The sequence below is a fragment of the Leptospira yasudae genome, assembly GCF_003545925.1.
Lineage (GTDB): Bacteria > Spirochaetota > Leptospiria > Leptospirales > Leptospiraceae > Leptospira > Leptospira yasudae.
In genome coordinates this window covers 115,344-165,000 of the sequence record NZ_QHCU01000003.1, presented here as the reverse complement: position 1 = coordinate 165,000, position 49,657 = coordinate 115,344, and the positions used below count along the sequence as shown (strand labels likewise).

The following is a 49,657-nucleotide window of genomic DNA, read 5'->3' as shown; positions in this document are numbered from 1 at the left end:
AAACCGGCATAAGCCCATTCTTTGATCAAAGGATTTTTCGGAATCAACACCGCAACGACGCCCAAAAGTTTCCAAACGCCTAGGATGGTGAGAAAGTAACCGGGATAACCCAATTTCAAAATGAATTCCACCTCGCCTTCCATCTTGAGCAATTGAACGATTCCGGTGGACAGCATCCCTAACGCGAGCCAGAGAGTAGAAATCCAATAGATGATGATGTTTCGCCTTGTCATAATGCGTAAGTTTCAATGACTCGCATTTTTTTGCAATCGTTCTATGCAATATTACGAAAGCGGGAAATAAGAAATCGGCGAATGTCGCTTAGACGAGTATAGTTGTGGTCGGTTTAACGGAAATAGACGACTGTCGTGGAAGCGTACGTTAGCCGAAAGAATTATGCTTTACGCCAGACAAACAAAGAACCATTGGTAATATTTAATATACAAAAAGAGGAAATATTAGTGATTAGAAATGTTATTATCGTTTTGCAATTGATACTTGTTACGAATTGTATCAGATATTATGTGAGACCTTTAAAGGAAAGTGCGGAAACTAATCTATCAATTAAGACTGATCCTAATAAAGTCGCATTAGTTGGATTTTATCCATTTAAAAGTCAATACATTGGCTCTACTGGTAGGACAATGCATTATGCTGCACTACTGAATTACGAGCATGATTTCAAATTCTCGCTTAAAAATATTGGAACGCCAATCGAGAAAATACCAGAAGCAGGATTAAATAGCAGCGTATCTAAAAAGAATGCGAATGAATTTTGCTCTAATTACTTACAATTAGTAAAAGCTTCCGGTATAGATGAGATATCTAAAGCAGTTAAAATCAAAGTGACCGGAGAAGGTGATCAAACCAAATACGAATGTGAATTGAAAAGAAGAGATGTCAAATATTATATCGTGGGCGTTTTCGGTCCGCCATTCACTACAGGAGGCCCATTGGCGCTAGCCAAAGGGATACCGACATTCTTTTTGGGTGCTTTTTCTTTATTCACTATCCCCTGGTGGACAGAAGGTCAAACTGAACTTACCATATTCGTATATGATGAGAAATTAAACTTACTGAAAAAATGGGAGGACACTAGCTTATATAACATGACGGTTGCTTGGTGGAACCCTGATTTAGGTGAAGGAAATTTATTTGGAGCGACGGAAGAAGAAAATAGAAAGAGCGTAGCAAATCGAATTCGACTATATGAACCTATGCTTATTGAATTCGAAAGAGAATTTCACTCTATAATAAACCCAAATAAATAAGAATTTATCTCCGGATTTGTTTCATTTAACTATCGAATCCGGACACTACATTCAGGATTACTATTGTAATTTCCACTGACCTTCGGCAATGTCTTTAGTCGTAACTATTGCGAAACGGTAGATTTTTTCTTTCTATCACACTTTTCAAAGCTTAGGGATCGGCAACGAGATTAAGCATTGTCGAACGTCGCCTAAACACACGCACGAACCGTCTCGACGCAGATTTCGCAATTCACTTCATTCTTTTCAAAAGAAGAAACTGAGTTTGAATTTCTTTTCCTTCCCAGGAAAAACCGGAACGATCTTCCATCTGCTTGAGAATGGAAAACAACTTTCCACCGTCCAAAAGCGCGCCGACTTCCAACACGATTCTACCTTGCGCATCCACTCCTCTTTCGTTCAAAGAATTCACGCCTTTGATATTACGAATCGACTGAAAGAGGTCGTTCTTTACGGAATCCTCATACGATACGTTTTCCAAAACGATTCGAATCGTATTGCCTCGCTTCCATTTTTCAGCGAGCTGTTTGATAAGCGAAGTCTTCATCTCGACAAGAAGTAGATCCAACGCTTTTTCCGAACCGTATTGAAGGTTGATGGCCGGTTTACCGCCTTGGAGATTTCCCGAAACGAGGGTTTTACCGGAAACGATTTCGATCAGCCGAAAATCGATCGTTGCAAAAATACTTTTCAATTCCGTTCCTTCCGCGAGTTTCTCCCCCTCTTTCGAAGAGAAATCCACGATCCACAACAGCTCTCCTCCGCTCTTTCGAGCCGCTTCCAAGACGGGAAAAAGATCCGAGTCTTTCGACCGCATCGGAATCACATTCAAATTTTTGAATTCTTCCCGGGAAACGTTTCTAAAATCGAAGCTCGGATATTGGGAAATCAACTTCGACTCAAGCATCGTCCGAGTGGAGTTTGTCTTTTCGTTACCGAACTTTTCCGAGGCCAAAAGAAGAATTCTCGGTTTTCCCAAAAGCCGATATTGTTCCTGAATCGACTCTTCCAGACGTTTTTCGTCCACAATCCCGCTCGCCCGGATTTGCATTCTATTTTTTGAATATTTCGTTTCCAGAATGCGATATCTTCTCACCAAACCGACCTCGGAGGTTTCCACGATATGAACAAGAGAGGAAGAATCCAAAAGATACGAACGAGATTCCACGTTCGTCCCCAGAACCTGACGGATCATTTCCATCTTCGCGTTTTTCTCCGCGTCCGACGGATTATCGCCTTCCGCTTCGACCTCGACATAACCGGGTTCGCTTTGTTTAGTCTGAACGGCGCAAAAGGATTGAAACAAAACAAGCGTAACCGTGACGAAGAACGTCTTAAAAAATGAAATCCTCATCGCCCGCCTCTTCTTTCTTTGCATTTATTTTCCCAAAGAATTTAAAAAACGTTTCAGGGCCGCCGTACTCGACTCCTGAAATCCTTCCGATTTAAAAAGAATTTCCTGTTTCGAATTCAGAATCAAAACCGTGGGCAAGCCTACGATCTTAACCTGAGAATAACTCGAAGACAATGGATCGACCAAAACTTCCGCGGCGTTTTGCAACTTTAGAAATTCGGAATATTCTTTCCCGGTCCTAAAATCGTCCCCTACGAATACGACCCAAAGAAGAACCTTTCCTTTTCCGGCCAAGGAAAGATTCGTTCGTTTCGTAAGATCCAAAAGAATCGGCACTTGCTCCTTGCAGGGACGACACGTCGAACCGGTAAAATTCAGGATCAAAACGTCCTTTTCGGAAAGATCGCTGAGAGAGGAAGAAAGTATGATTCTTTCTTCCTTGAGATTATAAAAAGCGAAATTAGAAAGGGGCTCCGCCGAAACGGTTCCCGTAAAAAGAATCAAAAACAAACAAAAGGAAAGAAATTTTCCACGAAACAGAGTTTCCGAAAAACGAACCGCGTTCGAAGTTTTGATAAGCGTTTTCATTCCGTTTCGATTTCCGAACTTCTAATCGGCTTTACGCCGAAAAGATTGTAAATCCTATTTTCCGGATCTCAAATAATTGTTTACTTTTCTTCGATCGGCGTTTTGATATTAAGAAGTTTTCCTTTTTTTTACGCAGACGAAATTTTCAAATCGATCGAACTTCGACTGAGAGCAAACGGATGTACGTTAGACTTCTTCTTATATTTTTTTCTTTCGTATGCACCTCGAGCGCCCTACTCGCGCAAACAAAGCCGTCCAAAATCTACGTCCACAAACTGAGTCCCGAAGGAAATCTCGGCGCGGGTTTGGAAAACCGATTCCGAAACGGAATCATCAATTCGGTTCTCAGAAACTTCGAAGGAAAGTATACGATCGTAGACGACGAATCTCTCGTGATTCTTTATAAACAAGTCGAAGCCCTGCAGAAGATGAACTGCTCGGACGAAATCTGCATGAAACAGATCGCCGACGCGATAGACGCGAACGAAGTGATTTCGGGAACGATCTCCTCCAAGAACGGACTCGTCTACGTTTCCCTCCGCAATCAGACAAGAGATTCAAAAACCCTAATGTATTCCATTAAGTCCACGTTTCAGATGGAATTCCCCGAGTTCCTTTTGGACTACTACGCTTCCGAATCCGGTAAAAAACTTTTAGTCAGACAATACAACTTCGATCATCAACAGGCTCCCGCTTCCGTAAACGGAAACCTGAGCGTAGCCTTTTTAAAGATCAAACCCGTTCCCGGAACGAACTTAAACTCCATGGAATTTAAAACTTCGGATAAAATCCTCGAAGGAGTTTTGGAGGAAGTAAGGGAAGAATTAAACGACGCCTCCAAACTCAGTCTCGCGAAAGATTACGCCGAGTCCAACGAAATCTACGAACGGATTTTAAAGGCGTTCAACGATCGTCTTTCCCAAGAATCCTTACAAAAACTCGAACCGTTTATCCGAGAAGTTCAAAAGAACGTCACCAACAACTACAGCTTGGAATATAAGGAAAAGATCAACGAAGCCGACCAAACCCTTTTCGGCTCCGGGCAACTCAATCCGGAAGAATTACAGAAACGTCTCAACGACTACGTTGCGTTAGGCGAAGAATACGGAACAAAAGTTCCCGAAAAACACAGACAACTTCAGATTCGGCAGAGCATCCAGGAACGAAAGGAAAAGATGGAACTTACGATCTTTTCTCTTCGGGAGAAGGAAGCGGATCAGGCTTATTCCCAGTTCGACTTCTCCCTCGCCTCCAAACTATATGCAAATCTTCTAAAGGATCTTTCTCTCAAAAACGAAACTCCCTATGTTGCGCTCCGAGAAGCGATCGAAAAAAAGTCCGATACCGCCGAAAAAACGGGACGTTCGTATTTGACGAATCGTCTCGAAACCTTGTATCTTCTGATTGAAAAGGAATTCACCGCGGAAGCCTTGGCGCCGACGGAAGACGAAAAAGAAACGCATCAAAACCGGATTCACGGCGCGTTTCGGGAAGCGATCGACTCTCTCGCCAAATCGGAGTTTGCCGCTCTTTTGCAGATCGATAAAATCAAAAAAGAAATCAAACGGGTAAACCAAAAACTGAAAAACCCGATTTCTCTTCAGGAACAATTGGATTCTCTTTTGCACGAAGGATTGGAATCGCGTAATCCCACGCAGATCATCAACAGTCATCGTCTCGGAGCCGACTGGGAATCAAAAACCGGCCTTTTCTGGGGTTCCGCTAAATCCAAACTCAAGGATCTTTTGGAAACGTCCGCGAATTTCGCGAATCCCAACAAGGAATTCAAAAAACTATTCAGCATTCATTTCCAAGGGGAAACGACTTCGACCTCCGACTCGGAAAAAAATACATTCCAATCTTCGAATATTCCAAAATCAAAGATCGAAAAGAAACGGATCAAACGGCAATTGATCTCGAAGGAAAATTCCTGGCAGATCTTCGACGGCAATTTCAACTGGTATCAAGCCAGCCAAATCTGCGATTCCAGGGATTTGCGTCTTCCCACCATCGAAGAACTCGAAGATTCGTATGAAAGCGGAGAAACGGAATCCTGGACGGACAACGGCGCGGACAGACGGTATTGGTCTTCCACGATTTCCATCGGCGCCAACGGCGCTTACAACTTGGATATCTTCAAAGGCGAGATCCGCTGGGATCATCTCAGCAATTACGCCGGGGTTCGCTGCTTGAAGTAATTCTCGCGAATAAGAAGATTGCGCGTTGTTTTCGGTGGACAACTCTCCTTCTCCCGTTGCAACGCACTCGCCTTCGCATCGCTTCAAGAATGTCCGGTCAATCCCGCACGCAAAACCTTCTTATCGAATTTTCCAACGCTCGTTTTCGGAATCGCGTCGATCAAACGGATGTCGTCGTTGTGAGGCAATTGCCAATTCGCAAAATTTTCCTTTAAGATTTCCAGCACGGATTTTTTATCCACGCTTTCCCCTTCTTTCGCGACGACGAAAACAACGGGAACTTCTCCTCGAATGTCGTCCGGTTTTGCGACCACTGCCGCTTCCAATACTCCGGGCGCCTTTAAGACCTGCGCTTCCATTTCGACGCTCGAGATCCATTCTCCTCTCGTTTTGATCAGGTCTTTTTTCCGGTCCGTGATTTGAATGTAAGAATTTGAATCGATCGTGATGACGTCCCCGGTTCGAAACCATCCATCCTCCGTAAACGATTCGCGGCTCGGATTTCCGTAATACGAAGCGGTGATCCAAGGGCCCCGTACGATCAATTCTCCCGGAGTTTTTCCGTCCTTGGGAATGTCCTTTCCTTGTTCGTCGATTCCTCTGAGTTCGACTCCCGCGACGGCCGGACCTTGTTTGGCAAGAATATGCAATTTTTCTAATTCTCCCAAATCGTTCATCGTAGTTTTGAGTCTGCAGACCGTTCCGACGGGAGATAACTCCGTCATTCCCCATGCATGGAGAATATGAATTCCGAAATCCTTTTGAAATCCTTCGATCATGGATTGAGGAGCGGCCGAACCTCCCACGATCATCGTATGCAGTCCGCTTAGATCGTAAGAATTCTTCCTAAGATGTTGATAAAGCACGTTCCAAATCGTGGGAACACCCGCGGCGATCGTTACCTTTTCCCGTTCCAAAAGAGAAGCGAGTCCGTGACCTAACAGGTGTTTGCCGGGAAACACGAGTTTGGCTCCGGTCATCACGCAGCCGAACGGAATCCCCCAGGCGTTTGCATGGAACATGGGAACCACGGGAAGAATCGTTTCCTTCTCGCAAACCCCGAGACTATCGGACATACAGATCGACATGCTGTGAAGATAAATCGAACGGTGACTGTAAACCACGCCCTTCGGATTACCCGTCGTCCCGGACGTGTAACACATTCCCGCGGCGGTATTCTCATCTAACTCCGGTAAGGTGAATGAATCGTCTCCGCTTTTCAGAAACGTTTCGTAGTCGATCGCATCCGGCAAAGGCGCCGCCGCGGTCGCTTCCAAATCGTCCATCACGATGAACTTAGGCTTCTTCTTAAATTCAGGAAGCAGATCGCCAAGGACCTTACTCAAACTCTTATCCACAAAGATCACGGAATCCTCCGCGTCGTTGACGATGAATACGAGCTGCTCGGGAAACAAACGCACGTTCAACGTATGAAGAACGGCTCCCATCGACGGAGCCGCGAAATAAATCTCCAGATGTCGATAGTGATTCATTCCGAACGTGGCGACTCGATCGCCCGGACGAACTCCCTGCTTCTTCAACGCGCTCATTAACTTCGTGGTCCGAGAATAAAATTCTCCGTACGTGTATCGATGAATCGATTCGTCGTTCATCTTGGTTACGATCGTTTTTTCCGGATGAACTTCGGAAGCCCTTCGTAAAATCGCGGGAACGGTCAGTTGATAATTCATCATCGTTGAGTTCATAAAGATCACCTCGGGCAATGGGCCGATTGGAGTGGAATGGGTTCGTTGGATTTTCAGAATCGATCGAAGTTCGTCAATAAAAGTTCGACCGATCGGAACTATGATTCTTCGGTTTTGAAACGGGATACAATTCGGAAAATAACCGTTTGACAGTCAGGTTTTCCGGTTTGAAATGGAATCGGAGCGCACGTTTGGAGTCAAAAGACACTTCTAAAAAGAAATCGGGTTGGTTGCTTTATATCGCGGCGGGAATTTTATTATTTTCGGCCCTTATCTTTTTAATCAGCAAATTCAATCGCACCGGACTGGAAGAAAAAATCGCAGCGGGCAAACCGATCTACTTTCTCTTTCACGCGACAGGCGACAACGAAGAATACGAGTTCGGTCTTTTAGCGACTCTCTTTCCGTCCAACAACCGCTGCGCTTTGTATTTCATCCACCCGATCACTTCGTTCGATGATCCGGACGATTCTTTGGATCTTCTCAAGTCGGGCGCCAAGTCTTCCGTCAAAAGCGCCGTCACCGATCTGATCGGAACCAAGCCGCATTATACGATTTCTCTTTCCGCTTCGAACTGGATTCGCATCGTCGATCTTCTCGGAGGGTTAAGCGTTTATACGGACAACAAAACCGTCCGCAACTCTACGGAATACAATCGCGATCCGGGAGTTTATACGATGTCCGGTCAAGACGTGTACGACTACACGGTTAAGATGGATAAAAAAGAGACCTTGGATTATTTGGAAAGAATTAGCCGTCAAGAAAGCGTCGTTCTTACCTTGTATGAAACTCTCTCGCAAAAGAAAGAATTCCTAACGACTCCGCTTCTCGTATTTGCGCACGGCCTCATCGAATCCGATCTTTCCAAAGAGGATTTCGTCAGTCTTGTTAAGTTTGCCAATTCAAGAAGAATCCAGTTCGGCATCGCGGAACTTCCCGGAGAACCGGCTAACGATCCTAAGACGAAAAGACTTTTCCTGAAGACGGACATCGCAAGAGCCAGAGTAGCGTTCCGAAAATTCTCCAAGGACATGAACTCCGACGTATTTGCGGACGCGGAATTTGCAAGAACGGAAGTGTTGAACGGCACCGAAGTCGCGGGACTTGCAAAAGACGTTCGAGGAATTCTTTCCGATAAAAGAATCAAGGTTCTTGCAGCGGACAACGCTTGGAAAAAAGGATTTCCGAAAACGGTGGTCATCGATCGTTCGGGCAACACCGCGATCATGGACCGCATTTCGACAGTATTAGAAAAAGCTGAAGTACACCACGTATTAAGAAAGGATCTGGGTTTGGACGCGACCGTCGTCGTAGGCTCCGATTACGAACCGAGAAAATAGAGACCGATGAGCCCTGCCCCAAAACAAAATCCGACAACCAAAGAAATTCTTCAGATCATCCACGACATCATGGTGGATAAAAAGTGCGAAGAAGTCAGCATCTTAAACCTCGAAAGCGTGAACAGCTATCTGAGTTACTTCGTAATCTGCACCGTGAACTCCGCAGTTCAAGCGAACGCGGTCGCGAGAGAAGTCAGAAAGACATTAAAAGAATATAAACTAACCCACAAGGAAGCCGACAAAACCGGAACTTCCGCGAACTCGGGTTGGACGCTTTTGGACTTCGGAGAAATCATCATTCACATCATGACTCCGGAAAAAAGAGAATATTATAATTTAGACAGACTCTGGCGCGACGCCAAGAGAATGGAACTCTAAAGGAGAAGCCGTTCCCTCCGGATCGGTCCGTCGAAAATGATCTTTAACTCAGCGGTCTTTATCTACTTCTTTCTAGTCGTATTGGCGGTTTGTTATTTTTTCGCGGCAAGAAAAACCTCCGTCAAACTCCAAAACGTATTTCTATTGATCGCCTCCTACACGTTTTACGGCTGGTGGGATTGGATCTTTCTGATTCTGATCATCTCCGTTTCCGTCTCGAACTTTTACATCGCGCTTCTCATCGAACAAAAAGAATCGCCGAAGATCAGAGGATGGCTTTTGTTTCTCGCAGTCATCATCGACATGGGAATGCTCGGGTTTTTCAAATATTATAATTTCTTTATAGAGAATTTGGGCGTCGCCGTAAAGACCTCGGCCGGACTTTTCGGCGTGGAAGATCCGACCTTATTCCAGGATGCGACCTTTCTTCAGATCATTCTTCCGGTCGGGATCAGCTTTTTTACGTTTCAGACCTTATCGTACGTGATCGACGTCTATTACCGCAAACTCAAAGCGGACACGAATCTGATCGACTTCTCCCTATTCGTCTGTTTTTTTCCGCAGTTGGTCGCGGGTCCGATCGAAAGAGCGGGAGACCTTCTTCCGCAAATCAAGGAAGAACGGAAGATCAATCTCGATCTTTTCTACAAAGGATGTTTGCTGCTTCTCGTGGGTTATTATATGAAAACCTACGTCGCGGACAATCTCGCGGAACTCGTCAATTTAGTGTTCCTCGACAATCCTTTGATTTACAAGGCCAACCCGGATTTAGCGGGAGGCCACTCCGCGATTCATACGATTCTTGCGTTCTTGGCGTTTTTCTTTCAGATCTACTGCGACTTTGCGGGTTATTCCTACATTGCGCGCGGTTCGGCGTTTTTACTCGGTTTCAATCTAAGCGAGAATTTCATCACACCGGAGTTCAGCGTCAACTTCCGGGAATTGTTCCGCAGATGGCACGTCACTCTCAACCGATGGTTCACTGATTACGTATATATCCCGTTAGGCGGAAGCAAGGTGAGTCGGCTTTATAATTTCCGAAACCTATTCATAATCTTCGGACTTTCGGGAATTTGGCACGGAGCGAGTTGGAACTTCGCATTTTGGGGACTAGCGTGCGGTCTTTATATCGTCCTTTATATGATCTTTAAGGAATCGTTCGAGCGTTTAAAACTCTCCGCAAAAAGCAGATTCCCGTTTTTAAACCACGCATTCTTTACGAAGAGTTTTTTCTTCTGGTCCTGTTTTTTCACTACGTTCATGTTCGCGATGACTTCCATCTTTTTCAGAAGCTACGACGGCCAGCACGCGAGAATTCTTCTTTCCAGCATTCTGGAGAATTTCTTTACCCTGCGCGGGCCGAACGATCAGATCAGCGTAGCCAATTATTTCACCGAAATCGTCAAGGTCATCGGCCCTCTTCTTATCTGGGATTATTTCCATTTTAAGAATAATTCAGCTTTCTTTATATTCGAAAAACCCGTAGTGATTCGGGTTTTGACCTATCTCTTTTTCTTTTACTGCATAGTTCTAAAAGGTGTGTTCGGCAAAAATGTCATTTACTTCGCTTTTTAAGAATAAGGTCGTCCTCATCGTTCTCGGAATCGTAATCGCGATCGAGCTCGTCGCTCGGTTTACGGAGATTTATTTTTACGAACATACGGAAGTCTTTTTAGTCAACAACGTCCGCAAGAGAATGGAATCCGGAGCCCTCGACTACAAAGGATTGATCTTCGGGGATTCCAGAAGCATGTCCTTGGTTCCTTCTCCGGAATCGAAAGTATATAACTTCAGCCTTCCGGCGATGGGCGCGAGATATTATACGCATTATCTTGCCAAATATTTAAAAGCGGGAAATCAAAAGCCGGAGTTCATTCTATTCGCGTCCAGTCCGGGACTGATTACGCGCGGATACGGAGAGCCGATCATCGATCCGACTCTCATCAAATACGTAAGACCGAATATGAGCCTTCCTGAATATTTGGAGAACCGTTTCGTTTCCGGCTTAACCTATAAGAATTTCGTTATGGAGAGCGGACCCGCTACCCTGCAAAAAACGGTTTCCGAAATCAACTGGAAATTCTTTTCGCATAGGATTCTTCATTTATTCTCCCTGGGAGAAATGATCGAACAATACAAAGGCCCCGAACTTCTCTACGTTCTTTCCGCTTCGATCCCGAACGCATTCTCCACATACCGTTATAGAAAGGCGCTCTTAAACGTTTTCTCATACGAGAATTACAAACCGGCCGAAGCGAAAATGAAACTCGACTGCGGTTGCGAAGAACTTTATACGCCTCAGTGTTCTCCGCCGGAAAGCAATTACAGGGACAATCGTTGGATTTCCGAAAAGCTGAACTTCCAAAACGGGGGTTTGAACATTTCGGATCGAATGAAACCGCAACACGCGATCTTATATCAGATGAGCCAGGAAAAACTCAAGGAAGAAGTGTTGGCTCCTTACAAAACGGAGCCGAGCTTCGACTTTGCGGCCTTTGAAGATTTTCTGCGTTATACGCAGGAGCAAAACATCCAAGTCGTTTATTTGGTGATGCCGTTTCCGGACTACATCCAACCGACCGGTTATTTTACGAAATTCTGGAACGCTTTCGAACCTCTCAAGACGAAATATCCGCACCTCAAAGTGATTCAGTTTGAAAAGCAGTTTATGAAACCGGAATCGTATTCGGATCAGATCCATCTCAACTGCGAAGGGGCGAAGGCCACGAACGAGATGTTTCATAAGCTGGGATATTAGAAAAAACATAGAGTCCCGACAAAGTTCGCTTCGATCAAACCTTGTCGGATGATTTTGTTGGAGTTCCTGCAGGGACGCTCGCAAAAATTCCTCTTGCAGATATGAGAATTTTCTGATATAGGAAAATTCTCCGATTTTTCCCCGCCAACCCACCTCCACCACCCAATCAGGGAGGGGCCGTCGTTTTACGGAAGATCCCGTAGGAACTCCGACAAATCCCTACCCGATCTGCTGTTTCAATTCCGCAACGTCCCGCACCGGAAGTTTACAGGAAAAATTCTCGCAGACATAAACGAGCGCGTCTCCTCCGGAGTCTCTCGCTTCAAACAACGAAGAAAGTTTTCTCGCTTCTTCCAATTCGTCTTCGTTCACCACCGCGACGACCGCGTTCGGTAAAAACGTCTTTTGAATCGCGGCCAGAAGTTCCTTTCCCGCGCCCGCATTCTTGCGAATCAGAACGATCTCCTGGGAACGATGTTTGTAAGTCCAATACGCGGACAAAAGATACGGATAACTCAGAGCATAGGAAGATAACTCTTTCGTAAAGTAATGAAAGATCGATTCCGCGATCTCGCGATAACGATCCGCATCGACTCCGAGTGCGGACAACTTCACCAAAGAGTACGCGAGAGAACTGTTCGCCGACGGTTCGACGCCGTCATAACCGTCCACACTTCTGCGGAGCAAAACCTCTCCGTCGTTTCCGGTATCAAAGAAAACTCCGGAAGAAGAACGGAACAATCGGATCGCCTCTTCCATCCAAAGCTTCGCATTTTTCAGATATCGAACTCCGCGTCCCGCTTCGAACAACGCGATCGAAGCCGCGATCATCTCCGCATAATCATTCGAATATCCTAATATACCGGATTCTCCGTCCCGATGACGACGCAGGATGCGCCCGTTTCGATCGATCAGATTTTTTTCCAGAAACGAATACGTTTCCTCGGCAAGACGTAAGAATTCTTCGTTCCCGAACGCGGCTCCGGCCTTGACGAGCGCTTTGATATAAAGTCCGTTCCAAGAAGTGAGAATCTTATCGTCGCGCAACGGACGGACTCGTTTGCTTCTCCGCTCCAAAAGTTTTTTTCGGCCGCTTTCCAAAACGGAATCGATTCGTTTCAATTCGTCTTCGGTGAGATCCGCGGTCGCGGCGCGATACCGTTCATGCAGAATATTCTTCCCTTCGAAGTTTCCCTTTTCCGTTACGTTCCAATATTTTTCCAACAAGGGAGAATCCTCTCCGCAGACTTCTCGAAACTCGGATAAATCCCAGATATAAAAAAGACCTTCTTCTCCTTCCGAATCCGCGTCCTCCGCGCTGCAGATTCCTCCTCCCGCCATTCTCATGTCGCGATGCAGATACGAAATCACGTCGAGCGCGAACGAACCCGCGGGAATCTTTTTAGAAACCTGAGAGGCTTCCACCAGCGTTTCCAAAAACAAAGAATTGTCATAGAGCATCTTCTCGAAATGCGGAACCAGCCAGTGATGATCCGTGGAATAACGACACAATCCGCCGCCCACCTGATCGTAGATTCCGCCCTGTTTCATCGCTAAAAGCGTGTTTTCGGCCATTTCCAGAGCCCTTGGATTTCCGGAAGAATGATAATACCGAAGCAGAAACGAAAGCCCCATACTCGGCGGAAATTTATTGACATGATTGGTTTTGAACCCGCCGAACTGAGCGTCGTAATAACTTTCGTAGAGAGAAAAACCCGTATCAAAACAATTTTCCGGAGGCAGATCGCCTTCCGTTTTTTCGGCTGCCCGCCCTTCTCCGGATTCCTTTAAATAATCCGAAAGTTCGGACGAAGCCTTGATCAATTCCTGACGCTTTTCGTTCCAGACCTGTTGAATGACATTCAAAACTTCTAAAAAACTCTTTCTCCCATAGCGCGGCTCGGGCGGGAAATACGTCCCTCCCGTAATCGGCTTTCCGTCCGGAGTCAAAAAGATATTGAGCGGCCAGCCTCCCTGTTGGTCCATCGCGTGCAACGCGTCCATGTAGATCCGATCGATGTCCGGTCTTTCTTCCCGATCCACTTTGATCGACACATAATGTGCATTGAGATAATCCGCGATCGTTTGATTTTCAAAGGATTCGCGTTCCATCACGTGACACCAATGACAAGTCGCATAACCTATCGATAAGAAAATAAGTTTGTCTTGGTCTCTTGCCTTGGTTAAGGCTTCCTCACCCCAAGGAAACCAATCAACCGGGTTGTTCGCATGTTGTTGGAGGTACGGACTTTTTTCTTTGGATAGCCGATTGGGCTGATTGGAATTTAATTTCATTGAATTGTTCTCTTTTGGACTCGCAAAATCCATTTTTCGATTTGTAAAAAACTTCCTACATTCAACCATGTCCATTAAGTAGGCACTTACATGGACCACAAAAAGGAAAGGACTCGCAGAAAATTCAGAAACCTTCTCATTTTCGGAACCATCCTTTTTGCAGTAACGCAGCCTAGAATCGGCGAGGATATTCTACCCGAAGAAACCTACGCAGAAGAAGAAAAAAAATCTTCCGCAGGGAACCTGAACGATTCTAGAAAGGTACTGCGCCTTACCCTCAAAGAAGCGGTCAATCACGTTCTTGAAAAGAACATTACGATCCAAAACGCCAAGATGGAATACGTTAAGGCGGACGGCGCGGAACTCAAGAACGAATCCCAATTCACCTGGAATTTAATCGGCGGAATCACGGTCTTCAAAACGACTCTTCCAAATAACCGAAACAACATCTTTTTAGGAACGAGACAAAGTCAGGATAAAATCAGCGTCGGTGTTGAGAAGAATTTCAAAACCGGAACGTATGCAAAATTAGAAGCGAGCACAACCCGTTTCGATACGAGCGCCTTCGAAGATCCGGTGACGACTCCTTCCAATTTAAGCTTTTTAGCGATTCCCCCGCAGTACACGAGCGCGTTGACCCTTACTCTGAGTCAGGAAATTCTGAAATACAGTTTTGGAAAGACGCAAAAAGAAAGAGAAGCCATCATAAGACAAAACACGGTGATCAAACGGGAAGAATTGGTCTTTATTCTTTCCCAGCTCGTCGTCCAAACTTTGGTTCAATACTGGAGTTTGAATATTTACGATTCCAACGTGAAAACCTTGGAAGATCTGCAATCCAACACAAAGAACATCCGCGATTTGACCGCGAGAAAGCGCAATCTCGGCCTTTCCGAAGGCTTCGAAGTCAATCTCTGGAGTTCCATTCTTTCTCAAACCGCAGGGAATTTGGAAAAGGCGAAGGTTTCCAGAAAAGAAGCGGAACGGAATTTAATCCGTATTTTAAACGCCGACCCTACTTCTAAAATCGAAGGCGTTACCGATCTGCAAGAGAACGTTCCAACCGACTTTAACGTGGAAAAGGATTATCTTTACGCGCTCGAACATAGAACCGATCTGAAAAACCTCCGCAAACAAAGAGAGATCGCCGAACTCAATCTGAAAATCAAAGAAGCGGAAGACATGCCTTCTTTGAAACTTTCCGGGGCATATTCTACGAGAGGACAGAACATCGTTTCTCCTCAGCAAAACGTAACCGATACCAACCGAGGAATCGCTTCCTTCAAGTATCCCGAGGCGTATGCCGCGTTCCAATTTTCGTATCCGCTTTGGGATAAAGGGATCAAAGCCGATATCCGCAATGCCAGAATGGATGTGGAAAACTTGGAGAAAAAAGAAGCGGAACTCAAACTCTCCATCAAAGAAGAATTAGAAAACCGCTATGCCGCGATTCAATCGGGTAAGGATATCTTCGAGGGCGCGAAAAAAAGAAAGGAAGAAGCCAACAAATTCTACAGAGGCCTTTCCGAACGTTTTCGCCAAGGAAGATTTACCGCAGTCGCCGTGAAAAACGCTTTGGACAACGTGATCCAATCCGAATTACAGGTTACGCAAGCTAAGATTCAGATGAACATCGACATTCTCCGTTACGAACTCGCAAAGAATCATATCTTTGAGAAGTTCGGAGTGAACGTAAACGATATCATCGATCGTATGTTGAAGATGGCGGACCCCGCTCAACTCGAAGCCGCAGCAGCAGCCTCCGGACAGAAATAACTCTATACTTATTTGATCGCAGTCCCGTATATATGAGGACGGATCGGAAGAAAAAACGTGGGTATAGAAATCGTTTCGATTGTTAAACTCGAAAATCCGGCGTGATTCAAAGTTTGATTCGTGTCTCGGTTTAAGTGACAACCTTCAAAAAGCCACTTCCAAGGCTTCAAAACGATCTTTTGAATCCATTCAAGGAAAGATCCGCGTTCCGCCGCAACATGCTCCAAGAAAACGAATTTTCCTCCCGGCTTCAATACACGTTTCACCTCTTTTAAAACTTGATCGGGTTTTTCAACGGTGCAAAGAACCCAGCTACAGACCACTGCGTCCACGGAAGAATCCGAGAAAGGTAATTTTTCCGCGGATAAATTCATCAGCTCCAGTTTGACCGAATACGTTTCCGAATTCTTTTTCAAACGAGAATGCATTCCTAGGTTCGGCTCGACGGCAAGTAAAGTGGTGCCCGGCTTAAAATATCTCAGATTCGAACCCACACCCGGACCGAGTTCGACCACGGTATCGGGCAACTCTTCAAAAAGATCTCTTTTGATCTTTCGATATTTGTAATGTATATAGTTTTGTAGAGTCTGAAAAATAAAGGCGTTCACGATGCTTAAGGTAGGCGTCTTTTGTACACACATAACAAGATCCTCTTTGTTTTGATTGTATTCGAATTTTATAATTCTTTTTTGTTTTCAGGATTCCAATTTCCCGGAACCATCCAAAGCGCCTCGGAATAGGCTACGCATTTGTGATCCGATATCCGATAGATGGCTGTCCCCGCAATTCTCTGTCTGCGATTTCTTCCGATTTCCCAGGCTTGGATCGCATAAGAATATTCCGAAACGATACTTTCCAACAATCGTCCTCGTAACTTTGCTAAAACGATCAAAGTCGGATCCACGTAAGAAACGGCAAAGCCTCCGGGACAATCCAGAGCCGCCCATACGATTTCGTTGCGAACTTTTCCATCGGGCCCGCGTAAATCCTTCCAAGGTTTCCACATAGCTCCGTGCAGATGGGTAAAACCGACTTGATCCGATATTTTTGCCGGAAAGATCCGCATCCCGTCTTCGTGCCTTCGGTTCGGACCGCATACGAAACAAGTTGGAAAAGGATGTTTTTGAAATCCTAAATATTCCTCCTTCGGATTTTGAATGTCTTCTATAGAGGAAGAATTCAATTCGGGAACGTCCATATAAAATCCGGAATCCTCTTGCGCTTCGGCGATCACTTTGTTCGCGCCTTTACTCAATAATTTAATTCCGGATTGATTCGGATCTCGCGAATAGTACAACGCTTCGTTCAACGGAGCGGGCGCCCTAATTTTGATCACCGCCGCTTCGTTTTCGATTTGATTGGCGGTAATACCCGCGACATATCCTCCGTTTCCGCTCATAGGAGGTCCGCAATATTTTTCGTTGATTTCAACACTTTCAAAGTCAGAAATGGATGAAGTTTGTTTCATAACGTTTTGTGTATATCCCGAATGAAATCGGTCAACGTATTTGGTTCTGTGAAGAATCGCCGATCTCATTATTTGCTTTTGGTACAAAGCATTTTTAGGAGGCGCATTGTATGAGCGTGCAACCTGAAAAGATCGTACACTTACTTTCGGGAATTTCGGAAAGAATCTTCTTCAGTCTCTCTTTGAGTTACGAAAAAGAGGGATATAAGGATATAAGTCCTCCTCAAGGAGCCGTACTCTGCGCTCTGCGGAATCAGATGCCGGAGTCCATGACTTCCATCTCCAAAAAAATTTTTAGAGATAGATCCACCGTTACGCAGCTTGTTAAAAAATTAATCGCAAAAGGTTACGTAGAAAAATTCAAAAGTATAAAGGACTCGCGCGTTTCCGAAATCGTACTGACCGAAAAAGGTAAAGCGGCGAGATCCGCAGTCATTCGTTCTTCGAGAAAGATGTTCGCGAAGATTTATAAGAATACGACCTACGAAGAAAGACGAATTCTGATTTCTTTGCTGGAAAAAGTGGATTCCGGAAGTTAGAGTTTACGAGAAAAATAGGAATCAAAGAATCTTCGATAGGAAAGATAGCGAACGAACGATTCCGATCCGGGTCGAAAGAACCGAATCGGAAATATTCTAAGCCTTAGGAATTTTAGGCATTTCTAATGGATGGGATTCCCCTTCCAAGGATTTCAGAAACTCGATCAGATCCTTTTTCTCTTCTTCGGTGATCGCCGAAGGTTTGAGAAGAGGATCCTCGATCGAACCCTTCGATCCGCCGTTTACGAAATGGTCCACGACGTCTTCCAGTTTCGTAAATTCTCCGTTGTGCATGAATTCGTTCTTTTTACTCACGTCCCGCAGACTCGGAGTCCGCACGGTTTGCGTAATTCCTTTCAATCCGGTAGTATGTTTTTCCGAATCGGAAAAGTTCGGGCCTTTGTGACACTGAGAACACTTCGCTTTGTTCATGAATACGTCGAGCCCGCGCTTTTGAGCAGGAGAAAGAGCGGATTCCTCGCCCATCACGTAACGATCAAACTTGGAATTTTTGGAAACGATGGTTCTTTCAAAAGCGGAAATCGCCTTTACGATCCGATCCATCGTGATCCCGGGGGAACCGAACGACTTTTCGAAAAGTTCGCGGTATTCGGGAACCTGATTGAGTCTTGCGACGATCGTCTTCTCGTCCTTGAGCATAACCGCCGTGTGAACGCGTTCCTTTACGATCTCTTCCAGATCGTTCGCCTGTGGATCGGTGAATACGTCCTTATATAAACCTACGTTCGTCAAAGAAGGAGCGGAAGAATTATGAATCTTATTGCGGGGAACGGAATTCTTCTCTTTGTTTTGAAGTTCCACGGAATGACAGATCGCGCAGTTCGTATCCCCTTTGAGTGAAAGTCGCTTATCAAAATAGAGCAGTTTTCCCAATTCGACCTTGTCCTTGTTATAAGGATTGTTGTTGGGATGAATTATGTTCTTAACCACAAAACCTTCCAGTTCGGCTTTTTGAACCGGTTCTTTGCAGCCGCTAAACGCGAATAGAAGCGAAATCAGAAGAAAAATGGACAAAATCCTAAGCATATGGACCATCCTGGGTCAATGTTTCGAACGGGAACTTCTTCTGTCAATTCGAATTTAGAACAATTCTGATTACATATTTCGAGTTAAAAAGAAAGACGCTTTTTATAGCTCACAATCCGACGCGATTTATGAAAGAAAAAATTTCATTCTTTGTCACACGATCCTTAGGATCTGCGTCTTCCTTTCAGAACAGGAGGCAAACATGTCGAAAATCAAAACCGTACTGATCGCAGGCGGAGGTTACGCAGGGATCATCGCAGCCAATCGTCTTGTCAGAAAAAAACTTCCGATTGAGATCGTATTGGTCACCGCTCAGGAAACGTTTCAGGAAAGAATACGAAACCACCAACTGCTCGCGGGAACTCTCAAAAACACGTATACCGTACGATCGCTTCTTCATAAAAACGTAAAACTCGTAATCGAGAAAATCGCAAAGATCGAACCGCAATCCAAACGCGTGGTTCTCGAAAGCGGTTCCGTTTTGAAATACGATCACCTCGTGTATTCTCTCGGAGTGCAGGGATCATCCGCTGCAAAAATCAACACGGACGTTTACTTTCGAATTTCGGAAGCGGAAGAATGTGCGAAGTTGCACGAACTTCTAAAATCGAATCCGAACGCGAAGATTACCGTTCTCGGAGCCGGTTTGAGCGGAATCGAAACCGCCGCTGAACTTGCGGAGAATTTTCCGAACCTTCAACTGACGCTCGTGGACGCAAATCCTCTGGGAAAAGGTTTTTCCGTTCCCGCACAAAAAAAGCTGAGGGAATTTTTCGAAAATAAAAACGTAAGAATTTTAGAACATTCTAAAATTATGGAATACAAAGACGATGCGCTCGTAACCGCGGATGGGAAAAGAATCGAACACGATTTCTGCGTTTTATCGAACGGACTTTCCGCTTCCAAAGTGGGAGGGCAATCGGGCCTCAGAACCAATCCGATCGGTCAGGTTTACGTAAATCAATTCCTCGAAGTCGAGGATTATCCCGAAATCATCGGTGCGGGCGATTGTGTGCAAGTGGTTTCTTCCGGTTACGATCATTTGAGAATGGCTTGTGCGACCGCGCTTCCGATGGGAATCTACGCGGCGGAAAGACTTTCGCATCGACTCGGCGCGAAATCCAAAAAAGGAATCGCACCCTTCTCCCTCGCTTATCTGGGAAGAAACGTAAGTCTTGGAAGAAAGGACGGAGTAATCCAAGAATCCGAACCGGACGATTCCCCTACTTTGAAAATCTGGACCGAACGAAGCGCCGTATGGATCAAGGAATTGATTTGTAAATTCACGATCCTTTCGTTCCGACTTGAAAAATGGTTCGATTTTTATTTCTGGAAATCCTTTCCTGAAACCAAGGAAGAATACGGAACCGCCGTTCTTGCGACCGAATCGGAGAAATGATCGTGGATAGACTCGGGCAATTTTTAGAACACAAGTCTCTCGTTTTCGGGATCGCGTATCGAATGACCGGAAGCGTCAACGACGCGGAAGATATCGTTCAAGAATCGTTTCTACGTTGGGAAAAATCAGGTTCCAACGAAATCCGTTCACCGAGAGCCTTCTTATCCACGATTGCCACGCGTCTATCCCTCGACACACTTCGCAAAGTGAAAAACAAACGAGAAACCTATATCGGGCCTTGGCTGCCGGAACCGATTCCGACTTCGCCCGAAATCGAAGAGCCGGATCCGGAAACGCTGGATCTGGCCTTTCTCCATCTATTAGAAAAATTGAATCCGATTGAACGCGCGGTATTTATCCTGCGCGAATCGTTCGAACTGGATTATAAAATCATCGCGGAAGCCGTTGGAAAAACGCAGGAAAATTGCAGACAAACCCTCAAACGCGCGAAGGAAGCTCTGAAATCGGATCGAAGGAAATTTTCACCCGATAAGGAAACGAAACGAAAGCTGCTTCATAATTTTCTTTTGGCTTCTTCCAAAGGACAACCGGAACTTCTTCTTCCGTTCTTAAAGGAAGAAATCGTTCTTTGGTCGGACGGAGGCGGTAAGGTTCACGCAGCGAGAATTCCTCTGTTCGGAAAGGAACGAGTGGCCGCCTTTCTCATCCGTACTTCCAAAAATCCTGTGTATACGAATACGGAACTTTATTACACGGAAAGCAACGGAGCCGAAAGTCTCCTCGTTTACAAGGACGGAAGACCCGTGTATCTCAGAACGTTTCTGATCGACGAAAACGGAATCAATTCCATCTACACGATGTTAAACGAAGATAAGCTTCAGGCGTATCGAAATCGGAAGGAGCTTTTAGAAAAGAAAATCATCGTTCCTCTCGAATTTTTTCTCCTGTTTCCGAAAACTTCACTCAACAACCCGAGTCCTCCCGTTTGGACCAAACCCTTGTTGAAATTGGTTCACTGGGCCATTACCCGAAAAAAGTAGATTATCATAGGATAATCGGATTCCAGGCGCTTCGAACGCCTAGCATCTTGACTTTTTTCCGTTCCCGATCCAAACTCGAGCGTATGAAAAATCGAATTCGTACCGCAGCGATCTTTATGATCGGATGGATCATCGCGTGTTCGGGAGGACAGGAAATGCAAACCGCAATCGAAGAACCAAGAACCGTTTCCAACGAAAAGCCGAGCGGGTATATCCAAACCCGCATGGGAAGCGTGGCTTACTGGATCCAAGGAAAAGGAAAATCGATCGTATTGCTTCATTCCGCCGGACCGGGACACGAACACCGCGACTTCGACGCCGTGATTCCTACATTAGAAAAATATTATAGGGTTATCAGCCTCGACTGGCCCGGTCACGGACAATCCGGTTCTCCGAAACCGTTCGATTCCGCATCCGCCGTCGGATACGCGGAGATTCTCTCTGAAATCGTCGAAAAACTCGCACCCGAAGGAGCCGTTTTTATCGGCAATTCGCTCGGCGGATTCGCTTCGATGAAAATCGCATTAGACAAACCGAATTTAGTGAAAGGTTTGATTCTCGTCGATACGGGCGGGCTCAACGACCCCGATTTTAAGACGAAAATATTCGTAAAACTGATGAGCACCCTTTGGTTTACGAACGCGACTTGGAATTCGTTTCCGAACTACTACATCAAAGTCGAAAACGAATATACGAAATCCATTTTGAATCGAATCGGAGAGAAAAAGGAAATTGACGGTTCTCCGAACATCCGGGCCGCAATTTGGAAAAGTTTCGGAGATGAAAGACACGATCTACGAGAAAGGGTTTCGCAAATCGCGGCGCCTACTTTGATCGTGTGGGGGAAAAACGACCCGGTCATCGTTCCCGAACTCGGAGAAAGGCTGCATCAAAAGATCGTCGGTTCGAAACTTGTGTTTTTAAAAACGGGTCACGTTCCGTTTGCGGAAGATCCGAAAGGATTTTTAGAAGCCGCACTTCCGTTTTTACGATCGATTCTCTGAATCCAATCGAAGACGGTCGCCTTCCCAAAAAGCGTCCGTCTTTTTGCTAATACAAAGACGATCCGAACGATCGTCGATTCGTTTTGGAAAATTCTTTCCGACCTCGTTGTGATAAGATTCGGAAAAAATTACGAGAGAAATCGCGATAAAGGTAATACTCTCCTTCAATAATCATTGCCAAAAATTTCTTTCCCGCTTCACTCAATCGAGTGGACGATTTTGAAGTCAAAGAAGACAGCGCGGAGTGGTGGACGATTTACGAAAAAGTGAATTCCATCTCTCCGATTCCGATCGAAATCTGGAGACGAGCCGGTCTTGTTTATTCGATACGGGATCTGTCATACGGAGATTTTTTAATCCGACAAGGAAAAGTTCCCACCGAGTTCGCCTTCGTATTTTCCGGCGTATTGCGGGAATACTATCTCACATCCGATGGGAACGAATATATCAAGAGTTTCAATTTCCCCGGAGAATTTACGGGCTCTTATTTCGATCTTCTTTCCGGACAACCCTCGACCTGCAATATACGCGCGATCACCGATTGCAAAATCGCCGTCGCAAATTTTTCCGAACTCGCTTCCTTGTTTGAAACTCATATCGCTTGGGAAAGATTAGGCCGCATAGTTGCGGAAAATTTGTTTCTAAAAAAGGCAAAGAGAGAATACGAACTTCTCGCTTTGAACGCGGAAGAAAGATACGAGCTTTTGAAAACGACATACCCGAATATCGAGGAGCTGATCCCTCAATATCATATCGCTTCGTATCTCGGAATTACCCCGGTTTCTTTGAGTCGGATTCGTTCGAAAAATCGCATTTAACAGAAAGCATACTTCAAAACAAAAAAAGGCGCCCATTCAGGACGCCTTTGCGAATCGCACTCTTGCCGCGATCATACGCGGCAATCTGTGTGAATTCTTATTTTGCGGATGCCGCCTCGCGGATAACGTAAGCTGCGATCTCGTTCTTTTGAATCTGAGTCGTTCCTTCGAAGATACAAAGAATCTTCGCGTCTCTCATCAGTTTCTCAACAGGATACTCTTTTGTGTAACCGTATCCACCGAAGATCTGAACCGCATCCAGAGCGCATTTCATTGCGGTTTCGGAAGCGTGCGCTTTTGCGATCGCGGAATACTTTGGAAGTCTTGGATCTTCCGCATCGGACATTCTTGCAGCAAGGTAAGTAACTTGACGAGAAGTTTCAAGACCGATCGACATATCCGCAAGCATGTGCTGAACCGCTTGGAAGCTGGAGATCTTGGATCCGAACTGCTCTCTTTGTCTTGCGTATTTGGATGCATAGTCAAGAGCCGCTTGAGCGACGCCCACTCCCATCGCAGCAACGTAAGGACGAGAAGCGTTCAGAGTTTGAAGTGCGTAAATAAATCCTAAGTTTTCTTTTCCGATCATGTTCGCTTCTTCAACGGCACAATCTTCGAAGATGATCTGACGTGTATCGGATGCACGGATTCCGAGTTTGTCTTCTTTCTTACCGACGGTCAAACCGGGAGTGTCTCTTTTAACGTAGAAACAGCTAACACCTCTGGTTCCTCTTCCTTTATCGGTATATGCAAATACTGTATAAGCTCCTGCGCTACCACCGCCGGTGATCCACTGCTTGGTTCCGTTGATGACCCACTTATCGCCTTTCTTAACGGCAGTCGTGCTCATGCCGGGAACGTCCGATCCTGCGCCGGGCTCGGAAAGACAGAAAGAAACTCCGTATTCTCCGTCAACGACCGGAGGAAGCCACTTTTTCTTTTGCTCGTGAGAAGCTCCTTTTAAGATAGGAAGGATTCCAAGACCAGTATAACCGAAACAAAGAGAGATTCCGAGACATCCTCTGGAAAGTTCTTCGGTCACGAGGCACTGTTCAACGGAGCCGAGTCCCCAGCCGCCGTATTCTTCAGGGATGGTCAAACCGTTGACTCCCAGTTCTTTTCTCATACGATTGATGAGTTCTTCGGGATGTTTATTTTCTTCGTCCCAGTGGATCGCTACTTCGTGTGTGATTTCTTTCTTCACGAAATTACGGATCTGGTCTCTGATTTCGATCTGCTGTTCGGTAAATTCCTGGTACATCGGTTTGTCCCTTCTTACGAGAGTGTTCTGATCCTACTTTTTTTTTAACGGCGATTAGATCAAACCAAAATATAGGGGAAAAAACCGAGTGTAGGGTTGTTTTTCTCCTTTTTTATTCATTCTAAATTTAGAATTTTCTAACGAAGAATTCCCCCTCGGCAAACGAAAATAAAACCGTTCTTATCTGATTGTTTTCCAAGAACGAACGTTCTGTTTCGATTTTCAAACTATTCGATCTTGGAAAAATATTTCGATGTCTTTCCTATTTCAAAGCGCGTTCAAATCACTTTTTCCTTTTTCATCGTTTCGATTTCTTCCGCCGAATAGCCCAAGGATTGATAGATCGACGCATTATGTTCCCCGTGATTCGGAGGGTCCAAACGATACGTGACCGGAGTTGCGGAGAAGGGAAAAGGCGCTCCGAATTGAAAGTAATCGCCGTATTCGGGATGTTTTTTATCCAAGATCATACCGCGCTCCTTTAGAACGGGATCTTTGCTGACTTCTTCCATCGTTTTAACGGGAGTTAAACAGGAATCCTCGTTTTCAAAAATTACATTCAAATCTTCGAATGTTTTCGACGCGAAATAAGAAGTGAGAATCTCCTTCCATTTGAAGAAGTTCTTTTCCTCCGCGGGAATTTCTTCGAGATGTTTGTCGAGTCCGGATTGACGCAGAAAGGTCTTAAAGAACATATCTTCCAAAGCCCCGAGCGCGACCCATCGTCCTTCCTTGGTCTGATAAACATTATAATTCGGTAATTTACCGGAAAGAAGTTCGTTCCCGCCTTCCGGATTTTTTCCGGTCGCAGCAAAGATTCCTCCGTATAAGGAAAGAAACGGAAGCGAAGAATCCATCATGGAAATCGCGATCTTTTGTCCCTTGCCCGTTTTTTCTCTCGCATACAAAGCCGCCAAAATCGAAGAAAGGGCGGTCATCGTTCCTCCTCCGATATCGGCGAGTTGATATCCCGGAATCTGAGGAGTTTTGCCCGTCTGCGAAAGAACTCCCGAAAGAGAAAGATAGTTCACGTCGTGTCCCGCAAAGTCCCTGTATTTCCCTTCGGTTCCGTATCCGTAGATTCCGCAATAAATCAATCGAGGAAAACGTTCCTTCAAGTCGTCGTAACCGAGTCCCATTTTTGCGAGTCCGTCCGGACGGAATCCTTCCAAAAGTATATCAGCATCTTCTAATAGTTTAAAAAGAATCTCTTTGGATTTTTCTTTTTTGAGATTGAGAGTGATCGCTTTTTTATTTCGGTTTAACATCAAAAATAAAGAAGGAGCTCCGTTCGCTTTCTTAAACATCACGCGAGTCGCATCCATCGCCCTCGGGTTTTCGATCTTGATCACATCGGCTCCCATATCTCCCAAATACATGGAACAGAGCGGACCGGGAAGAAGAAGACTCAAATCGATTACTTTCACTCCGGAAAGTGGACCTTTGTTCATTTAACGACAACCTCTCAATGAAGAATCTTAACCCATAGAGAGAAAAAGAAAAAATAGAGATACCTTTTTTTGAGACGTTTTTTCGATTCCGACGGCGATTCTCTCCGATAGATTCGCGTAAAAATGCGGACGTTTCCTTTGAATTCGCCGACTTAATACTACTTTTTTTGGAAAAAAGAAATTTCCTGGAGCGTTTTTTCCTATCGTAATTTTTTACGGAACGATTATTCTGGAAACGTTCGTTCGGATCCATGCAATGATTTACAGAATTCTTTTCTTATTCTTCTTTATAATCTCCTGTTCCACCGAACCGGTCTATAACCCGAGCATTCTGATGAGTCCGGCGTGGTTTGAAAACACGGTCCTCGATTGTATTCTCAAAGAATGTTATCTATGCAGAATGAAAGTGACGAACAATCCGGTCGTTACGGTTTTTGCCGGAACCGGCGCGGCCTCCAGCGCCGACGGACATATCTCTACGGGTTCGTTCCAAAACCCTTTCGGAATCGAATTGGATTCGTTCGGAAATATTTACGTTACGGAACAGACGATAAACAAGGTTCGCAAAATCAGCACAAGCGGAATGATCACGTCTCTAAGCACAAGCTTCACGTTAGGCGATCCGGCCGGTATCAAATACGATTCCGCCACCGGAGATAAATACGTTTCGTGCAAAAGCAGCGCGCAGATTTACAAGATCAACGCGTTGGATCAATTCAGTTTGTTTGCGGGGAGCCCCGTCGGCGCCTCAGGATTACAAAACGGGGACAATTCCGGAGCATTGTTCAACGGCCCCTTCTTTATGGATTTCGACCGAGAAAGGAATTTATACTTGGGAGAACTCGGCAATCACGACATTCGAAAATTCAATCTGAACTTTCAATCGGTCAGCACGTTGTCGGGCAGCTCCTTGGGATATCAAGACGGCGACGTTTTAACGGCCTTATTCAAATCTCCGATCGGCGTCGTTTACGATCGCAAAAAGAATTCTCTATTGGTCGCGGACATTCAAGATCATCGAATTCGCAAGATCAATCTGGATACGATGCAGGTTTCCACACTGTTAGGAACGGGGACGGGAGCGAGCGTGGATGGAAACGGAACAAGCGCTTCTTTCAACGGCCCCGCCCATATTGCGTTGGACAACAGTGATACGATGTTTATATCCGATTCGACATCGAACAAAATCAGAATCGTTGATCCGGATCTAAACGTAACCACGATTGCATATACGTTCCAAGCAATCGGCGTGATTAAGATCGACTGTGCCAATCAAAGACTTCTTGTTGCGGATTCGACTGCCAATCAATTGTTCGAGGTGAGATTTCAATAGAGAAAACGGGAGAATTCTCCCTATCAACACGATTGTCGATTCGTGATCAGCGTTACGATAATCCGTTCTTTTTCGCAATCAAATGCGATTAAGACTTCGCTTCGAACATGTTGGCTGCACAAAGCCAAACACCCGCCATAATCAAAACGATTCCCGCCCATTGCGGCCAAGTCAGCCTTTCTTTAAATGCGATGGAGGAAACGATCAACACGATGATAAAACCCGCGCTCGTAAAAACCGGATAAGCGAGAGAAAGTTTTAAACCCTTTCCTAAAACGAAACGATAGCCCAACAGAGCCAGCCCGAACGAAGCTAATCCGCTGATAAAGATCGGATTGAGAATCACTTGAAGAACACCTGCTATACCTTCGGGTTTTTCACTCGCATCGCCGAGAGAACTCGCCTTAATGAGAATGTTAGCCAAAGCGTTAAACGCAAGAGCGATGATAAAAACGATAAGAACTTGAATCTGCATAAGAAGCTCCGGTTTTGGCTTTACGAAAACCACTTCACCGAAGGAGTTGGAAAGATCAAGGTCAAATCTCTCCTTTATGCTCAGAAAAACCTTTTCCTTTCGAGGACTGAATCTTTCTTATATCGATACGAAACCGGATTCCAAAAACGATCGGGTAGTTCTTCTCTGTCACGCGAACGGATACAGCGCGCTTACGTATCGATATTATATCGAAGAACTTTCCAAGACGCACCGAGTGATCGCGCTCGATTTTGCGGGCCACGGGGAATCCGATTCGACTCTCGATTTTAAGAATTGGTATTTCTTTCGCGATCAAGTTCTTGCGTTGATCGAGGCCGAGAACTTGCGGGATATTATCGGAGTCGGTCATTCTCTGGGCGGCGCGAGCCTTATTCTTTCTTCCTATCATTCTCCCGAAAAATTCAGGAAAGTGATTGCAAACGACCCTGTCGTATTAGATTTTTTGAAAGTAACGTTTTCCCGTCTTTTTCACAATCCTCTCGCAAAAGTCGCGATTAAGCGAAGAAGGGAATTTAAGAACCTCGAAACGGTTTCCAAACTCTACAAACGCACGCCTTCTTTTTTGAAGATGGATACCGAAATCTACGACGACTACATCCAAAGCTGCTTTCGAACCGGACCGAACGGAGAAGCGATTCTGCGCTGTTTACCGGAAGTGGAAGCGAAGATCTTCGATTCCGTAAGTTATTTGAGTTTGTTTCAATACGGAAGAATCAAAACGGAAACGCATATCACGATTCCGGAGCCCCACGAGGTTTGTTCTCCGAAAGGAGCGAAACGAATTCAATCCGGAAACTCGAAATCGACTTTGGAGATATGGCCGGGAACGACTCACTTCTTCCCCTTTGAGGAAAAACAAAAAACTCTGCAAAGAATTTTAAACGTTCTCTAAAAGGAAAGTTCGCAATTCTTACACGCGGGTTTCCACAATAAGAAACGGAAAACCCCGAGTGATTAAAGTCTCGAATCGTATTTTTTTGAAATCTTCTCGTCCAAAGAAAGGAATTCATTTCCCATCAAGATGCGTTGGGAACTCGACCTCTTTTGCAATCTTGAACTCTCTATTGTTTCTTTAGCAAGGAAATGTAAACGAAATCATTGGATCGATTGTTTCAATCTCTCGATAAGCGAATCGTAATTGCTCGACATACTTTGACAAACTTGAGCGTTCGCTTCCACCAAACCCGCGCTTTCCAATAAAACGGCGACTAACTTTCTTCTTCCCGAACGATATTGGTCTTGATCCGCAGAAGGTAGACCAGGCTTTCCAAGAGCCTTCCATTTTTCACATTTCGGTCCCAGGTCGGCGCAGATTCTCGCCTCCAAATCCGAACAAGGCTTGCAGCCCACCACACCGACCGATAACAAGGCGGCGAGAAATATCAATTTTTTCATACATTGCTCCAAGTAGAAAATCTTCATTTGGTTCATTCGCTTAGAATACACGTTATGCGAAACCTAATTGCGTTTTCTTTTTAGGAATCGCCTTACTTTTGGGACAACGTATCGATAATCCAAAACTCAGCAAATGATTTTTGATTCATTGACAAGTTTTAGATCAATTCCGACTAACGTTCCATAGAAACAATATCAGAACTCAAAGCAAATAACGAGAAGGAGTCCATTGAAATTTATAAATAATGAGGAAGGATCTATAATTCTTAAAGATTTGATCGTTCCGCAGACAGGTATAAACTATAATTTGAACAGACGTGTAAGAAAAGTATTCGATCGAAACAAAAGATCACTATAGCCAAAACTGAATCGGAATATTTTTCGCAAGGGATAAACTGAGGTGCAATGTTCACGGAGTTCACATATCGATAGTTAAAGTCCATCCTAGAATATCGATATGTGAACTTAAAATCAGATCATTGGCCGCCGAAATAAATTTTATAGTTAATCGTAGTGTCAACTGCTCGCCCATCTACCATACCGGTGACTTTTACGTGTTCTTCCAGAACACCTCTGAATCTCCCGGTTTGATATTCCGTTCGCGTATAAACGGAATCGTTTCTCGTAAACGTAATATCGAACGCAGGAAACAAAACGCCGTTGATCGAATAATTGGAAGACTGAACACGATCCGTTCCCGAGTTAATGGAAGTAAACACGTTTCCGGTAGTGGACGTATTGAATCTTTGATTTAAGGATCGATTCAAAGTCCCGTTGTAAATGACAGGAACCGGAATCGCAACTCCATTGGGACCGATACCGATCGAGTTCTCCTTACAGTTATCATAGCTCCAGAGTAAATCATTCCCCGTATTGCCGGTCGGACCTCCCGTCAAAGTACCATTGATAGTTTGTGTTCCGCCTAATTGACAAGCCAGCGTGATGACTGCAGCAAACGGGTTATAGGCTGGATCAACATCTCCTAACGATTTATTTGCGGATGAAGTGGCATCTGCGGGCAAAGGATACAAAGCTGAAAAAAGTTGAGTAACTTGTGTATTCAGTTTTTGATCGGAACTTGCTTGCGTTAGAAGTGCGAGTACCGCCAAATCTCCGCTATCATCTTTTTCTTTTTGACCGCAAAAGACGGTTCCAAAGATAGCTAACGCAACCAACATGAATTTTATATTTCTCATCATAGATTCTCCTTTATGCAAATCTATGGATGAATACGCTTCGTTCGAAGAGGCTCGCCAAAAAAAGATTCTATTTCTTAATTTTACTTCCTAAGTTTTTTACGGAGATTATTTTATTAACGTTTTTTGAATCAAAAGAAAACAATTCTATCCGTAGAACAACATTTTAAAAAATCCAAGTAACCGCGATGGAAGAGGTATTACCACCGTCGCTCGTAATCAAACGTACGCTTCGAATATTCCCTTCGATTAAAGTCGATTTACTCAAAACGATGTCTAAGGTCAAAACTGCAAGCAATGCGAACCCGTAAAAATTCCTTTGTCGATTGAATTCGGAATCCTCCATCACGTGGCCGCGCTGCGTAACAACATAATGCGGGGCCTGAAAATTAAAAATCAAAACAGGAAGGTTATTCGCGCTTGCATTCAAACCCGAATTAAAGCTCAGAACCCAAGGGATCATTGCTTCTGAGGAAGGGCCGAAGGGCGCTCGAAAGTAAGACTCCGGTTTAGCAAAAAATTCAAAACCTTTATACAAAAGATACAGTTCGGAAAACGCAATCAAACCACCCGTCGCTTTCACTTTGTAATCGTCCGAAAGTAAAAGCGGGGACCAACCCGGAATCAGCGCTTGCAAACGGTAATAACGATTCTTCTTTTTAGGTTCTGCGACCACCGATGTCGCATTATTTTCTACCGGCTCCGCGGTTTTCGAAGGCAACGATTCCGGGGAAAGCGGCGCTGTCTGCTGCGCTTTTACCGTAGAATGGTCCTCTAATTTGGAAATTTTTTCTTTCCGAAGTCCTTTCGAATCCCGCTTGGCGGGGAATTCGGGCAAAATAGACTCAACCTTTGAAAAATCGATGATTTGCGTTTCTTTTCCGATTCGAACCTCGACCAAATTGCCATTCTTCATCGTAATCTTATCGGCTTTGATTCGTTTCCCGTCTTTAAGTATTAGAACGTCCGCGTTCAAATCCGGAGAAAACGAAAGCTGAAGGAAAGAAAGAAGAGTAACGAAATAATATTTTTTGTCAATGCGGGGAAAAATTTTGGCAAGCATACAAACGTCCATTCGTAGTAAAACTTGGAAGTGCTTCTCCACGGATGAGTGTAAAATTAGACAACGTTGAATACCTGTATAAGAGTTACTACAATAAACTCAAGTTTTTCTTTCTAAAGTCCGGAATCACCAACGAGACTGCGGAAGAATTATGCCAGGAAACTTTTATCAAGGTACACAACCATCGTGAACGATTCGATTCAAGCAAAGGATCGGAAAGCACGTGGGTATATTCGATTGCGAGAAACGAGTTAATCGACTACTTTCGGAAAAGTCGAAAAGAAAAAGACCTCGTCGAATTTTCTTCTTGGGAGAATTTAGTTTCTTCTTACGAAACCTCGGCGTATAAGATGGAAGAAGAGAAACTTTTATTAGAAAAATTATCGAAATCCATTCATTTACTTAAGGAACCTGAAAAATCGATCGTGATTCTTCATTGTATACATGGGAAGTCCATCGCGGAGACGTCTTCCCATACGGGAATCGCTCAGAGAACCGTTAGTAGAAGATTGGTTTCCGCACTAACGCTTTTAAGAGCCGAATTAAGAACGTCCGGAATCGACGGAAGCTGGCTGCAAGGAGGAAAAGAATGAACGAAAAATCAAAACGAATTCTGCTTCAGCTTTTCTCCAACTCGTCTAGCGCGGAAAAACATTCAGAAGATCTAATAAATGATTCCGAGGCGCAAAGGGAATATTTCGAATTGATGCGTGTCAAAACGCTTTTGAGTTCTGTCGATCCGAATCAATTCCCGATACCTCCTAAGAATAGGATTTCTCCTTGGAAGAAAACCGGAGCATTTTTATTGGCGGCCGCGTCTCTATTTGTCGTTTTTGGAATATTCTTGTTTTATCAAACGAGAGAAGATTCTTACAAAATCGCAGTAAACTTGAAAGCAAGTCAGGGAATTTGCGAACAAAACGCCCCCTCGAATTCTCAAATTGAACTGGCTACAAAGAATCAATCCTATTGTGATCTGACGTTGGACGGACTCGGAACCTTCTCGCTCCGACTCTTTCCGAACACTCTCACATCGATTGAATCAAAAGGAAAAACGCTGAGAATTTCCGTTCACAGCGGTTCTCTCTTGTTTTCTTCCGTCCGCAAACAGGAAGGGATCTCGGTCGAGGCGAACAGTCCTCATATCCGTTCCGTCTTACTGGGAACTTCGTTGTTGGTTTCCGCGATTCCGGATAAAGAAAGAATTCTTTTGATCGAAGGAAAAATTGAAGTTCAATCTATAAACGCGGCTGAAACGGGAGAAGTCATCCGAATGGATGCAGGATCGATCGCGGAAAGCGCAATCGATTCTTCGCTGAACGCACCTACTGCGATCCAGATCGGCCCGTTATCGGCCAAAGAAGAATCCGTTCTGCGCGCCCAGCTCGATTCCTTGCAAAAAATTCGGGAGAACAAGTCGCTTAACAAATACGAACCGACGGATTTGGATTCCTTCCAAAAGATCGAGGAATCGGAACAAAAATCCTCCCGTCCCTTTGTTCAAATCACGACGAAGGACGGAAGGATCAAAGAAGGTTATTTGATCGAGATCGGAGATTATTACACGATCAGCACGATCGACGCCGGACAGATCCGAATTCCACGATCCTCCATCGTCGAAATGTCCACTCTAAGAAAATAATCGCTTAACGTTGATTTGGCGGAATTTCAGAAAGCTTCTTTACGAAGGCCAGATGTTCCGCCGCATTCACGGGTCTGAATTTCTTTTTGGCGCTGGCCGGATATTTTCCGAGATAATTCCCCCCTTTCCAATCGCGTACGGGTCGAATCGGACGAGGAACAAAATTTCCGCCGCAGTTCGGACAAATATCCATCAGATATTTTTCGTTGCAGGAAACGCAAAACGTACATTCGAAGGAACAAATCAAAGCTTCCGTCGATTCGGGAGGCAATGGTTTCTCGCAATTTTCGCAGATCGGTCTAAGTTCCAGCATAAGCACCTCGATTCAGTTTCCAATGCATAGACATGGGTTCGATTACGGCCGAAACCGTCTAAGCATAAACCGCAAAAAAGTGGAAATGAAAACAAGAATCTTCCATTTATGATTTTACAGTTTTGGCGGTCTTACTAATATTGGATTATCATTAGCAATAATTTAGAATGATCGGCAAAGGTCTCAAATCAGGATTTTTCGTTCTTCTGCTCGTCGTTTCGATGGGAAGGGAGTTCCATACCCATGCGGAAAAAGAAATTTCCAAACTTTCTCATGAATCCTACGCTTCCCAGCAGGAAACGAAAGCGCCTCAGACTTGTCCGATCTGTCAGTTCCAACGGGAATCCCATTCTTCCTGGAACCCCGATTTTTTAATCCGAAGTTCTTTTCCGGTTCTGCAAACGGAAGAATTTCCTTTTCCACCAATCTTCGTTTTATCCTTTGATCTCGATCCGATCCGCTTAGGCCGCGCGCCCCCTCTTTCGCTCCCTCTTATCTAAAGAATTCGATTTCATTTCGTTTTGATCGATTAGGACGTATGTCCGGGAGTTTCGCTTGAAAAAGCAATTACAGTATTATTTTAGAATATTCTTATTTTCTATTTTTCTTTCACCGTTTTCTATTTTCGCCTTAGACGTCGCTTTAACGGGAAGCGTCAAAGATAAGGAAGGAAATCCTGTTCCCAACGCTCGAGTTCTCATCCAGGAATCGAGAAAAAGCGCGGTTAGCGACGACAAGGGAGAATTCGTGTTGGACCACGTTCCTCCGGGGAAATACACGTTGATCGCGATCGCGAGGGGATATCATTCCGAATCCCTCTCCGTTACGATCGGGGAAAAGGACCAGAAGATCCAATTCGCATTAGCAAAAAGTTCCCTGGACGAATCGGCGATCAACGTCACGGCAAAGTCAACGATCTCGGACTTTTTGACTTCTCCTCAACCGATCACGGTTTTGTCGGGAAGGCAACTTGATCGGCAACGAGGCGAAACCGCGATGTCCGCGATCAACAACACTCCCGGGGTTTCCAACCTAACCACGGGCGCCGGAACTTCCAAACCGATCATCCGGGGTTTGACGGGACAAAGAGTTCTCGTCATGACCGACGGAATCCGTCAGGAAGAGCAGCAGTTCGGAGACGACCATACGGTCGAATTAGACGCTTTTAATATTCAGAAAATTGAAATCATTCGCGGTCCGGGAAGTTTGCTCTACGGATCGGACGCTCTCGGAGGCGTGGTAAACGTAATCCGCGACAAAGCCCCTCTGAGCGGAGAAGGCGTTCCAAGAATGGCCGGGGTTTTCAACTCCAACAGCTATTCGAACAACAAACAGGACGCGGGGAACTTCGCGGTCTTCGGAAACATAGACGGTTTCGGTTATCGCGCCAGTTCGAATACTCGTAAAGCGGGAAGAATCACGACTCCGAACGGAACGATTCCGAACACGGGTATGATCGAAAAAAACCAAAGCGCTTCCATCGGTCTCGACGGCAAATGGGGGAACTTTTACGTGGATTCGTTTCGAAGGGAACAAACCCAGGATTTATTCGACAATCCGAACGAGAATCCCGGCTCCACTGTGCACCAAAAACTTCTGCATGAAAAATCACATTTTCATTCTTTTCTAATATTCTCCGCCGGAAATCTGGAGCTCGACTTTTCCTATCAAAGAAACAACCGTAGAGAAATCGAATCCAAAAACAAACTTCTTCCGATCAAAGACGTTCTTTTGGACGAATCCGTGGACGTTTTCGACAAATCATTTCAATATTATCAGGCAACTTCCCGGGCGAAATACCAAGGATTGAATCTTTTTCTCGATACGGCGACCGCGGATGCGAAGTTCCATCACAAACCTATATTCAATCTTTTGAAAGGAACCTTCGGCGTTTCCGGTTTGGAACAGAAAAACAGAACGATCGGAACCGAACCCTTGATTCCCTCCTACGGAATCGTGAACGTGGCCGGATATTTTCTGGAGGAACTCAAACTCGGTTCGGTCACTTTGAGCGCGGGAGTTCGAGGGGACAAACGATCTGCGGATATCCGCAACAACGCGGCTCTCGGAATCACGGAACAAACGAAAAATTATTATGCGACAACGGGTTCCGCGGGTCTCGTCTGGAGAATCGACAAATCGTTTTCGACGATTTTAAACTACGGCCGCGGTTTCCGCGCTCCTACTCCGTTCGAACTTTTTTCCAACGGGGTCCACGAAGGAACCGGAAAATTCGAAATCGGAAAGGACGCCCTCAAACCGGAATATTCGAATAACTTGGATTTGTCGTTCCGATACGGGTCTTCCCGGATTCAAACCGAGATCAGCGTATTTCAAAATCACATTCAAAATTTCATATATGCCGCAAGCATCGCGGAGATCGATCCGGAATCCGGTCTTCCGAAATACAAATACAAACAGGGAGACGCGATGCTCCGAGGGGGAGAATTCTCGATCCAAGCCGAAGTCACCCGTAAACTCGTTCTATCCGGCGGGATCGATATCGTTCATGCACGCAATCAAAACGACACGAACCCTCTTCCGAGAACTACGCCGAACCGCGCGCGCGCCGGTCTTCGCTGGACGGAAGAATCCCTTTGGGGCATGAAGAATTTCTACGTTTCGATCAACGGAAGGTTTTACGATTCTCAATACCGTGTCGATCCCAAAGAAACCCCGAGCAAGGGTTACAATCTTACGGACATCGGACTCGGTTTCGAACTTCCGTATTTCGGAGACGGGACGTCCAAACCGACCGTCGATCTCAGCGTGCAAAACGTATTCAACGTCGCTTACGTGGATCATTTGAGCCGTTATAAAGACTACGCCCTGAACCCGGGAATCAACGCGATCCTCAAAGTCTCGTTCCCGTTTACGGTCATTCAATAGGAGAAGAAGAAAATGAAACAGTATATTCTAATATTCTTAATTGTTCCGGTTTTATTCTGTCAAAAGGACAAGGAAGAATACGATCGAGATCAGGCGATCCGTCTTCTTGCGAGCGCGTTCAACGAAACGAAAGCGGATTGCGTCTATTGCACGGACACGCAGGCCTTTCAAGGCAACTGCACTTGTTTTACGGAAATTCCCGTTTGGAGCTGTCAGGGCTATTCTTCCGGAAGACAAAAATCGAACTCGATCAAGGTTTCCTGCGCCGACTTGACTTCCAAAGGAATTTGGACAGGAAGCACGGAAGTTTCGGAAGATCCGGACGCACCGAAAGCGACGGAGGCCAAATCTTGTTCGTATTTGACTTGTCCTCCGGAAGTGTATCGGGCCGCATTCACCCCGGACGGAATTTAAATTTCTCGCGATCGCAGAATTGTCGGAGTTCCGACTACCTTGTCGTGATAGGAGCCGGCCCCCACCCGAAACTCAATGTGTCGCTTCCTATGGGTCGCTCCACAGGGTGGAGGTGATGACGAGCGATCCATAGAGAGCGAGGCGCTGAGTTCAACTTCGTGGGAAAACTCCGGACAAATCCGCTCTATCAGAAAAAGCGTATATTCTCAATCGCAAAACGATTATCTTGTCGGAACATTCTCGACGAAATCCAAAAACCGATTTACAATTTCCGCTCCGCTTACCGCAATGAAGTATATCATTTCACACGGAGCCGTTTCTTATCATGCCTTACGTCAACTTACAAGTCGCAGGTCCTCTCACTCGCAAACAAAAAGAAGAGATCGTTAAAGAGTTTTCCGAAACGTTGCATCGAGTCGCGGGAAGACCTCCCGAAGTCACTTACATCGTCATCGAAGAAGTCGCAAAAGAAAATTGGGCGGTCGGCGGAAAACTGCTCGAATAATCTCCGCTTCTTTCGTTAAACAAACAGGAGCCGGGACTTCTTGTCCCGGACGAATCTATGTCCACGATCTTATTCTCCATTTCCAAATTAGCCACGCTCGTCTTATTTCCTTTATCCTTGGTTCTTCTGATTCTTTTGTTCGTCGGGGCGAGACTGAGAACTTGGAAAGAAAAATTCTCCGTTTGGATTCCGGTCCTATTTCTTTGGATCTTATCCACGAGCACGGTTTCGCAAACGCTCATCCGATCTTTGGAACTCTATTATCCTCCGGTTTCTTTGGAAAAAGTTCCGAAGGCCGACGTAATACTCGTGTTAGGCGGTATGGTTTCCACTTTGAGCATTCACGACGAACCCGTGGAATTGTATAATTCCGCCGAAAGACTCACCGAAACCGTCCGTCTTTACAGAGCGCACAAGGCTCCAAAAATCCTCTTTTCCGGAGGCTCCGGTAATTTATTTTACCAGGAAGTTCCCGAGTCCGAACCCGCGGGCCGTTTTCTAAAGCAGATGGGAATCCCGGATTCTTCCCTGATTTTGGAATCGAAAAGTCGGAACACCGCGGAGAACAAGAGTTTTGCGGTGGAGCTACTCAAAGAACGCGGTTGGACTTCCGTCATTCTAGTGACTTCTTCCTTTCATATGAAACGTTCGGTGGAAATCTTTCAGGAAAAAGGGATCACGATCATCCCCTTTCCTACGGATTTTAGAACGCAGAAGGCGGTTTTGACCCTGGACAACTTTTTTCCCTCCACTTCCTGTCTCGAAAACTCCACGATTTCGATCAAGGAATGGATCGGAATTCTCGTTCATAAGATCAAGAATTCCTGAACTTCGATCGGTGCGGAACAAAACGGGGATAATTCCACTTTTCTCCGTCCATCCGCTCTGATTTCATGGTCTAAAACAGAAACCAAATCGGAACTTATACGATGAACATCAAATTTACGGTCCTCGCAGGGATCATTCTCGTTTCCCTCGGCTCCATCGCTTACTTCTCCTCTAAGGAAACTTCCTATACCTTACTCGACGCTTCCGAACTCGCCGCTTCTCCCGCAAAATACCAAGACGATCTTTTGAGAGTGAGAGGATTCGTGAAACTCGGCTCCGTGGTTCGCGAAGGCAAAACCGCAAAGTTCATCTTAGAATTCAACGAAAAGCAAATCCCCGTTTTTTTTACGGGAGAATCCCTTCTCCCCGACGCGTTTAAGGAAGGAACCCGTGCCAGAGTCGACGGTTACATGAAGGACGGTGTTCTCGTTTCCGATCACGTGGAAGCGAAATGCGCCTCCAAATACGAAGCCGATTATTCGGAAGAAAACAAGTAAAAAGGATTCCAATTTTTTAATATGAATGATTTCGGCGCCCTCTGCATCATTACGTCTTTTGCAATCCTTCTTTTTTCGATCGCTCAAACCTCTTATGGAATCTGGAAACAGGACAAAAAAGCGATCGAATTAGGAAGATACACGTTGATGGCAAACACCGCCGTCATTCTTCTCGCCTTTACCGTTTTACTCGTTCAACTTTTCAGAACCGATCTTTCCAACTACTACGTGGTCATGCATTCCAACGAACACCTTCCGTTGTTCTACAGACTGACGGGGATTTGGTCCGGCTCCTCCGGTTCCCTTCTATTTTGGAATCTTCTTCTTTCCCTGTTTACGTTCATCGTTCTTTGGCAGACGAGGGAACTCGTTCAGGATCGAATCCCGATCATGAATCTAACGTTAGCCGTAATTGCGGCGTTCTTTTCCTATCTCGCCGTTTTTTATCCGGACGCCCAACCCTTCCGTGAATTTCAACCCGCCGCAGTCGCAGGCCGAGGACTCAACCCTTTGCTCCAACACTGGGCCATGGTCATCCATCCGCCGATCCTGTATGTGGGTTACGTGAGTTTTGCGATCCCGTTTGCGATCGCAGCATCCGCATTGATCACGGGACATCTTTCCGAAAACTGGTTTCGTTTCGTTCGAAGATGGACGATCTTCTCCTGGTTCTTTTTGGGAACGGGAATTCTACTCGGTTCCAAATGGGCGTATGAGGAATTAGGCTGGGGCGGTTATTGGGCTTGGGACCCGGTCGAGAACGCTTCGCTTATGCCTTGGCTGTTATCCACCGCCTTTCTTCATTCCATGATCATTCAGGAACGGAGAGGTATGTTAAAATTTTGGAATATGCTTTTGATCATCCTCGCGTTCCATTTCTGTTTATTGGGAACTTGGATCACTCGAAGCGGAGTTCTCGAAGGACCGCATAGCTTTTCCAAATCCACGATCGGAACTCCGTTTATCATCTACATCGGAGCCAGTTTCGTTTTCTTTCTCGGCTTTTTGATCTACCGCAGAAACGCTCTCAAGCCGGAACGCAATCTCGAAGCCATGACTTCCAAAGAAGGAAGTTTTCTTTTTAATAACTTTCTCCTCGTGATCGCTACACTCGCGATTCTGCTCGGCGTATTCTCCCCTCTTTTGTATGGAAGAGAATTCAAGGCGCCTTGGTTCAACTCTTGGGGAGTTCCGTCCGGAATCCTTTTGATTCTGCTTATGGGTTCGGCTCCTCTTCTTGCGTGGAGAAAGGGAGCGGACAAGATTTTCTTTTCCACTCTCTTCAAACCGCTGTTAGTCGGAATCGCCGGAGCGGGTGCATACATTCTTTTTTATTCGCAGAATTTTACGATCAGCGATTACAGCCTCGGAGATGTGTTGGGCGAAGTCTATTCGGTGATCGCGGTCGGTCTCGGAATTTTTACGATCGCTGGAATCGCACAGGAATATCATCGGGGAATCACCGCACGCAAGGCGTCGTATCCCGGAGAAAATTATTTCTTTGCGGGCTTTCGTATGCTTCTCAAAAACAAAAGAAGATACGGAGGGTATCTCGTTCACTTGGCGATGGTGATCTTGTTCATCGGTTTTGCGGGAAACGCGTTCAAACAAAACACGTCCATTAAGTTTTTCTACTTTTTGAACGCGCCGGAAAAGAACGAGATCGTGTATTCGAGTCAGGATACGGGAGTTCTCGGGAACTATCAGATTTCCGCGAACACGCTTAAGATCAAACCTCTCGTAAACGGGGACGCGAAGAACGGATTGAACATCCAGAACGTGATCGTTTCTCACGAAGCGACGTTTCAAGTCAAACGTCACCTGAAAGAATTTTCCACGATGGTAACGGAACGAAGGTTTTATCCGCAGATCTCGCATTTGAGCGGGGACTTTGAAACCCATATTCCCACAAGCGAACCTTCGATCACTTCCACGCCGAAGGAGGATTTGTACATCCAGCTCGGCGCCATCGAACATTCCGATCTTTCGGATGAGAATCCCGATCTTCCTCTTTTGTTTATGAATTATCTGTTCACGAGCGAGAATCAACCGGTACGCAAACTGGAGAATTTCAATCGTTTCCCGAGACAGATCGTAGCCAATCTCGAAGTCTGGGTGAATCCGCTCGTAAAATTCATCTGGGCCGGTTCGATTCTGTTCTTTTTGTCCGGGCTTTTGATTCTTCTTCCCATCGGAGAATCCAGATCATGAAACTCGTATATTCCAAGATTCTAATTCTCCTTGCGATCGGCGCTTCGTTAACCGCGACCTCGGCGGTCTTTGCGGATTCAACATACACGAATCTGACGGAACCGGATCAGATCCGGACCTTTCACGAAGTTACTTCCAGAATCCGCTGTATCTGTATTCCTTCGATCGCGATCAAAAGTTGTTCGTTTAACAATTGCACCGTTTCCGCAAAACTGAAACTGTTCATCGAAAACAGGATTCAAAAGGGAGAAACCGCGGATCTGATCGTTCACAAGATGGTCAACGGTTTCGGTGAGGAAGCTCTTACCGATCCGGTCATTCAAAAATTCGTGGAAGCGGGCAACACCGGAATGGCGAACTCGGTCGTGTTCGGATTCGGCGAGAATATTCTTGCGACCCCCGATTCCACTTGGATCAACCTGAGTTTGATTTTCGCCGGCTTGCTCGGATTTCTTCTTATCTACTTATACTTCAAACGCAAAAGCCCGGCCTCTTCCGCAAAGGTAGAATCCGGTAAGGCCGATCAACAAGGACAGGATTCTTTTCAAAGATATCTTTCCGAAATACAGGAAAAACAGAAATAATGGATCTTTTACTCATTCCATTTTACATCGTTCTGATCGGGATCGTAGTGGCGCCCTTCGTTTATATCCGATACGCGATCGATACAAAGGCTTCCGAAAGCGAATCCGAAAAACTCGAACTCATCAATCGGAGAGAAGTGATTCTCGAAAACTTACGAGACATCAAGATAGAGTTCGATACGGGAAAATTGACGGAGGCGGAATTTCAAACGATCTCTTCCGGGATCGTCAAAGATCTGGAAGACTTCGACGAAAAGATCCGTACGATCGCGCAGAGCATTCCGAAACCTCAGGCTGTTACGGCCCCGAATACGGGGGAAATTCTTCCGAAATACTGTCATGAATGCGGCTTTAAAATCGAAATCTACGGAGCGAAATTTTGTCCTTCGTGCGGTACAAAACTGATCGTCTGACCAAAAACGACGATCGCCGAATGCCGGAATTACCGAAACGGATTTTAACGGATCGAACGATGGAAAGATCGAAAACAGTTTCGTTTTTTATAATATTCTTATGTATTTCGGCCCTTTTTCCGGGATGCGCCGGCAAGAATCTCAAACTTCAGGGCGAACCCAATCGTTTATCCGAACTTCCGTATTACGGCGCGGGTTTTTACGTTTCCGCTTCCAAGGTGGAAACGGAAGACCTGGAAGAGATCCGAAAGGATTTGAAAAACGAACTCGCTTCGAGAGTTCCGAAAGATCGAGTCGAACGCTGGAAAGAAGTCGGCGGCTTAAACGGCTCCGAAGGAATTTATATCCTGTTTCAGATCGTACCCGAAACCAGAGTATTGCCGGAATTTTTGGACTTTCAATTTTCCTTAAACGAGAAAACGGCCGAAAAAACTTGGAGCTATTACGTCCAAACGTTTACCGCAAGGGTCCGGAATTCACGCTTTTCGGCGCTTCCCGTTTACGGAACGTTCGGTTATCCGTATCACACGGTTCCTCCGGGAGTTTATCCGTCCGGCACGATTTTATACGACTCGGACGTCGTCGCTGACACCGAACACGTCTATCGTTTTCTGGTCCGTTTTCCGAAGGATTCTTTGAATCAAAAACCGCAGAATAAGAATTACTTTCAGGTCGTGACGCCCGCCAAGTCCATTCTTCGTTTTGAATATTAGGGTTTTAGCGAGTTCCGAAATATTCCCCGAAGAGGCGCTTGTTCAGTTCCTCGTCGTTCGTCTTCGAAAACGGAATTCCATATAAGGTTTTTCGATACGATTCCAATACGAACGGATAAGAAAAGCCGGCCGGGAATCTCGTTTTAAAATTTCCTTTTCCGAATAAGGCGAAATCGAAGATCGTCTTCCAACGTTCCTTTGTCCAAAGATCCTCTTCGCTTAACAAACGAACTTCGTAATACAATCGGTCAAGCTCCGCGTTCGGCAAAGAAGCGGCCGTTTCCTCGATGTATTCCTTATATCCTTGCGGCAATAAACGGATGTAATGTCCGGGAAATCCCTTCCCCGGCAAACGCGCCAAAAACGGATCGGTGATTCCCAAAAGATCGATCCAGTGAATACCCGGGCCGCCGTAATATCCCGCTAAACCGACGTTGGTCGTGATCTGCACCCTTTGCATTTCCTGAGAATCGGTTTGTGCATTGGAACGCGCAATTCCGATCGCATACTGCGCCCAAGGATGGGAATCGGATTTCATTCCGTGCAATCTCCCTTTCAAAGAAACATTGTCTTGATACGAAGCGCGTTCGTCCACAACGCCCTTTTCAACCCGGACCGGAGAGCGGCGAAACGCATATTGCAACGGAGAAGTCGGAGCCGATAAAAAATAAACGCCGATCAAAGCCGCGATCGTCCCGATGATTTTTACGTTCTTCCGATTCGTACCCGCGATACGCGGCAACCAAACAAGACTCTGAGCAAACAAGGAAACGATCAAACAGGTTCCCAAAAATCTTCCGGCCATAAAATCTCCGCCGACCCACAGGAGATAAACGAACACGACCGCAATTTCACCGAATGCGATCGCCAAAATTCCTCTTTCTTGACGGTTCCATTCGGGAGCCCAATCCTTTTTGTTAAACGAAATAAAACGGGATAACCGATTCAAGATCGGATCGACCGCGATCCAAAACAAGTGAACGGCAAAAACGATTCCGGCGATCGGGTCCCATTTCAAACTGATTCTAAGATAATCCCATCCAGCGGCGATTTTTTCCATAAAGTTCGACAAAACGTTCGTCTTCGCGTAAAACGTATTCGGAAAAAACGAGCCGAAGTAAATCCAAGAAAAAATCGAATACGCAATCCAGGGTAGCATTCCGAAAACGGAATATACTAAAAATGAAATACGGCGGCCTCGAAACATTCTCCCGAAAAGAAGGAACCAGGGAAGAATCAAAAAGAGAAGCAGATCCAACCGCGTCAACGCAAGCAAGCCGGTCAACAACCCGATCTCGAAGGAATCGGTTTTGATCGAGTTCGAATCCGCCGCAGACTCGGCTGGAGTTTCCGTTCCTACATTCGATCGAAACGAAACGTCCGGCAAAGACGCGCTTTGCGATCGGATCGATTCGGGATTCGTATTCCGCAAGACCGCGAACTTCCGATCCGCATAGATCGTATAAAATTTAATCTGAAACAACAGAAGGAGCAAAAACGACAACGGATTTTCCAAACCGGAAGAATTGTAATCCACGAAAATTCGAGAAGAGAAAAGGATTCCGATTCCGATCGCAGCCCCTAAAATTCCTCGTTTGCATCTCGTAAAAACAAACCAATACACGGACAAAAAAAGAACGCCGCAGACATAGGACAACAAGTAGCCCGTAAGATCGATATCGCCAACGACGGCTTGAATCGGAATCAACAGAAAAAACCAAAGAGGATGCGTATAAACCTGAACGCGTTCCAAAGGATTCCAACGAAGTCCGAAACCGTTCAAGAAGTTATCGACTACTCGGAACGTAATGAACGAATCGTCGCTCAACCAAGCGCCGTGATAAAAGAGAAAGGTATAAAGGCTAAGAACGAAAAGAAAGAGAATCGTATTTCCGGAAATTCTCTTGCGAAAGTCGATTTCCGGAAGATTCATTTTTAAGAATGACGTTTGCGAAGTTCTTCCACGATGTCCTGAAGAGAAAGTCCTTGTTCCACGAGCAGAACCTGAAGATGAAAAAGAAGATCCGCGGCTTCGTGCGTGAGTTCTTTCTTATCCGAATTCTTAGCGGCGATGATGACCTCTCCGGCCTCTTCCCCCACTTTTTTGAGAATCCGATCGACTCCGCCTCGGAACAGATCCGCGGTGTACGATTTATCGGGAAGATCCTGTTTTCTTTTTTTGAGTATGCTTTCCAACTGTAATAAAAATTCCATGAACCCAGGTTTCCTTTCCAAAATCTGCCCCTAGTTTTCCGGGCCTCCGCTCCGCCGACAACCGTATTTTTAGGATTCTCCCAAAAGAAAACGCTGGCTAAAGCGTTCGCGAAAGAGTCTTATGATTGAGAATGAAGAATCCAATGTTTCGCACATCTTTCCTTTTGCTCCTCTGTTTTTGTTTTCCGATCTCGGCCGAGATCCAATGGGAAAAATCCGTCAAGACCGCCTTTGAAAAAGCGAAGACGAACGGCAAACCGATCTTCATCGACGTTTATGCGGATTGGTGCGGCTACTGCAAAACTCTCAAAAACGAAATCTATCCCAAAAAGGAAGTCCAAGCCGAACTTTCCAAGTTCGTAACGCTTTCCTTAGACGGAGATACGTTTCCGAACTTAAAACGCAAATACGGAATCAAAGGTTATCCATCGATTCTTTTTCTGGATCAGAACGGAAGCCTGATCGACAAGATCACGGGAATGCCGGACGCGAAGATGATTCTCAAGCTGCTCCGGAACGCATACGCGCGGAGAAACCTGGAAAAAGAATATCTCGATCAGCTGGCAAAGGATCCGAACGGAATCAAAGCCAACTTTCAAGTCGGGGTTTATTATTTCGAAGCGAGAGAATACACGAAGGCGATTCAGTTTTTTCAAAAGTCTCTCGATTCGAACGAAACGAAGAATGTCGATAAAAAACACGACGCATTATTCAATTTAGGAATTTCTTATCTAGAAACGGGAAACTTCAAATCCGCGCTTGCTACGTTCAATTCGTATATTGCAAAATATCCGAGCGGAGATCTTTCCTCCATTCTTTTCTTTCGCGCAAACGCATACGAAGAGTTAGGTCAAAAGGAAGAAGCCAAAGCGGATTACAAAAAAGTTATGGATCTTACCACCGATTTAGAGGAGAAGAAAGATCTTCAGATTCGAATCGACGCGTTAAACTGATCGAGTTCGATTCGCCTTCGGCAAGTCTCGCGGCGCCGCCGCGCTTCGTTCTTTACTCGTTTAAGAAGGCGATTCCCCAGTCTCTTACGTTTCCGGCCCCGAGCGTTACGAATTTGTCTCCGGGCTTCAAGGAATTCTTGAGCAAGGCGACTCCTTCTCCGATTTCTTTGGAAAGAATTTTGGGCGGGACCTTCATCGCGTCGGCGATGAGTTCCGTCTTTACTCCGTCGATCGGATCTTCTCCCGCGGAATAAATCGGTAGGAGATACACGGTTTCTCCCGTATCCAAACTTTCCGCGAATTCTTTGTATAAGTTTTGCGTGCGCGTATATCGATGCGGTTGGAATAAGATCACCGCCCTTCCGTCCTTTTTCAATCCTTCCATCGATTGAATGACGGCTTTGATCTCGGTCGGGTGATGTCCGTAGTCGTCGTAGACTTCGATTCCGTTTTTGCTTCCCATATATTCCAGTCTTCTGCTGACTCCCGAATATTCCGGAATTTTTGCAACGAGCTCGGATAGGGAAGCTCCGGCTTCGTAACACGCGAGAATCGCCGCCAAGGCGTTCTTCAGATAGTGTTCGCCGGGATACTTTAAGGAAAACGAATATTCTTTTTCTTGAAACCGAAACGAAAGAATCCCCGAATCGATCGAGTAATAAGCGACATTGACGGAACCATCGCCGGATTTCCGCGAAGCGCCCTTGTCGAAATCAGAACGTTTTGCGGTCGTTTCAAACGAATCGTTTTTCTCCGCTTTGGAAAAACCCAGGATCTTAGAATGATCTCCGATCAGCGCAAGAGAATCCACGATTCCGATATCGTCCAGGTTCAGGATCAAACGTCCGGAAGCGCGCTCCATATAACGCGCAAACGCGGTCAAAAGATTCTCGCGCGTTTGATAATAATCCAGATGATCCTCGTCCACGTTGGTGAGAATCCGAATCTCCGCGGAGTGATTGTTGAATGTTCCGTCGGATTCGTCGGACTCGAAAACTCCCCATTCTCCCTTGCCCCAAGCCCCGCCTTTTCCGTTTAAAAAAGCGACTTCTCCGCCGACCATTACCGAAGGGGACATGCCGCATCGTTCCAGTAAGAACGCGGTCATCGCGGTCGTCGTCGTTTTACCGTGGGAACCCGCGACCGAGATTTGTTTTTTTTCGGACATGACCCGATGCAAAACTTCGGATCGATGCGCAAGTGGGATTCCTTGTTCTCGAAATTTTTTGACTAAAGGATGAGAATCCAATCGAATCGCGGAGGAATACACGGCGAGGTCGTAGTCGTTTACGTTTAGCGTATCGGATTTATGGAGCACGGTCGCGCCCGCTTCCACCAGTTTTTCAACGGTCGCGGAATGTTTTCCGTCGTATCCCCCGACCTTGAGTCCTTTGCTCAGAAGCAGAAACGCGAGCGAAGACATTCCCGAACCGCCGATTCCTAAAAAAAACGGTCTTTGAAACGGTTTCGTATTCGGATCCATTTTCAATCGAGGGAAAAGAAATACTTCGCCGTGTCCTTGGACGCGTCCACGTGGGAACACTGAAGCGAACTGATGGACATGTCGTTTAACAAAGACACGTTATTTGCCATTTGATCCAAGATCCGAAAAAGATGGGATTCGTCCTCGTCCTTTTGATCCAGAACGACGGCCGCTCCGTTCAATTCGAAATATCTCGCGTTGGCCATCTGATGATCGTCTTTTGCGTACGGATACGGGATCAGAATCATCGGCAACGCGAACGCGGCGCATTCGGAAAGAACGCCCGAACCGGAACGCGCGATCACGAAGTTCGCCCATTCGTAGTGCTCTTTCATGTTGTCCGAATAAGAGATCAGTTCCGCGTCCTTCTTCGTCTTTTTGGAGACTTCTTCGTACAATGCGGAACCGGTTAACATGCGGAATCGGAATTGGGTGTTGATTTCCTCGTGCCCCATGAGAGCGACCACGATATTGTTGATCTGTCTCGCGCCTTGACTTCCGCCCATTACGAGAACGTTGAATTGCTTTTTCTTTTTCGTGTCGTATTTTTCCGAGAACTTCAAAGACATTTTCGGAATCGTTTTTTTGCGGAGAGGATTTCCGAGAACTTGATAATCGCAAGGAATCGCCGAATTTTTCGGAGGAAAACTGAAGGCGGCCTTATTCGCAAAACGGAAGAACAACCGGTTCACGTTTCCGGGCACCGTGTTCTGTTCGCAGAGATAGATTTTTTTACGAAAGAGAATTCCGTATAAAATGGACGATACCGTCGAGTAACCGCCCATTCCGATCACTACGTCTACATTCAATTTTTTAAATAAAAGAAAAGTCTTAAGTATTTGAACCGTATAACGGAACGGAAACAGAAGAATATTGCTGGAAAGCGGTGGAAGGTTGTGCCATAGAACGGGACAAGGGGCCTGTTCTAAATCCGGGTTGTTCCGATTGCGGACCAGAGAATACAGATACAAGTTTTCGTATCCGATTTTTTCCTTCATTTCGGTCAATACTTCGGCCAGGGCGACGCCCGGCGAAATATGCCCGCCGGTTCCGCCGGCCGCGATTACGATCGATCTCATAGACCCAGATTTTCCTTTCGCGTAATATTGACAAGAATTCCAAGAGATATCAAAACGATGAGAATCGAAGATCCCCCGTAACTCACAAACGGCAAACTGATCCCCGTAATCGGAAAGATCCCGGTCACCACGAACATATTGATGATGAACTGGGTTCCGAGTATGATCAGAATTCCCGCTCCCAAATAAAATCCGAACGGATCTTTGACCTTTTGGACGAGATAAAAACTTCTAAACAAAAGGAGAAGGATCAAAAAAATAAAAATCATAAATCCGATAAAACCGAAATCTTCGACAAACGTCGCGAGTACGAAGTCCGTATGACTGTATGTTAAATACCGATGGGCGTAACCGCCTGCGAGTTTGTTTCCGAACCAACCCCCGTCCAAAAACGCGCGAAAGGAAGTCACGAGCTGGTGCCCTTCGTCGAAACGATACCGATACGGATCCAGCCACACTTCCACCCTCTTTTTCCGATAACCGACCCGATCGATCAGAATGTAGATCAAGGGAAGAGAAACGATTCCCACCACGAGCAGATTGCGGAACGGAAATCCGAATAAAAAGATAAAACCCAAAATTACGAAAAGAATCTCCAGCGTGGTTCCGAACGCGGGCTCCACAAGAATCAAAACGATTACGGTTAACAACAGTAAGGTGGGAATCAGAAGTTTCTTGTAATCGGGCGTCGACTCCAGCTTCAGCTTTTGAAACAAAGATGCGAGATAAATCAGAACCGCGACCTTTGCGACCTCGGAAGGCTGCAGCTGATACGGGCCGATCGCGATCCATCTGTGGAAGTTTCTCCCGTAATACGTCGAAACGGACTTACCCACTCCCGGAATAAAGACCAACACAAGCAGACAGATCGCTACGATCATTCCGACGAACGCGAGTTTTTCGAGTTTTTGATACGGGAAATTGCAGAAGAAAAAAAAGAATACGAGGCCGATGCAGGACCAGATCGCCTGCTTCTTTAGAAAATATTCGGAATCCTTAAACTCCCTCCAAGCCGTGATGCTCGAAGAGGAATACATCACGCAAAGACCGGTGAAGAGAAGGATAAAGATCGTTACGATCAGAAGGACGTCCAGAGAATTCTTTCCCGGAAGCCAAATCTCCCTCCACTTTCTTGCGAGAAAATCGATCATTGAATCTTCAAAGTGGACAAGGAGATGATCGCGAGAATGACCGCGATGATCCAGAACCGGATCACGATCTTCGTTTCTTTCAAACCGCCCAACTCGAAGTGATGATGCAAAGGAGCCATCTTAAAGATCCGTTTGCCGGTCAGTTTGAACGAACCCACTTGGAGAATCACGGACAACGCTTCGCTGACAAAAATCGCTCCCAAGATCAAAAGAAGAATTTCCTTTTTCAAAAGGATCACGACCATCCCGAGCGTCGCTCCTAAAAACAAAGAGCCGGTGTCTCCCATAAACACCTGCGCCGGGTGCGCGTTGAACCAAAGAAAACCCAAAAGCGCTCCCGCAAGAGCGGATAAGAATACGGAATATTCGTGCGCGCCGGGAAGATACGGTATGTTTAAGTAGTTCGCAACGACTGGAGTTCCCGAAACATACGCGATGATCCCGAGCGTAACGACGGAGATCGCGACGGTTCCGGTTGCAAGTCCGTCGAGTCCGTCCGTAAGATTGACTGCGTGAGAAGATCCGATGATGACGATGATGGAAAAAGGAATCGCGAGAATTCCGAGAGCGATCACGGGGCCTTTAACGAACGGAAAAAACAGATCCGTCAGATGAAACGGAATCTTACCCGAA

The 49,657-nt window shown here is 45.6% G+C and carries 48 protein-coding genes (2 of these 48 only partly in view); 27 read left to right on the top strand and 21 right to left on the bottom strand.

Translation table 11 applies throughout. From position 1 onward, the window contains the following. Positions 1-233, bottom strand: partial view of a DoxX family protein gene (locus DLM76_RS09495; protein WP_118965054.1) — the 5' portion only. The gene continues 151 nt to the left of window position 1, outside the view; 233 of the gene's 384 nt are visible here — the first part of the coding sequence; its start codon is at positions 231-233; its stop codon lies beyond the left edge, outside the window. Positions 234-368: 135 nt separating this feature from the next. On the opposite strand from DLM76_RS09495, the gene DLM76_RS09490 reads away from it, so the two are divergent. Further along, positions 369-1,271: an Lp29 family lipoprotein gene (locus DLM76_RS09490; RefSeq protein WP_118965053.1), complete on the top strand. Its 903-nt coding sequence runs from the start codon at positions 369-371 to the stop codon at positions 1,269-1,271. A 232-nt stretch (positions 1,272-1,503) separates the two neighbouring features. Here the strand turns inward: DLM76_RS09490 and DLM76_RS09485 are convergent, their stop codons facing one another. Both DLM76_RS09485 and DLM76_RS09480 read right to left on the bottom strand, forming a co-directional pair. After that, positions 1,504-2,625, bottom strand: a complete 1,122-nt coding sequence (locus DLM76_RS09485) for a hypothetical protein (RefSeq protein ID WP_147455789.1) — start codon at positions 2,623-2,625, stop codon at positions 1,504-1,506. A 24-nt stretch (positions 2,626-2,649) separates the two neighbouring features. Next, a complete protein-coding gene (locus tag DLM76_RS09480) occupies positions 2,650-3,213 on the bottom strand; it encodes a TlpA family protein disulfide reductase (protein ID WP_118965051.1) in 564 nt (187 codons plus the stop codon). Between the two features lie 179 nt (positions 3,214-3,392). Between DLM76_RS09480 and DLM76_RS09475 the strand changes: the two genes are divergently transcribed. Then, entirely contained in the window at positions 3,393-5,411 is a 2,019-nt protein-coding gene (locus tag DLM76_RS09475; protein ID WP_118965050.1) for an Lcl C-terminal domain-containing protein, read from the top strand. A gap of 83 nt (positions 5,412-5,494) precedes the next feature. Here DLM76_RS09475 and DLM76_RS09470 read toward each other — a convergent pair whose 3' ends face one another. Further along, entirely contained in the window at positions 5,495-7,117 is a 1,623-nt protein-coding gene (locus DLM76_RS09470) for a long-chain fatty acid--CoA ligase (protein ID WP_118965049.1), read from the bottom strand. 146 nt (positions 7,118-7,263) lie between these two features. Here DLM76_RS09470 and DLM76_RS09465 point away from each other — a divergent pair, with 146 nt between their 5' ends. The 4 genes from DLM76_RS09465 to DLM76_RS09450 are packed head-to-tail and all read left to right on the top strand — an operon-like array spanning position 7,264 to position 11,593. Next, positions 7,264-8,457: an LCP family protein gene (locus DLM76_RS09465; RefSeq protein ID WP_118955565.1), complete on the top strand. Its 1,194-nt coding sequence runs from the start codon at positions 7,264-7,266 to the stop codon at positions 8,455-8,457. A gap of 6 nt (positions 8,458-8,463) precedes the next feature. Beyond that, positions 8,464-8,835 carry a ribosome silencing factor gene (gene rsfS, locus DLM76_RS09460; RefSeq protein WP_118955566.1) on the top strand — a complete coding sequence of 124 codons (372 nt, stop codon included), beginning with the start codon at positions 8,464-8,466 and terminating at the stop codon, positions 8,833-8,835. 36 nt (positions 8,836-8,871) lie between these two features. After that, the gene (locus DLM76_RS09455) at positions 8,872-10,410 is read left to right on the top strand and encodes an MBOAT family O-acyltransferase (RefSeq protein WP_118965048.1); all 1,539 of its coding nucleotides are present in this window, start codon (positions 8,872-8,874) and stop codon (positions 10,408-10,410) included. Then, positions 10,388-11,593: a hypothetical protein gene (locus DLM76_RS09450; protein WP_118965047.1), complete on the top strand. Its 1,206-nt coding sequence runs from the start codon at positions 10,388-10,390 to the stop codon at positions 11,591-11,593. The genes DLM76_RS09455 and DLM76_RS09450 overlap by 23 nt, the downstream gene beginning before the upstream one ends. A gap of 219 nt (positions 11,594-11,812) precedes the next feature. On the opposite strand, the gene DLM76_RS09445 is transcribed toward DLM76_RS09450, so the two are convergent. Continuing rightward, positions 11,813-13,957 (bottom strand): thioredoxin domain-containing protein, encoded by a 2,145-nt coding sequence (locus DLM76_RS09445; RefSeq protein WP_118965267.1) that lies wholly within the window; start codon positions 13,955-13,957, stop codon positions 11,813-11,815. Between the two features lie 21 nt (positions 13,958-13,978). On the opposite strand from DLM76_RS09445, the gene DLM76_RS09440 reads away from it, so the two are divergent. Then, on the top strand, positions 13,979-15,664 hold the full coding sequence (locus DLM76_RS09440; RefSeq protein ID WP_118965046.1) for a TolC family protein: 1,686 nt from the start codon (positions 13,979-13,981) through the stop codon (positions 15,662-15,664). An 8-nt stretch (positions 15,665-15,672) separates the two neighbouring features. Here the strand turns inward: DLM76_RS09440 and DLM76_RS09435 are convergent, their stop codons facing one another. Both DLM76_RS09435 and DLM76_RS09430 read right to left on the bottom strand, forming a co-directional pair. Continuing rightward, entirely contained in the window at positions 15,673-16,305 is a 633-nt protein-coding gene (locus DLM76_RS09435; RefSeq protein WP_118955570.1) for a class I SAM-dependent methyltransferase, read from the bottom strand. 35 nt (positions 16,306-16,340) lie between these two features. After that, positions 16,341-17,132 carry a hypothetical protein gene (locus tag DLM76_RS09430; RefSeq protein ID WP_147455788.1) on the bottom strand — a complete coding sequence of 264 codons (792 nt, stop codon included), beginning with the start codon at positions 17,130-17,132 and terminating at the stop codon, positions 16,341-16,343. A 110-nt stretch (positions 17,133-17,242) separates the two neighbouring features. Between DLM76_RS09430 and DLM76_RS09425 the strand changes: the two genes are divergently transcribed. Then, entirely contained in the window at positions 17,243-17,671 is a 429-nt protein-coding gene (locus DLM76_RS09425) for a MarR family winged helix-turn-helix transcriptional regulator (RefSeq protein WP_118955572.1), read from the top strand. A gap of 96 nt (positions 17,672-17,767) precedes the next feature. On the opposite strand, the gene DLM76_RS09420 is transcribed toward DLM76_RS09425, so the two are convergent. Then, a complete protein-coding gene (locus DLM76_RS09420) occupies positions 17,768-18,718 on the bottom strand; it encodes a cytochrome-c peroxidase (protein ID WP_118955573.1) in 951 nt (316 codons plus the stop codon). A gap of 202 nt (positions 18,719-18,920) precedes the next feature. On the opposite strand from DLM76_RS09420, the gene DLM76_RS09415 reads away from it, so the two are divergent. From DLM76_RS09415 to DLM76_RS09395, 4 genes are all read left to right on the top strand, one after another. Then, the gene (locus tag DLM76_RS09415; protein ID WP_118965044.1) at positions 18,921-20,117 is read left to right on the top strand and encodes an NAD(P)/FAD-dependent oxidoreductase; all 1,197 of its coding nucleotides are present in this window, start codon (positions 18,921-18,923) and stop codon (positions 20,115-20,117) included. Positions 20,118-20,119: 2 nt separating this feature from the next. Beyond that, a complete protein-coding gene (locus DLM76_RS09410) occupies positions 20,120-21,118 on the top strand; it encodes a sigma-70 family RNA polymerase sigma factor (RefSeq protein ID WP_174714580.1) in 999 nt (332 codons plus the stop codon). 155 nt (positions 21,119-21,273) lie between these two features. Beyond that, complete coding sequence (locus tag DLM76_RS09405) at positions 21,274-22,122, top strand: alpha/beta fold hydrolase (RefSeq protein WP_118965266.1); 849 nt, start codon at positions 21,274-21,276, stop codon at positions 22,120-22,122. A gap of 209 nt (positions 22,123-22,331) precedes the next feature. Continuing rightward, a complete protein-coding gene (locus tag DLM76_RS09395; protein WP_118955577.1) occupies positions 22,332-22,940 on the top strand; it encodes a Crp/Fnr family transcriptional regulator in 609 nt (202 codons plus the stop codon). Positions 22,941-23,037: 97 nt separating this feature from the next. Here DLM76_RS09395 and DLM76_RS09390 read toward each other — a convergent pair whose 3' ends face one another. Together DLM76_RS09390 and DLM76_RS09385 are read right to left on the bottom strand one after the other, a co-directional pair. Further along, on the bottom strand, positions 23,038-24,201 hold the full coding sequence (locus tag DLM76_RS09390; RefSeq protein WP_118955578.1) for an acyl-CoA dehydrogenase family protein: 1,164 nt from the start codon (positions 24,199-24,201) through the stop codon (positions 23,038-23,040). A gap of 278 nt (positions 24,202-24,479) precedes the next feature. After that, positions 24,480-25,580 carry a CaiB/BaiF CoA transferase family protein gene (locus DLM76_RS09385; protein ID WP_346725440.1) on the bottom strand — a complete coding sequence of 367 codons (1,101 nt, stop codon included), beginning with the start codon at positions 25,578-25,580 and terminating at the stop codon, positions 24,480-24,482. Between the two features lie 328 nt (positions 25,581-25,908). Between DLM76_RS09385 and DLM76_RS09380 the strand changes: the two genes are divergently transcribed. Continuing rightward, positions 25,909-26,985: an NHL repeat-containing protein gene (locus tag DLM76_RS09380; RefSeq protein ID WP_118965041.1), complete on the top strand. Its 1,077-nt coding sequence runs from the start codon at positions 25,909-25,911 to the stop codon at positions 26,983-26,985. Between the two features lie 88 nt (positions 26,986-27,073). Here DLM76_RS09380 and DLM76_RS09375 read toward each other — a convergent pair whose 3' ends face one another. Next, on the bottom strand, positions 27,074-27,460 hold the full coding sequence (locus tag DLM76_RS09375; RefSeq protein WP_118955581.1) for a DMT family transporter: 387 nt from the start codon (positions 27,458-27,460) through the stop codon (positions 27,074-27,076). Between the two features lie 76 nt (positions 27,461-27,536). Between DLM76_RS09375 and DLM76_RS09370 the strand changes: the two genes are divergently transcribed. Then, positions 27,537-28,373 (top strand): alpha/beta fold hydrolase, encoded by an 837-nt coding sequence (locus DLM76_RS09370; protein WP_118965040.1) that lies wholly within the window; start codon positions 27,537-27,539, stop codon positions 28,371-28,373. Between the two features lie 203 nt (positions 28,374-28,576). Here the strand turns inward: DLM76_RS09370 and DLM76_RS09365 are convergent, their stop codons facing one another. The 3 genes from DLM76_RS09365 to DLM76_RS09355 all read right to left on the bottom strand — a co-directional run bounded on the left by DLM76_RS09365 (position 28,577) and on the right by DLM76_RS09355 (position 31,135). Then, on the bottom strand, positions 28,577-28,876 hold the full coding sequence (locus tag DLM76_RS09365; protein ID WP_118965039.1) for a hypothetical protein: 300 nt from the start codon (positions 28,874-28,876) through the stop codon (positions 28,577-28,579). Between the two features lie 476 nt (positions 28,877-29,352). Then, entirely contained in the window at positions 29,353-30,075 is a 723-nt protein-coding gene (srp, locus tag DLM76_RS09360; protein WP_147455787.1) for a sigma factor SigX-regulated lipoprotein, read from the bottom strand. A gap of 163 nt (positions 30,076-30,238) precedes the next feature. Next, entirely contained in the window at positions 30,239-31,135 is an 897-nt protein-coding gene (locus DLM76_RS09355; RefSeq protein ID WP_118965037.1) for a hypothetical protein, read from the bottom strand. A gap of 44 nt (positions 31,136-31,179) precedes the next feature. On the opposite strand from DLM76_RS09355, the gene DLM76_RS09350 reads away from it, so the two are divergent. Continuing rightward, entirely contained in the window at positions 31,180-31,728 is a 549-nt protein-coding gene (locus DLM76_RS09350) for an RNA polymerase sigma factor (protein ID WP_118965036.1), read from the top strand. Next, positions 31,725-32,777, top strand: a complete 1,053-nt coding sequence (rsx, locus tag DLM76_RS09345; protein WP_118965035.1) for an LIMLP_03685 family anti-sigma factor — start codon at positions 31,725-31,727, stop codon at positions 32,775-32,777. The genes DLM76_RS09350 and rsx overlap by 4 nt, the downstream gene beginning before the upstream one ends. Positions 32,778-32,781: 4 nt before the next feature. Here rsx and DLM76_RS09340 read toward each other — a convergent pair whose 3' ends face one another. Next, positions 32,782-33,090, bottom strand: a complete 309-nt coding sequence (locus DLM76_RS09340; protein ID WP_118955591.1) for a DUF1272 domain-containing protein — start codon at positions 33,088-33,090, stop codon at positions 32,782-32,784. A gap of 167 nt (positions 33,091-33,257) precedes the next feature. On the opposite strand from DLM76_RS09340, the gene DLM76_RS09335 reads away from it, so the two are divergent. The 10 genes from DLM76_RS09335 (at position 33,258) to DLM76_RS09290 (ending at position 42,144) form a co-directional block, all read left to right on the top strand. Further along, positions 33,258-33,590, top strand: coding sequence for an LIC10965 family protein (locus DLM76_RS09335; protein WP_118955592.1), 333 nt, complete (start codon positions 33,258-33,260; stop codon positions 33,588-33,590). 55 nt (positions 33,591-33,645) lie between these two features. After that, a complete protein-coding gene (locus DLM76_RS09330) occupies positions 33,646-35,979 on the top strand; it encodes a TonB-dependent receptor (protein ID WP_118965034.1) in 2,334 nt (777 codons plus the stop codon). Between the two features lie 12 nt (positions 35,980-35,991). Next, a complete protein-coding gene (locus DLM76_RS09325) occupies positions 35,992-36,393 on the top strand; it encodes a hypothetical protein (RefSeq protein WP_118965033.1) in 402 nt (133 codons plus the stop codon). A 325-nt stretch (positions 36,394-36,718) separates the two neighbouring features. Next, positions 36,719-36,898, top strand: coding sequence for a tautomerase family protein (locus DLM76_RS09320; RefSeq protein ID WP_118955595.1), 180 nt, complete (start codon positions 36,719-36,721; stop codon positions 36,896-36,898). 57 nt (positions 36,899-36,955) lie between these two features. Next, a complete protein-coding gene (locus DLM76_RS09315; RefSeq protein ID WP_118955596.1) occupies positions 36,956-37,726 on the top strand; it encodes a YdcF family protein in 771 nt (256 codons plus the stop codon). Positions 37,727-37,827: 101 nt separating this feature from the next. Then, the gene (locus DLM76_RS09310; RefSeq protein WP_118955597.1) at positions 37,828-38,223 is read left to right on the top strand and encodes a cytochrome c maturation protein CcmE domain-containing protein; all 396 of its coding nucleotides are present in this window, start codon (positions 37,828-37,830) and stop codon (positions 38,221-38,223) included. Positions 38,224-38,244: 21 nt separating this feature from the next. Continuing rightward, positions 38,245-40,434 carry a heme lyase CcmF/NrfE family subunit gene (locus DLM76_RS09305; RefSeq protein ID WP_118955598.1) on the top strand — a complete coding sequence of 730 codons (2,190 nt, stop codon included), beginning with the start codon at positions 38,245-38,247 and terminating at the stop codon, positions 40,432-40,434. Further along, the gene (locus tag DLM76_RS09300; protein WP_118965032.1) at positions 40,431-41,018 is read left to right on the top strand and encodes a cytochrome c-type biogenesis protein CcmH; all 588 of its coding nucleotides are present in this window, start codon (positions 40,431-40,433) and stop codon (positions 41,016-41,018) included. The genes DLM76_RS09305 and DLM76_RS09300 overlap by 4 nt, the downstream gene beginning before the upstream one ends. Beyond that, a complete protein-coding gene (locus DLM76_RS09295; protein ID WP_118965031.1) occupies positions 41,018-41,431 on the top strand; it encodes a zinc ribbon domain-containing protein in 414 nt (137 codons plus the stop codon). The genes DLM76_RS09300 and DLM76_RS09295 overlap by 1 nt, the downstream gene beginning before the upstream one ends. Before the next feature lie 59 nt (positions 41,432-41,490). Continuing rightward, entirely contained in the window at positions 41,491-42,144 is a 654-nt protein-coding gene (locus DLM76_RS09290; protein WP_241548214.1) for a hypothetical protein, read from the top strand. Positions 42,145-42,148: 4 nt separating this feature from the next. Here the strand turns inward: DLM76_RS09290 and DLM76_RS09285 are convergent, their stop codons facing one another. After that, a complete protein-coding gene (locus tag DLM76_RS09285; RefSeq protein ID WP_118965030.1) occupies positions 42,149-44,077 on the bottom strand; it encodes a hypothetical protein in 1,929 nt (642 codons plus the stop codon). A 2-nt stretch (positions 44,078-44,079) separates the two neighbouring features. Further along, positions 44,080-44,358: a phosphoribosyl-ATP diphosphatase gene (gene hisE / locus DLM76_RS09280; protein ID WP_118955602.1), complete on the bottom strand. Its 279-nt coding sequence runs from the start codon at positions 44,356-44,358 to the stop codon at positions 44,080-44,082. Positions 44,359-44,489: 131 nt separating this feature from the next. Here hisE and DLM76_RS09275 point away from each other — a divergent pair, with 131 nt between their 5' ends. Next, on the top strand, positions 44,490-45,311 hold the full coding sequence (locus DLM76_RS09275; RefSeq protein ID WP_118965029.1) for a thioredoxin fold domain-containing protein: 822 nt from the start codon (positions 44,490-44,492) through the stop codon (positions 45,309-45,311). Between the two features lie 52 nt (positions 45,312-45,363). On the opposite strand, the gene murC is transcribed toward DLM76_RS09275, so the two are convergent. From murC to mraY, 4 genes are all read right to left on the bottom strand, one after another. Continuing rightward, positions 45,364-46,734: a UDP-N-acetylmuramate--L-alanine ligase gene (gene murC / locus DLM76_RS09270; protein ID WP_429946416.1), complete on the bottom strand. Its 1,371-nt coding sequence runs from the start codon at positions 46,732-46,734 to the stop codon at positions 45,364-45,366. A gap of 62 nt (positions 46,735-46,796) precedes the next feature. Then, a complete protein-coding gene (locus DLM76_RS09265; RefSeq protein WP_118955605.1) occupies positions 46,797-47,873 on the bottom strand; it encodes a UDP-N-acetylglucosamine--N-acetylmuramyl-(pentapeptide) pyrophosphoryl-undecaprenol N-acetylglucosamine transferase in 1,077 nt (358 codons plus the stop codon). Next, positions 47,870-49,024, bottom strand: a complete 1,155-nt coding sequence (locus DLM76_RS09260; protein ID WP_118955606.1) for an FtsW/RodA/SpoVE family cell cycle protein — start codon at positions 49,022-49,024, stop codon at positions 47,870-47,872. Before DLM76_RS09260 ends, DLM76_RS09265 begins: the two co-directional genes overlap by 4 nt. Continuing rightward, positions 49,021-49,657, bottom strand: the 3' portion of a protein-coding gene (gene mraY / locus DLM76_RS09255; protein ID WP_118965027.1) for a phospho-N-acetylmuramoyl-pentapeptide-transferase. 476 nt of this gene lie beyond the right edge of the window; only the last 637 of its 1,113 coding nucleotides appear in the window; the start codon falls outside the window, past its right edge — the gene reads right to left on this strand; its stop codon occupies positions 49,021-49,023. Before mraY ends, DLM76_RS09260 begins: the two co-directional genes overlap by 4 nt.

Coding starts and splice junctions, on each gene's coding strand:
- DLM76_RS09305 (WP_118955598.1), top strand. CDS start 38,245: ATGAATGATTTCGGCGCCCTCTGCATCATTACGTCTTTTGCAATCCTT.
- DLM76_RS09480 (WP_118965051.1), bottom strand. CDS start 3,213: ATGAAAACGCTTATCAAAACTTCGAACGCGGTTCGTTTTTCGGAAACT.
- DLM76_RS09355 (WP_118965037.1), bottom strand. CDS start 31,135: ATGCTTGCCAAAATTTTTCCCCGCATTGACAAAAAATATTATTTCGTT.
- DLM76_RS09385 (WP_346725440.1), bottom strand. CDS start 25,580: ATGTATTTGGGAGATATGGGAGCCGATGTGATCAAGATCGAAAACCCG.
- DLM76_RS09485 (WP_147455789.1), bottom strand. CDS start 2,625: ATGAGGATTTCATTTTTTAAGACGTTCTTCGTCACGGTTACGCTTGTT.
- DLM76_RS09425 (WP_118955572.1), top strand. CDS start 17,243: ATGAGCGTGCAACCTGAAAAGATCGTACACTTACTTTCGGGAATTTCG.
- DLM76_RS09320 (WP_118955595.1), top strand. CDS start 36,719: ATGCCTTACGTCAACTTACAAGTCGCAGGTCCTCTCACTCGCAAACAA.
- rsfS (WP_118955566.1), top strand. CDS start 8,464: ATGAGCCCTGCCCCAAAACAAAATCCGACAACCAAAGAAATTCTTCAG.
- DLM76_RS09435 (WP_118955570.1), bottom strand. CDS start 16,305: ATGTGTGTACAAAAGACGCCTACCTTAAGCATCGTGAACGCCTTTATT.
- DLM76_RS09275 (WP_118965029.1), top strand. CDS start 44,490: ATGAAGAATCCAATGTTTCGCACATCTTTCCTTTTGCTCCTCTGTTTT.
- DLM76_RS09475 (WP_118965050.1), top strand. CDS start 3,393: ATGTACGTTAGACTTCTTCTTATATTTTTTTCTTTCGTATGCACCTCG.
- DLM76_RS09265 (WP_118955605.1), bottom strand. CDS start 47,873: ATGAGATCGATCGTAATCGCGGCCGGCGGAACCGGCGGGCATATTTCG.
- DLM76_RS09370 (WP_118965040.1), top strand. CDS start 27,537: ATGCTCAGAAAAACCTTTTCCTTTCGAGGACTGAATCTTTCTTATATC.
- DLM76_RS09440 (WP_118965046.1), top strand. CDS start 13,979: ATGGACCACAAAAAGGAAAGGACTCGCAGAAAATTCAGAAACCTTCTC.
- DLM76_RS09260 (WP_118955606.1), bottom strand. CDS start 49,024: ATGATCGATTTTCTCGCAAGAAAGTGGAGGGAGATTTGGCTTCCGGGA.
- murC (WP_429946416.1), bottom strand. CDS start 46,734: ATGTCTTCGCTCGCGTTTCTGCTTCTGAGCAAAGGACTCAAGGTCGGG.
- DLM76_RS09315 (WP_118955596.1), top strand. CDS start 36,956: ATGTCCACGATCTTATTCTCCATTTCCAAATTAGCCACGCTCGTCTTA.
- DLM76_RS09445 (WP_118965267.1), bottom strand. CDS start 13,957: ATGGTTGAATGTAGGAAGTTTTTTACAAATCGAAAAATGGATTTTGCG.
- DLM76_RS09470 (WP_118965049.1), bottom strand. CDS start 7,117: ATGAACTCAACGATGATGAATTATCAACTGACCGTTCCCGCGATTTTA.
- srp (WP_147455787.1), bottom strand. CDS start 30,075: ATGATGAGAAATATAAAATTCATGTTGGTTGCGTTAGCTATCTTTGGA.
- DLM76_RS09455 (WP_118965048.1), top strand. CDS start 8,872: ATGATCTTTAACTCAGCGGTCTTTATCTACTTCTTTCTAGTCGTATTG.
- DLM76_RS09335 (WP_118955592.1), top strand. CDS start 33,258: ATGATCGGCAAAGGTCTCAAATCAGGATTTTTCGTTCTTCTGCTCGTC.
- DLM76_RS09415 (WP_118965044.1), top strand. CDS start 18,921: ATGTCGAAAATCAAAACCGTACTGATCGCAGGCGGAGGTTACGCAGGG.
- DLM76_RS09420 (WP_118955573.1), bottom strand. CDS start 18,718: ATGCTTAGGATTTTGTCCATTTTTCTTCTGATTTCGCTTCTATTCGCG.
- DLM76_RS09365 (WP_118965039.1), bottom strand. CDS start 28,876: ATGAAAAAATTGATATTTCTCGCCGCCTTGTTATCGGTCGGTGTGGTG.
- rsx (WP_118965035.1), top strand. CDS start 31,725: ATGAACGAAAAATCAAAACGAATTCTGCTTCAGCTTTTCTCCAACTCG.
- DLM76_RS09300 (WP_118965032.1), top strand. CDS start 40,431: ATGAAACTCGTATATTCCAAGATTCTAATTCTCCTTGCGATCGGCGCT.
- DLM76_RS09285 (WP_118965030.1), bottom strand. CDS start 44,077: ATGAATCTTCCGGAAATCGACTTTCGCAAGAGAATTTCCGGAAATACG.
- DLM76_RS09295 (WP_118965031.1), top strand. CDS start 41,018: ATGGATCTTTTACTCATTCCATTTTACATCGTTCTGATCGGGATCGTA.
- DLM76_RS09375 (WP_118955581.1), bottom strand. CDS start 27,460: ATGCAGATTCAAGTTCTTATCGTTTTTATCATCGCTCTTGCGTTTAAC.
- DLM76_RS09340 (WP_118955591.1), bottom strand. CDS start 33,090: ATGCTGGAACTTAGACCGATCTGCGAAAATTGCGAGAAACCATTGCCT.
- hisE (WP_118955602.1), bottom strand. CDS start 44,358: ATGGAATTTTTATTACAGTTGGAAAGCATACTCAAAAAAAGAAAACAG.
- DLM76_RS09430 (WP_147455788.1), bottom strand. CDS start 17,132: ATGAAACAAACTTCATCCATTTCTGACTTTGAAAGTGTTGAAATCAAC.
- DLM76_RS09350 (WP_118965036.1), top strand. CDS start 31,180: ATGAGTGTAAAATTAGACAACGTTGAATACCTGTATAAGAGTTACTAC.
- DLM76_RS09450 (WP_118965047.1), top strand. CDS start 10,388: ATGTCATTTACTTCGCTTTTTAAGAATAAGGTCGTCCTCATCGTTCTC.
- DLM76_RS09325 (WP_118965033.1), top strand. CDS start 35,992: ATGAAACAGTATATTCTAATATTCTTAATTGTTCCGGTTTTATTCTGT.
- DLM76_RS09390 (WP_118955578.1), bottom strand. CDS start 24,201: ATGTACCAGGAATTTACCGAACAGCAGATCGAAATCAGAGACCAGATC.
- DLM76_RS09380 (WP_118965041.1), top strand. CDS start 25,909: ATGATTTACAGAATTCTTTTCTTATTCTTCTTTATAATCTCCTGTTCC.
- DLM76_RS09405 (WP_118965266.1), top strand. CDS start 21,274: ATGCAAACCGCAATCGAAGAACCAAGAACCGTTTCCAACGAAAAGCCG.
- DLM76_RS09290 (WP_241548214.1), top strand. CDS start 41,491: ATGGAAAGATCGAAAACAGTTTCGTTTTTTATAATATTCTTATGTATT.
- DLM76_RS09310 (WP_118955597.1), top strand. CDS start 37,828: ATGAACATCAAATTTACGGTCCTCGCAGGGATCATTCTCGTTTCCCTC.